56 protein-coding genes (2 of these 56 cut by a window edge) are annotated in these 55,265 nt (G+C 71.6%); 21 read left to right on the plus strand and 35 right to left on the minus strand.

Annotation, left to right across the window (positions count from 1 at the left end; genetic code table 11):
* Positions 1-1,252, plus strand: the 3' portion of a protein-coding gene (locus tag OG698_RS18725) for an alpha/beta hydrolase (RefSeq protein ID WP_406104178.1). Its footprint begins 293 nt before the window's first position; 1,252 of the gene's 1,545 nt are visible here — the last part of the coding sequence; its start codon lies off the left edge, out of view; the stop codon is at positions 1,250-1,252.
* Positions 1,253-1,393: 141 nt separating this feature from the next.
* Entirely contained in the window at positions 1,394-2,983 is a 1,590-nt protein-coding gene (locus OG698_RS18730) for an alpha/beta hydrolase (protein ID WP_406104180.1), read from the plus strand.
* Between the two features lie 115 nt (positions 2,984-3,098).
* Here OG698_RS18730 and moeZ read toward each other — a convergent pair whose 3' ends face one another.
* The 12 genes from moeZ to OG698_RS18790 all read right to left on the minus strand — a co-directional run bounded on the left by moeZ (position 3,099) and on the right by OG698_RS18790 (position 18,063).
* Positions 3,099-4,277, minus strand: a complete 1,179-nt coding sequence (gene moeZ, locus OG698_RS18735) for an adenylyltransferase/sulfurtransferase MoeZ (protein ID WP_406111141.1) — start codon at positions 4,275-4,277, stop codon at positions 3,099-3,101.
* 63 nt (positions 4,278-4,340) lie between these two features.
* Positions 4,341-5,090, minus strand: a complete 750-nt coding sequence (locus tag OG698_RS18740) for a spherulation-specific family 4 protein (protein WP_406104182.1) — start codon at positions 5,088-5,090, stop codon at positions 4,341-4,343.
* On the minus strand, positions 5,078-6,037 hold the full coding sequence (locus OG698_RS18745) for an NAD(P)-dependent oxidoreductase (protein ID WP_116510264.1): 960 nt from the start codon (positions 6,035-6,037) through the stop codon (positions 5,078-5,080). The genes OG698_RS18740 and OG698_RS18745 overlap by 13 nt, the downstream gene beginning before the upstream one ends.
* 213 nt (positions 6,038-6,250) lie before the next feature.
* Positions 6,251-7,498: a hypothetical protein gene (locus OG698_RS18750; RefSeq protein WP_406104184.1), complete on the minus strand. Its 1,248-nt coding sequence runs from the start codon at positions 7,496-7,498 to the stop codon at positions 6,251-6,253.
* Positions 7,499-7,809: 311 nt separating this feature from the next.
* Positions 7,810-9,690 (minus strand): DUF3492 domain-containing protein, encoded by a 1,881-nt coding sequence (locus OG698_RS18755; RefSeq protein ID WP_406104186.1) that lies wholly within the window; start codon positions 9,688-9,690, stop codon positions 7,810-7,812.
* 188 nt (positions 9,691-9,878) lie between these two features.
* A complete protein-coding gene (locus OG698_RS18760; RefSeq protein WP_406104188.1) occupies positions 9,879-11,456 on the minus strand; it encodes a dipeptide ABC transporter ATP-binding protein in 1,578 nt (525 codons plus the stop codon).
* A complete protein-coding gene (locus tag OG698_RS18765; protein ID WP_355693667.1) occupies positions 11,453-12,442 on the minus strand; it encodes an ABC transporter permease in 990 nt (329 codons plus the stop codon). Before OG698_RS18765 ends, OG698_RS18760 begins: the two co-directional genes overlap by 4 nt.
* Complete coding sequence (locus OG698_RS18770; RefSeq protein WP_405478675.1) at positions 12,439-13,437, minus strand: ABC transporter permease; 999 nt, start codon at positions 13,435-13,437, stop codon at positions 12,439-12,441. Before OG698_RS18770 ends, OG698_RS18765 begins: the two co-directional genes overlap by 4 nt.
* A gap of 4 nt (positions 13,438-13,441) precedes the next feature.
* Positions 13,442-15,160 (minus strand): ABC transporter substrate-binding protein, encoded by a 1,719-nt coding sequence (locus tag OG698_RS18775; protein WP_406104190.1) that lies wholly within the window; start codon positions 15,158-15,160, stop codon positions 13,442-13,444.
* 176 nt (positions 15,161-15,336) lie between these two features.
* Positions 15,337-15,429 (minus strand): Ms4533A family Cys-rich leader peptide, encoded by a 93-nt coding sequence (locus tag OG698_RS18780; protein WP_399969826.1) that lies wholly within the window; start codon positions 15,427-15,429, stop codon positions 15,337-15,339.
* Between the two features lie 56 nt (positions 15,430-15,485).
* The gene (locus tag OG698_RS18785; RefSeq protein ID WP_406104192.1) at positions 15,486-17,057 is read right to left on the minus strand and encodes a DUF3152 domain-containing protein; all 1,572 of its coding nucleotides are present in this window, start codon (positions 17,055-17,057) and stop codon (positions 15,486-15,488) included.
* Positions 17,044-18,063 (minus strand): alpha/beta hydrolase, encoded by a 1,020-nt coding sequence (locus OG698_RS18790; protein ID WP_406104194.1) that lies wholly within the window; start codon positions 18,061-18,063, stop codon positions 17,044-17,046. Before OG698_RS18790 ends, OG698_RS18785 begins: the two co-directional genes overlap by 14 nt.
* Positions 18,064-18,211: 148 nt before the next feature.
* Between OG698_RS18790 and OG698_RS18795 the strand changes: the two genes are divergently transcribed.
* The 4 genes from OG698_RS18795 (at position 18,212) to OG698_RS18810 (ending at position 20,064) form a co-directional block, all read left to right on the plus strand.
* Complete coding sequence (locus OG698_RS18795) at positions 18,212-18,430, plus strand: hypothetical protein (RefSeq protein WP_100596648.1); 219 nt, start codon at positions 18,212-18,214, stop codon at positions 18,428-18,430.
* A 144-nt stretch (positions 18,431-18,574) separates the two neighbouring features.
* Entirely contained in the window at positions 18,575-19,216 is a 642-nt protein-coding gene (locus tag OG698_RS18800; protein WP_406104196.1) for a TetR/AcrR family transcriptional regulator, read from the plus strand.
* Between the two features lie 150 nt (positions 19,217-19,366).
* Positions 19,367-19,594: a DUF3107 domain-containing protein gene (locus tag OG698_RS18805; protein ID WP_199841939.1), complete on the plus strand. Its 228-nt coding sequence runs from the start codon at positions 19,367-19,369 to the stop codon at positions 19,592-19,594.
* 203 nt (positions 19,595-19,797) lie between these two features.
* A complete protein-coding gene (locus OG698_RS18810; RefSeq protein WP_399970369.1) occupies positions 19,798-20,064 on the plus strand; it encodes a hypothetical protein in 267 nt (88 codons plus the stop codon).
* Positions 20,065-20,100: 36 nt separating this feature from the next.
* Here the strand turns inward: OG698_RS18810 and OG698_RS18815 are convergent, their stop codons facing one another.
* Complete coding sequence (locus tag OG698_RS18815; protein WP_406104197.1) at positions 20,101-20,835, minus strand: ferritin-like fold-containing protein; 735 nt, start codon at positions 20,833-20,835, stop codon at positions 20,101-20,103.
* 518 nt (positions 20,836-21,353) lie between these two features.
* On the opposite strand from OG698_RS18815, the gene OG698_RS18820 reads away from it, so the two are divergent.
* A complete protein-coding gene (locus tag OG698_RS18820; protein ID WP_406104199.1) occupies positions 21,354-23,480 on the plus strand; it encodes a DEAD/DEAH box helicase in 2,127 nt (708 codons plus the stop codon).
* Positions 23,481-23,619: 139 nt separating this feature from the next.
* Entirely contained in the window at positions 23,620-24,498 is an 879-nt protein-coding gene (locus OG698_RS18825; protein ID WP_406104200.1) for an alpha/beta fold hydrolase, read from the plus strand.
* A 15-nt stretch (positions 24,499-24,513) separates the two neighbouring features.
* Here the strand turns inward: OG698_RS18825 and OG698_RS18830 are convergent, their stop codons facing one another.
* The gene (locus OG698_RS18830) at positions 24,514-25,413 is read right to left on the minus strand and encodes an NYN domain-containing protein (protein WP_326774228.1); all 900 of its coding nucleotides are present in this window, start codon (positions 25,411-25,413) and stop codon (positions 24,514-24,516) included.
* A gap of 263 nt (positions 25,414-25,676) precedes the next feature.
* Between OG698_RS18830 and OG698_RS18835 the strand changes: the two genes are divergently transcribed.
* A complete protein-coding gene (locus tag OG698_RS18835) occupies positions 25,677-25,829 on the plus strand; it encodes a hypothetical protein (protein WP_165914635.1) in 153 nt (50 codons plus the stop codon).
* 124 nt (positions 25,830-25,953) lie between these two features.
* On the opposite strand, the gene OG698_RS18840 is transcribed toward OG698_RS18835, so the two are convergent.
* The 4 genes from OG698_RS18840 to OG698_RS18855 form a co-directional block, all read right to left on the minus strand.
* Complete coding sequence (locus tag OG698_RS18840) at positions 25,954-26,559, minus strand: MarC family protein (protein WP_406104203.1); 606 nt, start codon at positions 26,557-26,559, stop codon at positions 25,954-25,956.
* A 123-nt stretch (positions 26,560-26,682) separates the two neighbouring features.
* Complete coding sequence (locus tag OG698_RS18845; RefSeq protein WP_406104204.1) at positions 26,683-27,546, minus strand: PHP domain-containing protein; 864 nt, start codon at positions 27,544-27,546, stop codon at positions 26,683-26,685.
* A gap of 95 nt (positions 27,547-27,641) precedes the next feature.
* Positions 27,642-28,280, minus strand: a complete 639-nt coding sequence (locus OG698_RS18850) for a DUF6758 family protein (protein ID WP_406104205.1) — start codon at positions 28,278-28,280, stop codon at positions 27,642-27,644.
* A gap of 169 nt (positions 28,281-28,449) precedes the next feature.
* Positions 28,450-29,046, minus strand: coding sequence for a suppressor of fused domain protein (locus OG698_RS18855; protein WP_406104206.1), 597 nt, complete (start codon positions 29,044-29,046; stop codon positions 28,450-28,452).
* 462 nt (positions 29,047-29,508) lie between these two features.
* On the opposite strand from OG698_RS18855, the gene OG698_RS18860 reads away from it, so the two are divergent.
* Both OG698_RS18860 and OG698_RS18865 read left to right on the plus strand, forming a co-directional pair.
* Complete coding sequence (locus OG698_RS18860; protein WP_329570586.1) at positions 29,509-30,624, plus strand: magnesium and cobalt transport protein CorA; 1,116 nt, start codon at positions 29,509-29,511, stop codon at positions 30,622-30,624.
* A gap of 23 nt (positions 30,625-30,647) precedes the next feature.
* Positions 30,648-31,217, plus strand: coding sequence for a hypothetical protein (locus tag OG698_RS18865; RefSeq protein WP_406104207.1), 570 nt, complete (start codon positions 30,648-30,650; stop codon positions 31,215-31,217).
* Positions 31,218-31,235: 18 nt separating this feature from the next.
* Here the strand turns inward: OG698_RS18865 and OG698_RS18870 are convergent, their stop codons facing one another.
* Positions 31,236-31,985 (minus strand): hypothetical protein, encoded by a 750-nt coding sequence (locus OG698_RS18870; RefSeq protein WP_406104208.1) that lies wholly within the window; start codon positions 31,983-31,985, stop codon positions 31,236-31,238.
* Positions 31,986-32,162: 177 nt separating this feature from the next.
* On the opposite strand from OG698_RS18870, the gene OG698_RS18875 reads away from it, so the two are divergent.
* From OG698_RS18875 to OG698_RS18885, 3 genes are read left to right on the plus strand one after another with little or no spacing between them, the layout of a single operon-like run.
* Positions 32,163-33,449 carry a magnesium transporter MgtE N-terminal domain-containing protein gene (locus tag OG698_RS18875; RefSeq protein ID WP_406104210.1) on the plus strand — a complete coding sequence of 429 codons (1,287 nt, stop codon included), beginning with the start codon at positions 32,163-32,165 and terminating at the stop codon, positions 33,447-33,449.
* Positions 33,436-34,011, plus strand: a complete 576-nt coding sequence (locus OG698_RS18880; RefSeq protein WP_406104212.1) for a DUF1003 domain-containing protein — start codon at positions 33,436-33,438, stop codon at positions 34,009-34,011. Before OG698_RS18875 ends, OG698_RS18880 begins: the two co-directional genes overlap by 14 nt.
* A gap of 43 nt (positions 34,012-34,054) precedes the next feature.
* Complete coding sequence (locus OG698_RS18885; protein ID WP_326774235.1) at positions 34,055-35,188, plus strand: Mrp/NBP35 family ATP-binding protein; 1,134 nt, start codon at positions 34,055-34,057, stop codon at positions 35,186-35,188.
* Between the two features lie 66 nt (positions 35,189-35,254).
* Here OG698_RS18885 and OG698_RS18890 read toward each other — a convergent pair whose 3' ends face one another.
* The 5 genes from OG698_RS18890 to sigE form a co-directional block, all read right to left on the minus strand.
* Complete coding sequence (locus tag OG698_RS18890; RefSeq protein ID WP_406104214.1) at positions 35,255-35,914, minus strand: hypothetical protein; 660 nt, start codon at positions 35,912-35,914, stop codon at positions 35,255-35,257.
* A gap of 208 nt (positions 35,915-36,122) precedes the next feature.
* Complete coding sequence (locus OG698_RS18895) at positions 36,123-36,569, minus strand: sec-independent translocase (RefSeq protein ID WP_399969854.1); 447 nt, start codon at positions 36,567-36,569, stop codon at positions 36,123-36,125.
* Between the two features lie 293 nt (positions 36,570-36,862).
* A complete protein-coding gene (locus OG698_RS18900; RefSeq protein ID WP_406104215.1) occupies positions 36,863-38,809 on the minus strand; it encodes a trypsin-like peptidase domain-containing protein in 1,947 nt (648 codons plus the stop codon).
* Positions 38,810-38,978: 169 nt separating this feature from the next.
* On the minus strand, positions 38,979-39,962 hold the full coding sequence (locus tag OG698_RS18905) for a zf-HC2 domain-containing protein (protein ID WP_406104217.1): 984 nt from the start codon (positions 39,960-39,962) through the stop codon (positions 38,979-38,981).
* A complete protein-coding gene (gene sigE / locus OG698_RS18910) occupies positions 39,959-40,732 on the minus strand; it encodes an RNA polymerase sigma factor SigE (protein WP_100596629.1) in 774 nt (257 codons plus the stop codon). The genes OG698_RS18905 and sigE overlap by 4 nt, the downstream gene beginning before the upstream one ends.
* A 156-nt stretch (positions 40,733-40,888) precedes the next feature.
* Here sigE and OG698_RS18915 point away from each other — a divergent pair, with 156 nt between their 5' ends.
* The gene (locus OG698_RS18915) at positions 40,889-41,587 is read left to right on the plus strand and encodes an O-methyltransferase (protein ID WP_406111144.1); all 699 of its coding nucleotides are present in this window, start codon (positions 40,889-40,891) and stop codon (positions 41,585-41,587) included.
* A gap of 116 nt (positions 41,588-41,703) precedes the next feature.
* On the opposite strand, the gene OG698_RS18920 is transcribed toward OG698_RS18915, so the two are convergent.
* On the minus strand, positions 41,704-41,871 hold the full coding sequence (locus OG698_RS18920) for a DUF3117 domain-containing protein (protein WP_003966491.1): 168 nt from the start codon (positions 41,869-41,871) through the stop codon (positions 41,704-41,706).
* 311 nt (positions 41,872-42,182) lie between these two features.
* Here OG698_RS18920 and OG698_RS18925 point away from each other — a divergent pair, with 311 nt between their 5' ends.
* Complete coding sequence (locus tag OG698_RS18925; RefSeq protein WP_329570598.1) at positions 42,183-42,986, plus strand: enoyl-CoA hydratase-related protein; 804 nt, start codon at positions 42,183-42,185, stop codon at positions 42,984-42,986.
* 38 nt (positions 42,987-43,024) lie between these two features.
* Here the strand turns inward: OG698_RS18925 and OG698_RS18930 are convergent, their stop codons facing one another.
* Both OG698_RS18930 and OG698_RS18935 read right to left on the minus strand, forming a co-directional pair.
* Positions 43,025-43,627 carry a DNA-3-methyladenine glycosylase I gene (locus OG698_RS18930; RefSeq protein WP_406104219.1) on the minus strand — a complete coding sequence of 201 codons (603 nt, stop codon included), beginning with the start codon at positions 43,625-43,627 and terminating at the stop codon, positions 43,025-43,027.
* On the minus strand, positions 43,624-43,983 hold the full coding sequence (locus tag OG698_RS18935; protein ID WP_406104221.1) for a DivIVA domain-containing protein: 360 nt from the start codon (positions 43,981-43,983) through the stop codon (positions 43,624-43,626). Before OG698_RS18935 ends, OG698_RS18930 begins: the two co-directional genes overlap by 4 nt.
* 150 nt (positions 43,984-44,133) lie before the next feature.
* On the opposite strand from OG698_RS18935, the gene folP reads away from it, so the two are divergent.
* Positions 44,134-44,994 carry a dihydropteroate synthase gene (folP, locus tag OG698_RS18940; RefSeq protein WP_399969864.1) on the plus strand — a complete coding sequence of 287 codons (861 nt, stop codon included), beginning with the start codon at positions 44,134-44,136 and terminating at the stop codon, positions 44,992-44,994.
* A gap of 18 nt (positions 44,995-45,012) precedes the next feature.
* On the opposite strand, the gene OG698_RS18945 is transcribed toward folP, so the two are convergent.
* Positions 45,013-45,762, minus strand: a complete 750-nt coding sequence (locus OG698_RS18945; RefSeq protein WP_406104222.1) for a TIGR00730 family Rossman fold protein — start codon at positions 45,760-45,762, stop codon at positions 45,013-45,015.
* A 73-nt stretch (positions 45,763-45,835) separates the two neighbouring features.
* The gene (dapE, locus tag OG698_RS18950) at positions 45,836-46,915 is read right to left on the minus strand and encodes a succinyl-diaminopimelate desuccinylase (RefSeq protein ID WP_406104223.1); all 1,080 of its coding nucleotides are present in this window, start codon (positions 46,913-46,915) and stop codon (positions 45,836-45,838) included.
* Positions 46,916-46,977: 62 nt separating this feature from the next.
* Between dapE and OG698_RS18955 the strand changes: the two genes are divergently transcribed.
* Both OG698_RS18955 and OG698_RS18960 read left to right on the plus strand, forming a co-directional pair.
* Positions 46,978-47,904 carry a heavy metal transporter gene (locus OG698_RS18955; protein WP_406104224.1) on the plus strand — a complete coding sequence of 309 codons (927 nt, stop codon included), beginning with the start codon at positions 46,978-46,980 and terminating at the stop codon, positions 47,902-47,904.
* Positions 47,905-48,204: 300 nt separating this feature from the next.
* Positions 48,205-48,663, plus strand: coding sequence for an ATP-binding protein (locus tag OG698_RS18960; RefSeq protein WP_406104225.1), 459 nt, complete (start codon positions 48,205-48,207; stop codon positions 48,661-48,663).
* An 81-nt stretch (positions 48,664-48,744) separates the two neighbouring features.
* Here OG698_RS18960 and OG698_RS18965 read toward each other — a convergent pair whose 3' ends face one another.
* Both OG698_RS18965 and fdxA read right to left on the minus strand, forming a co-directional pair.
* Positions 48,745-49,848: a bifunctional succinyldiaminopimelate transaminase/glutamate-prephenate aminotransferase gene (locus tag OG698_RS18965; protein ID WP_406104226.1), complete on the minus strand. Its 1,104-nt coding sequence runs from the start codon at positions 49,846-49,848 to the stop codon at positions 48,745-48,747.
* A gap of 115 nt (positions 49,849-49,963) precedes the next feature.
* Positions 49,964-50,284 (minus strand): ferredoxin, encoded by a 321-nt coding sequence (gene fdxA, locus OG698_RS18970; protein WP_030573070.1) that lies wholly within the window; start codon positions 50,282-50,284, stop codon positions 49,964-49,966.
* Positions 50,285-50,424: 140 nt separating this feature from the next.
* Here fdxA and OG698_RS18975 point away from each other — a divergent pair, with 140 nt between their 5' ends.
* The gene (locus OG698_RS18975; protein WP_406104227.1) at positions 50,425-51,504 is read left to right on the plus strand and encodes a GNAT family N-acetyltransferase; all 1,080 of its coding nucleotides are present in this window, start codon (positions 50,425-50,427) and stop codon (positions 51,502-51,504) included.
* Positions 51,505-51,515: 11 nt separating this feature from the next.
* The gene (locus OG698_RS18980; RefSeq protein WP_406104228.1) at positions 51,516-52,358 is read left to right on the plus strand and encodes a tetratricopeptide repeat protein; all 843 of its coding nucleotides are present in this window, start codon (positions 51,516-51,518) and stop codon (positions 52,356-52,358) included.
* 4 nt (positions 52,359-52,362) lie between these two features.
* Here the strand turns inward: OG698_RS18980 and OG698_RS18985 are convergent, their stop codons facing one another.
* The 4 genes in view from OG698_RS18985 to OG698_RS19000 are tightly spaced (at most 35 nt apart) and all read right to left on the minus strand, a layout consistent with a single transcriptional unit that may run on beyond the window.
* Positions 52,363-52,977, minus strand: coding sequence for a response regulator transcription factor (locus tag OG698_RS18985; RefSeq protein WP_399969880.1), 615 nt, complete (start codon positions 52,975-52,977; stop codon positions 52,363-52,365).
* The gene (locus OG698_RS18990; RefSeq protein WP_406111146.1) at positions 52,974-54,116 is read right to left on the minus strand and encodes a sensor histidine kinase; all 1,143 of its coding nucleotides are present in this window, start codon (positions 54,114-54,116) and stop codon (positions 52,974-52,976) included. The genes OG698_RS18985 and OG698_RS18990 overlap by 4 nt, the downstream gene beginning before the upstream one ends.
* Positions 54,117-54,151: 35 nt before the next feature.
* Complete coding sequence (locus OG698_RS18995; RefSeq protein ID WP_406104229.1) at positions 54,152-54,892, minus strand: ABC transporter permease; 741 nt, start codon at positions 54,890-54,892, stop codon at positions 54,152-54,154.
* Positions 54,889-55,265, minus strand: partial view of an ABC transporter ATP-binding protein gene (locus OG698_RS19000; protein WP_406104230.1) — the 3' end only. 544 nt of this gene lie beyond the right edge of the window; only the last 377 of its 921 coding nucleotides appear in the window; its start codon lies off the right edge, out of view; it ends in the stop codon at positions 54,889-54,891. The genes OG698_RS18995 and OG698_RS19000 overlap by 4 nt, the downstream gene beginning before the upstream one ends.

The following is a 55,265-nucleotide window of genomic DNA, read 5'->3' on the forward strand; positions in this document are numbered from 1 at the left end:
CAAGGACAAGCGCATCGGATCGCTCATCTTCAACTTCGGCGGCCCCGGCGGCTCCGGGGTCACCACGCTGCCCGCGTTCGGCAACGAGTACACGAAGCTGCGCACCCGCTACGACCTGGTGAGTTTCGACCCGCGCGGCGTCGGCCGCAGCGACGGTGTGAAGTGCGAGAACGACCAGCAGCTCGACAAGTACTTCCAGCAGGACGCCATCCCCGACGACACCGCCCAGACGAAGAAGCTCGTCAGCAACGTCACCCAGTTCAACGACGCCTGCGAGAGGAACTCCGGGAAGGTCATCCCGCACGTCGCCACGACCGACGCAGCCCGCGACATGGACCTGATGCGGCAGGTGCTCGGCGACGACAAGCTGCACTACTTCGGGATCTCCTACGGCACCGAACTGGGCGGCGTGTACGCCCACTTGTTCCCGAAGAACGTGGGCCGCGCCACCTTCGACGGTGTGGTCGACCCCACCCAGAACTCCGAGGAGAGCTCGCTCGGCCAGGCCAAGGGCTTCCAGCTCGCCCTCGACAACTACGCGAAGGACTGCACCTCCAAGGTCGAGGACTGCCCGGTCGGCGACACCCCCGCGGAGGTCAAGGCCAAGATCGCGAAGCTGCTCGAGGACCTCGACTCCAAGCCGATCCCGGGGATCTTCCCGCGCGAACTGACGCAGACCGCCGCGACGAACGGCATCGCGCAGTCGCTGTACTCCAAGGACTTCTGGGAGTACCTCACCGAGGGCCTGGCCCAGGCCTACGAGGGTGACGGCAAGATCCTCATGCTGCTTTCGGACTCCATGAACGGCCGTAACGAGGACGGCAAGTACAGCAACCTCCAGGCCGCCAATGTCGCCGTCAACTGCGCCGACGACAAGCCCCGTTACACGCCGGCTTACGTCCGGTCGAAGCTCCCCGAGTTCCGGGCCGCCTCGCCCCTGTTCGGCGACTTCCTCGCGTGGGGCATGCTCAGCTGCACGGACTGGGCGGTCGCCGGCGCCGCGGAACACCCCGACGTGAGCGCGGCCGGCTCGGCGCCGATCGTCGTCGTCGGCAACACGGGCGACCCCGCCACCCCGTACGAAGGTGCGAAGAAGATGGTCGACGCGCTCGGCGATGGTGTCGGGGTGCAGATCACGTACGAAGGCCAGGGGCACGGCGCGTACGACAGCGGGAACAAGTGTGTGCGGGGTGCCGTGGACGGCTATCTGCTGAACGGGACGGTGCCGAAGGCGGGCACGGTCTGCAAGTAGCCGCGGGGGTCCGGGTGTTCGGCTCGCGCGTCCGGTTGCCGGCGGCGCTCTGCCGCAGGTGATTGTCAGTGGCGCTGCCTAGGATGGTCTGGCTGTCTTCGGACCGGGGGCAGGCGAGGGGATCGCCAGGGGGAGGTGCCTGTGTCGCGTCATGTTCGTTCGTTCGCGCTGCTGGCCGCGGGGCTGCTGGTGGCGGGGGCCGCCGCGGGCTGCGGCGGGCCGGGAGACAAGGCCGGGCACGGCGAGGGGAAGGGGCAAACCCAGCCACCGCGTTCGTCGCCGCCCTCACCGCCCCGCTCGGACGAGGCTGTCCCCGGCGCGTTGCCCCGGCTGCCCGCCGCGCTCACCTCGCAGCGGCTCGACTGGGGCCGCTGCAAGGCCACCGACGACGGCCCGGCGCCCGGCTCCGACTGGCAGTGCGCGACGCTGAAGGCGCCGCTCGACTACGCGAAGCCGGACGGGGAGACCATCGGCGTCGCCCTCATCCGCGCCAGGTCCACGGGCGGGAGCGGGCGTTCCGGCTCGCTCCTGTTCAACTTCGGCGGGCCGGGCGGCTCGGGGGTCTCGATGCTGCCCGCGTTCGCACCCGACTACGCGAAGCTGCGCGAGCACTACGACCTGGTGAGCTTCGACCCGCGCGGCGTCGGCGCGAGTGAGGGGGTGCGCTGCCGCGACGACAAGGCGATCCAGGCCGCCGAGTCCGTCGACCTCACGCCGGACACCCCCACCGAGGAGCGGGCGTACTTCAAGGACGCCGCCGGCTTCGGCGCGGGCTGCGCGCGGCAGGCCGGCACGCTGCTCGGGCACGTGTCGACGGACGAGACGGCCCGCGACATGGACCTGGCGCGCCAGGCGCTCGGCGACGACAAGCTGCACTACATGGGCGTCTCGTACGGGACCCAACTGGGCGGCGTGTACGCGCACTTGTTCCCCGGCAAGGTGGGCCGGCTCGTCCTGGACGCCGTGGTCGACCCGGCCGCGGACACCGTGGGCCACGCCGAGAACCAGACGAGGGGCTTCCAGCGGGCCCTCGACAACTACCTCAAGTCCACCGGCCAGGACCCGGATCAGGGGTCCCGGAAGATCGCCGCGCTGCTGAAGCGGATCGACGCGAAGCCGCTGCCGGCTCCGGGCGGCCGCGTGCTCAACCAGTCGCTCGCCACGATCGGCATCACCGTCACCCTGTACAGCAAGAGCAGTTGGCCCGCGTTGACGCGCGGCCTGGAGGCGGCGGAGCAGGGGGACGGGACGGCGCTGCTCGCGCTGGCCGACGCGTACAACGAGCGGAGCCCCTCCGGGCATTACAGCTCGCAGAGCCATGCGCAGCGGGCGATCTCCTGCCTCGACGACAAGGAACGGCCGACGCCGCAGGAGGCGCGCAAGCGCCTCGCGTCGTTCCGCGGGATCTCGCCCGTCTTCGGTGAGTTCATGGCCTGGGACACGGCGGGCTGGTGCCACGACTGGCCGGTGCCGGGCCAGTACGAGACGCCCGAGGTGAGCGCGCCGGGCGCCGCCCCGATCCTCGTCGTGGGGAACACGGGCGACCCGGCGACCCCGTACGAGGGCGCCCGCAGGATGGCGGACGAGCTCGGCAAGGGCGTCGGCGTCGAGCTCACCTGGAAGGGCGAGGGACACGGCGCGTACGGCAGCGGGTCGGGCTGTGTCGACTCGACGGTGAACGGCTATCTCCTGGAGGGCCGAATACCGCGCGGCGGGAAGGTCTGCTCCTGAGGCGGACGTCCCCGCGGCGCCCTATGACGAACGGGCCCCGCACGCGAGGTGCGGGACCCGTTCGGAAAAGCTGCCCCCTGACCGGCGGCGTCGGCCGCGCGGGCCGGCGGGCGGTCTAGTAGACCGGCTTCTCGGGCTCGATCTGGTTGACCCAGCCGATCACGCCGCCGCCGACGTGCACGGCGTCCGCGAAGCCCGCGGACTTCAGCACGGCGAGGACTTCCGCACTGCGGACACCCGTCTTGCAATGCAAGACGATCTTCTTGTCCTGCGGGAGGCCCTCCAGGGCGGTGCCCATGAGGAACTCGTTCTTCGGGATCAGCCGGGCGCCGGGGATCGAGACGATCTCGTACTCGTTCGGCTCGCGGACGTCGATGATCTCGATGTTCTCGCCGTCGTCGATCCACTCCTTGAGCTGCTTGGGAGTGATCGTCGAGCCGACCGCCGCCTCCTGGGCCTCCTCGGACACGACGCCGCAGAAGGCCTCGTAGTCGATGAGCTCCGTGACGGTGGCGTTCGGGCCGCAGACCGCGCAGTCGGGGTCCTTGCGGACCTTGACCTGGCGGTACTGCATCTCCAGGGCGTCGTAGATCATCAGGCGGCCGACGAGCGGCTCGCCGACACCCGCGAGGACCTTGATCGCCTCGGTGACCTGGATGGAGCCGATGGACGCGCACAGCACACCCAGGACGCCGCCCTCGGCGCAGGAGGGGACCATGCCGGGGGGCGGGGGCTCCGGGTAGAGGCAGCGGTAGCACGGGCCGTGCTCGGACCAGAAGACCGAGGCCTGGCCGTCGAAGCGGTAGATCGAGCCCCACACGTACGGCTTGTTGAGCAGCACGCACGCGTCGTTGACCAGGTAGCGGGTCGCGAAGTTGTCCGTGCCGTCGACGATCAGGTCGTACTGGCTGAAGATGTCCATCACGTTCTCGGCCTCGAGCCGCTCTTCGTGGAGGATCACGTTCACGTACGGGTTGATGCCGAGGACGGAGTCCTTGGCGGACTCGGCCTTGGAACGGCCGATGTCGGCCTGGCTGTGGATGATCTGGCGCTGCAGGTTCGACTCGTCGACCTCGTCGAACTCGACGATGCCGAGCGTGCCCACACCGGCCGCGGCCAGGTACATGAGCGCCGGCGAACCGAGGCCACCGGCGCCCACGGCGAGCACCTTGGCGTTCTTCAGCCGCTTCTGCCCGTCCATCCCGACATCGGGGATGATCAGGTGGCGGGAGTACCTGCGGACCTCGTCTACGGTGAGCTCAGCAGCTGGCTCTACCAGGGGTGGCAGCGACACGGGGGCTCCGTTGATCGTCATTTCCGAACAGTGGTGATTCCGTCAACACTGCCACGCCCCTCTTCATTCCGAGACACCCGTTCCGACCCGCGAGACGATGTCGTCCCAGTACCCGGGCATGGCCTCCCAGGGGTCGGCGGCGCCGCCGCGGTCCGTGCGGTCGGTGAAGTAGATCGTCCCGGCGCCCTGCCAGCGGGCGATGCGCAGCGCCTCGTCGAGGTGCCCGCGGGGCACGCCGTGCACGAAGTGACAGAAGCGCTCGGGCGGGTAGTCGGCCGTCCACTCGGCGACCTGGGACCAGCGGTAGTCGCTCCACGGCCCGGAGAAGGTCACCAACTGATCAGCGGTCTCGGCGTAGCCCGGGTACGGGTGCGTGCCGTGCCCGAGGACGATGTGGGCGTCCTCACACAGGGCGCGCAGCGTGGTGACGATGCGGCGGACCTCGGGGAGGGCGGCCCGCTCGGTCGGGCAGCGGTCGAGGGAGAACCCGTCGACGCGGTACCAGTCGAGATAGCGGTGGGCGTCGGAGAGGACCTCGCCGAACGAGCGGGCGCCGTAGGTGAGATCGAGGTGCCCGAGGACCCGTACGTCGCGGTTGCGCAGCCTGCCCGCGGCTTCGAGGCAGTGCGGGTCGGGGCGGGCCCCGGGGCCGTCCGCGACGTTCAGGACGACCCAGTGCAAGGGAGTGCCGGGACGGGTGAGTTCGGCCCATTCGACAGGCGCCATGAGGGGGTGTGCGTAGCCGGGGATGCCGAAGCCGAGCCGTATGTCGGTGCTCGCGGTCCCGGGGGCGGTGGGGGTCAGATACGGCATGCCGCTTCCATCCAGATGTCGGCGAGTGATTCCTCGAGGTTGATGCGGGGGCGCCAGCCGAGCCGGTCGCGTGCGGTGCGCACGTCGGCCTGCTGCCAGCTGCCGCAGCCGTCCGGGTACGGGTACGCGGCGGGTGCCACGTGGTCGGGGTCGGAGCGGGGGTGGCCGAGCGTCGGGCGGACGGGGCCGCCGGGGGAGTCGAGCTCGTGGAGCGCGCCGCCGAAGCCGGCGACGCGGGCGAGCACGGACGCCGCGTCCCGCAGCCGGACGGCGCGGCCCGAGCCGATGTTGATGACGCCCTGCGCGGCGGAGAGTGAGGCCGCGTGGACGGCGCGGGCCACGTCGCGTACGTCGATGAAGTCGCGCTGCGCGCCGAGTCCGCCGAGCTTGAGTTCGCCGTCGCCGGACTGCATGGCGCGGCGCATGGCCTCGGCGAGACGGCCGAGGGGCGAGCCGGCGGGGGTACCGGGCCCGGCCGGGGAGAACACGCGCAGGACGACGGCGTCGAGGCCGGAGCCGAGGACGAGTTCCGTCGCGGCGAGCTTGCTCACGCCGTACGGTCCGCCGGGCCGCGGCACGGCGTCCTCGGCGGTGGAGGAGCCGGGCTGCGAGGGCCCGTACTCGGCGCCGCAGCCGATCTGGACGAGGCGGGCGCCGCAGCCGCTGCGCCGCAGGGCCTCGCAGATGGTGGCGACGGCCACGGTGTTGTGGCGGGTGAGGTCGCGGGCGCCGCCGCGGGTGGCTCCCGCGCAGTTGATGACGACTCCGGGGTGGACCGCGTCGAGGAAGCGGGTCAGTGCGCCCGGGCTTCCGGTGGCGAGGTCGAACCGTACGTCCGCGTCGTCCCCCCGGCCGAGCGCGGTGAGCTGCACGGCGGGGTCGGCGAGCAGGCGGTCGGCGACGAAGCGGCCGAGGTATCCGTTGGCTCCGATCAGCAGCACCCTCATCGGGCGGCTCCCCGGATGAGCTCTCCGAGTTCTCCGGGAAGTCCTGGACGCCCGGGATGTCCGGATGGTCCGGGGCCTCCGGGGGGAGGGGTGGTCATCTCGCGTTCTCCTTAGGGGTGTTGCCGAGGGTCTTCGGAAGGCCCGCGGTGTCGGCCCCGCGGGAGGGGAGCGGCCGGCCGGCCGCTTCGTGTGGTCGTACGGCATCGGGCGCGGTCACGGGGTGGCGTCCGTGGGCGCGTGGGCGGAGGCCCGGGTGAGGGTGCGGGCCGCGTGGACGAGGAGGGTGAGCGCGGCGGCGCCGCAGGCCAGGGCGGGTACGGTGCCGGGCCCCCAGGCGTCGACGGCCGTCTCTACGGGGACGGCGAGGAAGCCGCAGCCGGGGAGGCGGCCGGCGAACACGGTGCAGACCGCGAGTGCCTCGGCCGCGGCGGCCGCGCCGAGGACGACGGCGGGGGCGTGCGTGCGGCCGTGCGCCGTGAGCAGGCGGGCGAGCAGCAGGAGCGCGCCGAGCGTTCCGGCGCCGGCGTATTCGGCGTCCTGGCCGAGTACGGCGGCGGCCACCCCGATGAGGGCGCACAGCGCGCACAGGAAGAGCGCGAAGACGGCGAGGAGGAGGGGGCGCACGGAGGCGGCGAACTCTTCGAGACCCCGGCTGGAGGCGAGCCTGCGCCGGGCGACCGCGCGGAAGAGCTGGGCGCACCAGGCGCCGGGCGCGACGGCGAAGGCCAGGGCGAGGAGGGGGGCGGTGGCGGGGGCCCAGCCTTCGTCGGGGCCGCCCGCGACAGCAGCGGTCAGGAGTCCGTCGCCGAGGAAGGCATAGGCGAGGAGGCAACAGGTCCAGGCGCCGGTGGCGGGCACGGTGTGGGCGGTGGCGCGCAGCGGGCCCCGGCGCAGGGCGGCACGGAGTGCGGCGGAGACGGCGAGCACGCCGCCGGCCCCGACCGCGAGCCGCATCCGTCCGTCGGTGAAGTCGAGTCCTACGAGGGTGAGGGCGCCCAGCGCGCCGGGCAGCAGCGTGAGGACGGCCCAGACGGGGCGCCGGCCGCGAGGTGTGTCGGATGCGGCGTGCTGGGTTTCCGGTTCGATGTCGCTGTCGCGGGGCACGCGCGCGTACATCTCTTCGGCGAGCGAGAAGACGTCGCGGTGCCGGAAGCGGGCAGCGGTCCGGTCGGTGACGCCGTGGGCTTCCAGACCGGCCGCGATCTCCAGGGGGTCGACGGCACGCTCGCAGAGCTCGCGGTGCCGGTGCATCAGGGCTTTCACGGGGTCCACGCCGGTACGGCGTCGGCTGCCGCCGGTGGCCTCGTCGGTCTTGGGGGGGCTGCCGGGGTGGGCGGTGCCGGCGGGAGGGGAGGCGGCGGGAGGGGAGGCCGGCGCCGGGGGTGTATCGGGGAGCGGGCTGCTCGTCGGGGCGGATGCGGATGCGGCGCCGGCGCGCCAGGCCGCGGGTTCGTTCAGCAAGGCTTCGTCGGCAGGCGCGGAGTCGAGCCCCCGGGCCGGCAACCCCGGTCCAGCCCCCGGCTCCGGCTCCGCACGCCGCTCCGATTCCGGCTCACTGCCCGGCCCCGCAACCGGCTCGGCACCCGACCCCGACCCGACGCCCAACCCCGCCTCAGGCCTCCGAGCCGGCCCCGCCTCACCGCCGGCCCTGGGCCCAGCCTCAGCCTCCCCCAACGCCTCCTGCGACCCCGTCCCCCACGCGTCCGCGCCACCCGGCACCTGCGGCGCGTCCAAGCCCGCGCCCACGACCGTCTCTCCCACCTCCCGCCCGCTCACGCGTCCCCCTCCCCACCGGGAAACGCCCCGGCCAACTGCCCGTGCTCACCGGCCGGCCGCTCCCCGCCACCGCCCGAACCAACGGCTCCGCCCGAGCCGGTCCCCTCACCCGAACCAACGCCCCCGCCCAAACCGCCGGCCCCGCCCGAGCCGACGGCCTCCCCCTCCGCCCAACTAGGCGCACCCCCAGAGGCAGCCCGCCCCGCCAGCCACGTCCCGAAGCCCCCGCCCGATTCGCTCGTCGGTGCGGTCCAGCGGCCTGGTACGTGGGCCTCCGGAGGGTTGGCGAAGGGCAGGGGTTCGCCCGCGTCGTCCACGGGGTCACGGCGCACGGGGCAGTGGGAAACGATCTCCAGGTAAATGCCGTGAAATGCCGTGATGTTCTGCTCGACGGTGAAGAGTTCGAGCGCTCGTGCCCGCGCGGCGGCGCCGAGCCGTTCGCGGCGCCCCGGGTCACGCAGCAGCGATACACACGCCTCGGCGAACGCCCGCGGGTTGCGCGGCGGGACCACCAGGCCGGTGCCGCCGATGACCTCGACGACGGCGCCCGCGTCGGTCGAGACCGTCGCGCGTCCGCAGAACATCGCCTCGACGAGGCTGATCGGGAACCCCTCGACGATGCTCGACAGGACGACGACGCTCCCGGCGGCGTACGCGTCCGCGAGGTCGGGTGCCTCGGGCCCCCCGATCTCCTCGAAGGAGACGGGGTTGTCGCCCATCGCGTGGGCGCCCTCCGCCTCGTCGGGGAAGAGCTGGGCGGCGAGGGCCTTGCAGTGGGCGAGGTAGGCGGCGGCCTCGGGCCCTTCGGCGGGCGCTCCGACGAGGCGCAGGCGGGCCTTGGGCTCGTCCTTGCGGATCTCCGCGAAGGCGTGGAGGAGGGAGATCAGGTCCTTGGAGGGTTCGATGCGGCCGACCCAGACCAGGGTGCCGGGCTCCCCCGGCTCCTCGCGCTCGCCGATCTCGGCGAAGCGGGAGGCCTCCATGCCGGGGTGGACGGTGCGCAGTTTCGCGCGGTCGGCGCCGCACCGCTCCTGCCAGCGCCGGGCGTGCGCGTTGCCGGGGGTGATGATCGCGGCCTGCCGGTAGGTCTCGGCGGCGAGGCGGCCGTGGAAGGCGGCGAGCATCGCCCGTACGGGGGCGCTCAGTTCGGCGTCGCCGGCCGCGATGTAGTGGGCCCGCAGCTGTACGCCGTACTCCGTGACGAGGAGGGGGACGCCGGAGAAGTGGTGGGCGACGAGTCCGGGCAGGGCGGCGGGGCCGCCGGAGGTGGCGTGGCACAGGTCGACCGAGCCGAGGCCGTCGTCGCCGTACCAGTCGAGGGAGAGCGGACGCAGGGCGCGTTCGATGTGTCCGGCGACGGCGAGGAGGTCGGGGACGCGGGTGGCGCGGGCCGCGCGCAGGGCGCCCGGTGCGCGGCAGGCGCGCTCCAGCGTGCGCACGGCGGTTTCGGAGCGCAGGGCGCCGACGAGTCCGCCTTCGTCGCGGGCGAGTTCGGCGAGCTCGTACAGCGCGTTGCCGAAACGGTCCGCCTCGGCGCTGGAGGCATCGGCGGGCACGCCCGCGAGGCCGGCGGTCTCGGGGGAAGCGCCCGCGCAGACGGCCGCCGCCAGCTCCGCGTACGCGTCGGCGAAGCGCCGCCTGCTGCGGCGCCCGTAGCCGACGCCGTCGTCGTCGGCGGTCCACACCGGAGCGGTGCGCACCCGGCTGACCTGCGGCGGCAGTTCGATCCAGCCGCGGTCCTCCTGGTCCTGGCTGCGGCTGAGCGCGTAGAGGTCGAACTCGTGCTGCTCGAGCCCGCGCACGAGGCGGTCGCACCAGAGTCTGGCCTCACCGCTCACATACGGATAGCCACCCTCCGTAAGCAGTCCGATGCGCACGAGTACACCTCCGATCTCCCGTCTGGGGAGCCGCCGTTGGTCCGGTGGCTCAGCGGGACGAACGTATGCGGACATGCCGGTGGCGTGATGGACGGTTGTCCATCACGCCACCAAAAGGGGTGAACGGCCGTAACTTTCCCGTGCGGGTAGCGTTCTGTCGCGCTACACGCTCATTCGGTCACGGACTGTCATGCTGCGGCCAGCTCCCTGCGAGCGGTGCGCCGCCGCGCGGCGACGGCCGGATCGAGGGCCGGCACCGCGGCGAGCAGTTGCCGGGTGTACGGGTCCTGCGGTGCGCCGTATACCTCGTCCACGGTGCCGTACTCGACGACGCGTCCCTTGCGCATGACCGCGACCCGGTCGCTGACCTGGCGGACGACGGCGAGGTCGTGGGCGATGAAGACGAGGGCGAGTCCCAGCTCGTCCTGGAGTTCCCGCAGCAGGCCGGTGACCTGGGCCTGGGTCGTGACGTCGAGGGCGGAGACGGCTTCGTCGCACACGATGATGCGCGGTTCGGCGGCGAGCGCGCGGGCGATCCCGACGCGCTGGCGCTGGCCGCCGCTGAACTCGTGCGGATAGCGTCCGTAGTGCGCCGGGTCGAGCCCGACGCGTTCCAGGAGCTCCTCGACCCGGCCGCGCACCTCCTTGTCGCCGCGCGCCCGCAGCGGGTCGGCGACGGACTCCCCCACGCTGCGGCGGGGGTTGAGGGAGGAGACGGGGTCCTGGAACACCATCTGCACGCCCGTGTCGGTGCGCGCCCCTGAAAGGAGCACCTGCCCGGACGTCGGTTCGAGGAGTCCGACGAGCATTCGCCCGAGCGTGGTCTTGCCGCTGCCGCTCTCGCCCACGATTCCGAGGGTCTCGCCCCGGCGCACGGCCAGGGAGACCCCGTCGACGGCGGCGAAGGCGCGCTTGCCGCGCCCGAACTCCCGTCGCAGGTCGACCGCTTCGAGCAGGACGTCGCCCGTCGTGTCCGGGCGCTGCGGGCGTGCCGCGTCGACGCGGGGCACGGCCCCGAGCAGTTCCTTCGTGTACGCGGCGGAGGGCGCGCCGAGTACGTCGGCGACGGCCCCGCGTTCGACGGCGCGGCCGTGCCGCATCACCAGGACGTCGTCGACGCTCTCGGCGGCGACGCCCACGTCGTGGGTGACGAGGATGAGGCCCATGCCGGTCTCCTGGCGCAGTCCGTGCAGCAGGTCGAGGATCTGCGCCTGGACGGTGACGTCGAGGGCGGTCGTCGGTTCGTCCGCGACGAGGAGGGTGGGTTCGCAGGCCAGGGCCATGGCGATCAGGGCTCGCTGGCGCATGCCGCCGCTGAACTCGTGGGGGCGTGAGCGCGCGCGGCGGGCGGCGTCGGAGATGCCGACCCGGTCGAGCACTTCCACGGCACGCGCGCGTGCGGCGCGCCGGGACGCCTTGGAGTGCACGCGGTACACCTCGGCGATCTGGTCGCCGACGGCGTAGTACGGGTCGAGGGAGGACAGCGGGTCCTGGAAGACCATCGCGGCCGTCCCGCCCCGCAGCCGCCGCAGCGTCTCGTCGTCGGCTTCCTGTACGTCGGTGCCGGCGACCCGCACGGACCCGGTGACGCGCGCGCCGGTCCCCCGGTGGAGGCCGAGGAGCGCGGAGGCGACGGTGCTCTTGCCGGATCCGGACTCGCCGACGACGCCGAGCGCCGCGCCCTCCTCCAGGCGGAAGGAGAGCGTGTCGACGGCCCGCAGGTCCCCGAACTCGACGGTGAGCGCGTCCACTTCGACGAGGCTCATGACAGGACCACCCGTCGGTCGGCCACCGCGTACAGGACGTCCGCGACGGCATTGGCGAGTACGACGAAGAAGCCGGTGACGAGGACCATGCCGACGACGACCGGCAGGTCGACGACGTTGACGGCGTGCACGAGTTCGCGGCCGAGTCCGGGGATGCCGAACAGGGTCTCGCTGAGCACGGCGCCGCCGAACATGGAGCCGAAGTCGTTGGCGTTCAGGGCGATGACAGGGGCGACGGCGCCGCGCAGGGCGTGCCGTCCGATGATGGAGCGTTCGCCGACCCCGTAGGCGCGGAAGGTGCGCACGTGGTCCTCGGCGAGGGTCTCCAGCATGGAGGCGCGGGTGAGGCGCGCGTATTTGGCGGCCTCGATGAGGGCGAGCGACAGCCAGGGCAGGAGCAGGTTCCACGCCCACTGTTCGGGGTCGTCGGTGAAGGGCACGTACTGCGGGAAGGGCAGCCACTGGAGCTGTCCGCAGACGACGATCATCAGCAGCAGGCCGATGACGAAGACGGGCGTGGCCGTGCCGGCGAGGGTGATGCCGGTGAGGATCCGCTCCGTGGGGCGCCCGCGCCGCCAGGCGGACAGCACGCCGGTGCCGACGCCGAGGATCAGCCACAGCACCATGGCGCCGAGCGCGAGCGAGGCGGTGGCGGGCAGCTTGGTGAGGATCAGCTGCGTGACCTGCTGGTCGGTCTGGTACGAGAAGCCGAGGCAGGGGGCGTCGCAGTGCTGGACGGCGGTGCCGGTGGAGAAGTCCTGTCCTACGAAGATGCCCTGGAGGAAGTGCCAGTAGCGCAGGTAGAGAGGGTCGTCGAGCCTCAACTGGTCGGCGACCTGCTGCACTTGGGCGGGCGAGCAGCGGGGGCCGCAGCTGATCTGGGCGACGTTGCCGGGGGCCGCGTAGAAGACGACGTAGATGATCACGGAGATGGCGAGCAGGGTGACGGCGGCGCCGATCGCCCTGCGCAGCAGGAAGCCGGTCATGCGCCGGCCTCCCGCTTGCGGCCCGTGCCGATGCGCAGGCGGGACGCGGCGCGCGGGTCGAGCGCCGTGCGCACGCCGTCGCCGAGGACGGTGAGCGCGAGCACGGTCACGAAGAGCGCGCCTGCGGGCAGCAGTAGGTACTGCGGTGCGGCCTGATACCAGACGTCGGCGGCGGTGAGCATCTGTCCCCAGGAGGGTGTGGGCGGTTTGACGCCGACGCCGAGGAACGAGAGGGCCGCCTCGACGGTGACGTTCGTCGGGACGAGCAGGGACGCGTACGTGATGACGGGCGCGGCGAGCGACGGGAGGAGTTCGCGGCGGGCGATCTGCCAGGTGGGCCAGCCGCTGAGCCGGGCCGCGGCCACGAAGTCGCGTTCCTTGAGGGTGATGGTCTGGGCGCGCACGATCTTGGCGGTGCCGCCCCAGGCCACGAGCCCGATCACGAGGGCGACGAGGACGGGCCGGGGAAAGCCGCTCGGGACGATCGCCATCAGGGCGAGCGCGAGGATCATCAGGGGCAGCGCGACGATGACGTCGGTGGCGCGGCTGAGGATCTGGTCGACCCAGCGGTTGCCGAGCCCGGCCGCGATGCCGACGGTGACTCCGATGAACACCTGCACGACGGTGGCGGCGAGTGCGACGCCGAGGGAGACCCGGGCCCCGTAGACGAGGCGCGTGAACAGGTCGCGTCCGGTCTGCGGTTCGACGCCGAGCCAGTGCTCGCCGCCGGCCCCGCCGAACGCGCCGACGGGCACGCCGCCGCGCGCGGAGTCGATGAGGTGGGGGTGGTACGTGTTCGGGTCCTGGCCCTCGATCAGCGCGAGGAGCGGGGCCCCGAGGGCGATCAGGACGAGCAGGGCGACGACGGCCGCCGCGACGAGGGCGGCGCGCTGCGTGCGCAGGCGCCGCCAGAACTGACGGGCTCCGGAGACGGGGGCGGACGCCGTGATGGCGCCCGCCCCTGCGGTCTCCGAGGCCACAAGTGCCTCGGTCATCGCGTCACTTCACCGAGACCTGCGAGATGTCGAGCACGCCGGTCCAGTCGCTGATGACGATGTTCTTGACGTCCGGTCCGTACAGGCGCTTGTACACGGGGTGGAACAGCGGCACGGTCAGTGCCTGCTCCCCGATCTTCTTGTCCAGTGCGCCCCAGCGCTTGGCGGCAGCGTCAAGATCGGTCAACTTGTTGATCGAGTCGATCTCGTCATTGACCGACTTGTCATCGAGGAATCCGGTGTTGAAGTTCGCGCCGTCCTTGACGATCTGCCGGCCGTCGAAGATCGGGGCGAGGAACGGGCCGCCGGAGGGCCAGTCGGCACCCCAGTGCGCGAGGAAGAAGCCGGGCTCCTTCTTGGCGCTGTGGATCGTGTCGGAGTAGTCGTTCGCCTCCAGGCCCTGGAGCTTGACGGTGATGCCGGCCTTCTTCAGGGCGTCCTGGAGGGCGGTGGCGATCTCCGGGCTGGTCTCGAAGTCCTTGGCGTTGGAGTGCGTGAGGGTGACGGTCAGGCCCTTCTTGTAACCGGCGTCCTTGAGCAGCTCCTTGGCCTTCTGCGCGTTGCCCGAGGCCCCGGCCGGGAAGTGGTCGTACGCGGTGTAACCGAAGGACTTCTGGTTCGGCAGGTAGGTCGTCGCGGCCTCGGCGAGCGAGGAGCCGCCGGCCGCGTTGATCACCGAGGAGCGGTCGACGGCGGTGGCGATGGCCTGGCGCACCTTCGGGTTGTCGAACGGCTTCACCTTGGGGTTGAAGGCGATGTAGTTCGTGTAGCCGAAGTGGCCGGTGCCGACGCGGGCGGCGAGCTTCTTGTCGCCGCTGACCTTGGCGAGTTCGGCGGGGCCGAGGTTGGTGTCGGTGGTGACGGCGGCGGCGTCGGCGCCCTGACCTGCGGAGAGCCGCTGGTTGATGACGGACGCGTCGAGGCCGGAGCGGACGTCGATCCGGTCCGGGTAGGCCTTGCGCTCCTCGTCGGTTGTCGCGGACCAGTGCGTGTTGCGCTCCAGGACGAGCCGCTCACCGTCGTTCTCGTTCTTGACGACCTTGTACGGGCCGGACGAGACGGGGTGCTCCTCGTACTTCGTGCCGGTGTCCTTGGCCTTGGGCACGGGCGTGAACTGCGTCTGCGTGGCCAGGTAGGGGAACTCGCCCTCGGGCTTGTTCAGGCGGAAGACGATGGTCCGCGCGTCCGGGGTCTCGATCGAGTCGAGGCCCTTCTTGTCCTTGTACGGGCCCTGGTAGTCGGCGCCGCCGATCAGCCAGTCCCTCAAGTACGGTGCACCGCCGGAGAGTTCGGCGGCAAACGACCGCTCGATGCCGTACTTGATGTCGGCGGACGTGATGGGCGAGCCGTCCTCGTAGGCGACGCCCTTCTTCAGGGTGTACGTCCACACGGTCGCGTTCTTGCTGGGCTTGCCCAGGTCGGTGGCGAGGTCGGGGACGACCTTCGCGCCCGCTGCGCCGTCCTCACGGTTGCGGGTGGTCAGCGTGCGGAAGACGAGCGAGGGGACGTTGCCGCCGCCGGAGGTGTAGAGCCGCGCCGGGTCGAAGTCGGACTGCGGGTTGGAGTTGAGGACGGTGAGGGTGCCGCCCTTGCGCGCCTTGGCGTCGGAGCTCCCCCCTGCGTCGCTGTCCTTGGGCCCGGCGCAGGCGGCGGCGCCCGCGGCGAGGACCACGCTGACGGATGCGGCGGCCACGCGGCGCGCTATGACGGACGGTTGACGCATCGGAAATCGACCCCTTGGGGAATGTGCGCTGCGCTGGGCAGCAGAGGGCAGGCAGGGAAATGCGCAGAACTCGCCCGAGGCACGTCGACAGCCGGAAACCGGAAACCCTGAGAAGAAACAAGGGTGGATACCGGAAAGGAGAGATTAAATGCGACGCAGCACGCCAGGGGCGGGCGTCAGCAACAGTGCACGTCGGCGACGCACAGCCCGGTCACGCCGATGAGCGTGAGCTCAATGGCGGTGCGCGAGGGTGCGTGACAGTGCGACATGCGGAGAAATATGAACGAACTTTCGCCGGATGTCAACGCGACCTTGCCCCTGCGGCTCAACTCTTGGGAAAGGCCCAGGGGTTGGGCTTGCAGGTGATTCCGCCGAAGGTCAGGAACTTGGTCTGCTGCTGCATGACGGGCGCGAGCGCGCCGTTCTTCGCACAGGTCACGTGATTGAACCCGAGCCGGTGCCCGACCTCGTGGTTGATGAGCATCTGCCGGTACAGATGGATCTTGTTCCCGTACGTCGTCGATCCCTGCGCCCACCGATAGGCGTTGATCATGACGCGGTCGGTGGCGGCGGAATCGCAGGACACATTGTCCTCGGTCGTGTCGAGCCCGGATTTCTCGCACCAGACGCCGGTGGTCCCCGGACTGGCGAGCGTAATCACGAAGTCGGGCTTTCCGGAGGAAATCCGCTCGAAAGTCCTGCCGCCGTCATGGGCCCAACTGCGGTCGTCGTTCAGGGTCTTCTGCACGGCCTGCGCGAAAAGCCCGCCGTCGAGCCCGAGCCCGTTCTCGACGTCGATCCGGTACTGGAACTTCTGCCCCTTGCCCGGCGCCTTGTCGAATCCGGGCACCGCCGTGAACTTCCCGGAACCCTTGAGCTTGGCGGACAGGGGATACGTCTTGCCCATCTTCTGGTCGTACGTCAGCGGGATGACGGGCCGCGCCTTGCCCCCAGGGGTGGCCCGGTCGTCCGAACGCGACGCCGACCCGTTCGTCGACCGCTTGTCGGGTCCGCCCGCGGGCTGCGCCTGGGTGTCGGCCTTGTCGCCGCGCCCCTGGGCGACATGTCCGGCGACGACGACGGCGAGCACCGTGGTCACGGCGGCGGCCGCGATGCCGGTGTACGTACGGCCCTTGCGCCGTTTGTCACCCGGCTCCTCGTCCTCGGCAGACCCGGCGGCGGCCTCGTCGGGTTCGCCGCCCTGCGCGTCCCAGTCGGTGACGTCGGCGTACGGGCCGGAGGGGCGCCGGGGCTGCGAGGGCTGGGCGAACGCGTCTACGTAGTCCTGCCGCGGCCTGCTGCGCGGCGTCGGCACGACCGGCGCGGCCGCGTACCCGACGCCCATCCGGGTCTCGCCCCGGGCACCCCCCTCGAACTGCTCAGGATGCCCACCCCGCACATGCGGAACGCCGTGCGCGGGCGTGCCCTGCGGAAATCCATGGGACGGCGTCACACGGGGCGACCCTTGAGCCGGAGTCCCCTGCGCGGGGAAACCGTGCGGCGGGGTCGCCTGCGGAAAGCCATGTGCGGGGGTCGCCTCGGAGAACCCACGCGACGTGGGCCCCTGCGGCGGAGCCGCCTGCTGGAAGCCCCGCGGCGGGGTCGCCTGCGGGAAACCGCGCGGCGGAGTCGCCTGGGGAAAACCGTGCGCGGGCGTCGCCTCGGAGAATCCGCGCGGCGGCCCGGCGTTCGGCGGTGCGCCGCGGTACGGGGCCGGCCCCGGCTGGGCCTGCCCGCGCGGGGCGCCCTGCTGCGCCTGGGGCCCCGGCGTGGTGGGGCGTGGGACATCGGGGGCGCCGCGCCGGCGACGGCCGCGGCCTGCCGCGACCGCCTCCGCGTCGTCCAAGGGTGCCGGCGCCGGTGCCGGTGCCGGCCCCCGGCGGCTATGCCGTCCCACTCGCCGCCTCAGCTCCCCGCCCGCTCGTCCTGTCGCCTTCGGTCAGTTCCCCCGCATCCGCGAGGAGTTCACGCATCGCCGTGGCGACCGTCTCCGGATACTCCATCATCGCCACGTGCCCCGCGTCCGGCAGAGTCAGGAGCCGCGAGGAACGGAACGTCCGCGCGGCCCGCGCCGCCATCCGGTAGGACACGAGCTGATCGCGTCCACCGTAGACGAGGAGCGTGGGCGCGAGGACACGTTCGGCCTGACGCCAGAGCCCATGCTGCCCGCCCAAGGTGTACGCGTTCACAACGCCACGCGCCGAACGGGCCATCGCGTCCCAGAAATAAGGCAGTTGAAGCCGTCGCTCCATCTCCTCGACGGCGGCCCGGTACCCCTCGGGGTTGACCCGGCCGGGATCCCCGTAGCAGAGCGCCGTGACGCCGCTCACCCGCTGTTCGGCGGTCCAGTCCCTGGTGAGGCGAGTGAAGAGCGAGGCCACGCCCGGTACGGCAAGCAGTGCGGTCGGTACCGCCGTGCGCTGCACGCGGATCTCGGGCAGTGCGGGCGAAACGAGCGTGAGGGTGCGCACGAGGTCGGGCCGTACGGCCGCGACCCGGGTCGTGATCGCCCCGCCGAGGGAGTTGCCGACGAGGTGGACGGGTCCGCGGCCCGCCGCGTCGAGGTGGCGGATGACGGCGCGGGCGTGCCCGGTCACCGAGTAGTCGCCGTCGTCCGGCGGCGGTGAGTCGCCGAAGCCGGGCAGGTCGAGCGCCTCGCCGTCGACGACGTCCTCCAGGAGCGGCATGAGGGCCGACCAGTTCTGGGACGAGCCGCCGAGGCCGTGCACGTACAGCGCGGGCGGCAGCCCTGCGCGGATGCCGGGGCGGGAGCGGATGGTGAGCGTGAGCCCCGGAAGGCCGACCGAGCCGAGCCGCTCGCCCTCCACGACCCTGACGGTGGCCGGCTTGGGCCCCACGGCCGCGACGGCGGCGGGCACACGCGGCGACTCGGTCGAAGACATGCGGGATATGTTACGAGACGATCACGCACTGGATCGTGTGTTCGCCGTCACAGATCGCATCGCGCCCCGTTCTGGTGTCTCCTACGCTCGGATCTGGGCACCCGCCCACATGAGGACGCACAAGGACACATGAGGGAAGGGAGCCGCCATGACGGTCGACCCATCCGATCCCGACACATTCGAGGCACAGGAGGATGACGCGGAGTTCGGCGTCGAGGCCCCCGAGGCGGACGCGGCCGAGCAGCTCACGGAGCTCGCTCCGCACCGGGACGACCCTCCGGCGGACGCGGACCCGGACGCCGCGAACGAGGCGGACCGGGCCGAACAGGCCCGCGTGGTGGAGCTGGACGAGGACGACTATCGGTGACCTGCCCGTATTTGCCCGCATGCGGACGGTTTCCATAGCTGTCCGGTCCGTGAAATTGTGCGTTCGCACCGCGCACACCACGGTTACCGAAAAGTACGATGGCGAAGCGGCGCACACCGCACACGGACAATCTTGGGAGGCGGCGTGACAGCCATCGAGCAGACAGAGGCAGCGCGCCCTCGGGGCACGCGCCTGCCGCGCCGTGCCCGACGCAACCAGCTCCTGGGCGCGGCCCAGGAGGTATTCGTCGCACAGGGCTACCACGCCGCGGCCATGGACGACATCGCGGAGCGCGCGGGCGTCAGCAAGCCGGTGCTCTACCAGCACTTCCCCGGCAAGCTCGACCTCTACCTGGCCCTGCTCGACCAGCACTGCGAGGCGCTCCTGCTGGCCGTGCGCACGGCACTGGCCTCCACGTCCGACAACAAGCAGCGGGTCGCGGCCACGATGGACGCGTACTTCGCCTACGTGGAGGACGAGGGCGGCGCGTTCCGCCTCGTCTTCGAGTCGGACCTGACGAACGAGCCCGCGGTGCGCGAGCGCGTGGACCGCGTCAGCTTGCAGTGCGCGGAGGCGATCTGCGACGTCATCGCCGAGGACACCGGCCTGTCCAAGGACGAGTCGATGCTGCTCGCCGTCGGCCTGGGCGGCGTATCGCAGGTCGTGGCGCGCTACTGGCTCTCCAGCAAGTCGACAATGCCGCGCGACAAGGCCGTGCAGCTCCTGACGTCCCTGGCCTGGCGGGGCATCGCCGGCTTCCCGCTGCACGGCACCGAACACCACTGACGAGGCGCGGCGCACGGCGCGCGGCGTTTACGGTCTTGTTCGCTCCTGGCGTGCAGCGTGGACGCCAGGTACGTCCCCTCACCGGGCTAATGTGTGGTGGGTACGGCGCGGTCGTCCGCGCACATCACGGATCGTCGGAGGGACAAGGCCGTGGAGGTCAAGATCGGCGTGCAGCACACGCCCCGCGAGATCGTTCTGGAGAGCGGCCAGACCGCCGAGGAAGTCGAGAGCGCGGTGTCCGAGGCACTGTCCGGCAAGGCGCAGCTGCTGACTCTGGTGGACGAGCACGGCCGCAAGGTCCTGGTGCCGGCCGAGCGCCTGGCGTACGTGGAGATCGGTGAGCCGGCGGTGCGCAAGGTGGGCTTCGGCCCGGTGTAACCACACGTACGGCAGAACGAAAGACATACGGGAAAGGCCCGGTGGCAACAGCCACCGGGCCTTTCCCGTGCCTGTCCGCGACGCCCCGGCCTTCACAGCGTGAGCACAGCGGACCCATACGGGGAGGATTGCATTCCGCGACCTGGGGGTACACCGGTCAAGACCGATTTGCACCACGGCCAATGCGGGAGGGACCTCACACGATGCTTCTGGAAGCGCTCGGCTCCGCCCTGCTCGGCTTCGGCCTCGCCTGGGCCGCGACGGTCCGCCTGCCACGCCGGCTCCCGCCCCGGGCGCTCGTACTGCCGACGGGAATCGCGGGTGCGCTCTTCGGGGCATTTCTGACCCACACCGCGCTCGGCTCCGGCCACGCCCTTGCCACCCTCATCGGAGCGGTCGTCGTGGGCGTGGCGCTCCTGTCGCTGCTGCTCCGCCCCTCTGCCCCAGTCCGCCGGTCGGCGCCGGCCTAGGCCGTGACCGACCGGCGGTGAGACGGTGAGGCGGCCTCAGGCCGCGAGCCCCAGCGCGGCCATCCGCTTGGTGTGCGCCTCGGTGATCCGCGAGAACATCCGGCCGACCTCCGCGAGGTCGAAACCGTCGGCCACGCCGCCGACGAGCATCGTCGACAGGGCGTCCCGGTCGGCGACGACCCGCTGCGACTGCGAGAGCGCCTCACCCATCAGGCGTCGCGCCCACAGCGCGAGCCGCCCGCCCACGCGCGGCTCGGCCTCGATCGCGGCTCGCACCTTCTCCACGGCGAAGCTGGCGTGCCCGGTGTCGTCGAGGACGGCGAGGACGAGGGAGCGGGTGTCCAAGTCGAGGCGCGCGGCGACCTCTCGGTAGAAGTCACTGGCGATCGAGTCGCCGACGTACGCCTTGACCAGGCCTTCCAGCCAGTCCGACGGCGCGGTCTGCTTGTGGAAGCCGTCGAGCGCGGCGACGAAGGGCTCCATCGCCTCGGTCGGCGCGACGCCGATCGCCGAGAGCCGGTCGTGCAGCTGCTCGAAGTGGTGGAATTCGGCGGACGCCATTTTCGCGAGCTCGGCCTTGTCGCCGAGCGTCGGCGCCAGCTTCGCGTCCTCGGCGAGCCGCTCGAAGGCGGCCAGCTCTCCGTACGCGAGTGCGCCGAGCAGATCCACGACCGCTGCGCGGTAATGGGGGTCGACGGATGCCTTCGCCCAGTCCTGGGCGGCGATTCCGGTGGGTTCGTCGGCTGCGGCGGCGGTGTCGGGCGTCTCCATGAAGCGCACAATAGCCCGCCGGCCGCCGCACGGAAGTCCCTGGTCAATGACTGTGACGACGACTACGTGACCAATTCGGCCATCGCGCATGCGCGATTCCGGGGTATGGTGGTAAAGAGCCCGCCGGGTACGAGCAGCACTTTTACGTGTGTGTTTGTACGCGTTTTCGACGGGCTACATGAATGAGGATGCCCGGTCGGTGGCCCGATCGGCTCCGACCCGACAGCCCTCCGGGCGGTACGTCACACGACGTACGGCATGAGGAGGGACCCTCAGCGGCACGAGCGCTCGAGCGTCGGCAGTGGTCCCGCGTCACCCGGCCCGCCCGCCTCTCGCTGGCGACCGGCGATCAATCGGCACGGTCACGACCCCCGCGTTCGCCTCGCACCGCGTCTCACAGAAGAGGCAACACCCTGACTACGCAGCAGCTTTCCACGTTCCGAGAGCTCGGGATCCTTCCCGAGACCGCCGAAGCCCTCGAGGCCGTCGGCATCATCAACCCCTTCCCCATCCAGGAGATGACGCTCCCCGTAGCGCTCTCCGGCACCGACGTCATCGGCCAGGCCAAGACCGGCACCGGCAAGACGCTCGGCTTCGGGCTTCCGCTCCTCGAGCGCGTCACCGTGCCCGCGGACGTCGAGGCGGGCCGGGCGCAGCCCGAGCAGCTGACCGACGCCCCGCAGGCGCTCGTCGTCGTCCCCACCCGTGAGCTGTGCCAGCAGGTCACGAACGACCTGCTGACCGCCGGCAAGGTGCGCAATGTGCGCGTCCTCGCCATATACGGCGGCCGTGCCTACGAGCCGCAGGTCGAGGCCCTCAAGAAGGGCATCGACGTCGTCGTCGGCACCCCGGGCCGTCTCCTCGACCTCGCGGGCCAGAAGAAGCTCAACCTGAAGCACATCAAGTCCCTCGTCCTCGACGAGGCCGACGAGATGCTCGACCTGGGCTTCCTGCCCGACGTCGAGAAGATCATCAACATGCTTCCGGCGAAGCGCCAGACCATGCTGTTCTCCGCGACGATGCCCGGCGCCGTCATCGGCCTGGCCCGTCGCTACATGTCGCAGCCGACGCACATCCGCGCCACGTCGCCCGACGGCGAGGGCGCGACGGTCGCGAACACCTCGCAGCACGTCTACCGCGCGCACAACATGGACAAGCCGGAGATGGTCGCGCGCATCCTGCAGGCCGACGGCCGCGGGCTCGCGATGATCTTCTGCCGTACGAAGCGGACCGCCGCGGACATCGCCGACCAGCTGCAGAAGCGCGGCTTCGCGTCCGGCGCCGTCCACGGTGACCTCGGCCAGGGCGCGCGTGAGCAGGCCCTGCGGGCGTTCCGCAACGGCAAGGTGGACGTGCTCGTCTGCACCGACGTCGCCGCTCGCGGCATCGACGTCGAGGGTGTGACGCACGTCATCAACTACCAGTCCCCCGAGGACGAGAAGACGTACCTGCACCGCATCGGCCGTACGGGCCGCGCGGGTGCCAAGGGCATCGCGATCACGCTGGTCGACTGGGACGACATCCCGCGCTGGCAGCTGATCAACAAGGCGCTGGACCTGAAGTTCCCCGACCCGGTCGAGACGTACTCGTCGTCTCCGCACCTGTACGAGGAGCTGAACATCCCGGCCGGCACGAAGGGCGTGCTGCCGCGCGCCGAGCGCACCCGGGCCGGCCTTGCCGCCGAAGAGGTCGAGGACCTCGGCGAGACCGGTGGCCGTGGCGGGCGCGGCGGCCGTGGTGGCCGCACGGCCGCTCCGGCTCCCGTCGAGGAGCGCGAGCGCGAGCCGCGTCCGGCGCGTACGACGCCGCGTCGCCGTCGCCGTATCCGTAACGGCGAGCCGGTGGCCGCCCCGACGGCGAACGAGCCGAAGACGGCTCCGGCCGAGGCGGTCGCGGCCTCCGAGGCCGTGGACGCCACGGTGGTGGAGCCGCGTACGCCGCGTCGTCGCCGTCGCACCCGTTCGGGCGCCGCGCCGGAGGCCGTCGTCGAGACCGCCGCCGTCGTGACGGCCGAGGCTGTCGTCGACACGGTCGAGGCGCCCGAGGCCTCGGAGACCAAGCCGGAGCGCACCCGTAAGGCCTCCGTCCCCAAGGCGGCCGCCTCCCAGGAGGTCGCCGAGACCGTCGAGGCGACGGTCCCGAGGCCGCGCCGCCGCACCCGCAAGACCGCGGAGGCCGTCGCCGACACGGTCGAGGCCGTCGAGGCTCCTGCCGAGACCAAGCCCAAGCGCACCCGCAAGGCGGCGCCCAAGGCCGAGGCCGTGGCGGACACCGTCGAGGCGACGGAGGTCGCCGAGGCCAAGCCGAAGCGCACCCGCAAGGCCGCCGCCCCCAAGGCCACCGCCGAGGCGGTCGTCGCCGAGGAGGCCGAGACCAAGCCGCGCCGCCGCACCCGCAAGACCGCGGAGGCCGTCGTCGACACGGTCGAGGCCGTCGAGGCTCCTGCGGAGACCAAGCCCAAGCGCACCCGCAAGGCCGCCGCCCCCAAGGCGACCGCCGACGCGGCTGCCGAGGTCACGGAGACGAAGCCGAAGCGCACGCGCAAGGCCGCGGCCCCCAAGGCCACCGCCGACGCGTCCGCCGAGGAGGCGCCCGCCAAGCCGCGCCGCCGCACCCGCAAGGCCGCGGAGCCGACGGAGAGCTGAGCAGGACCACGTAGCAAGCCGATGGCCCGGCACCCGCGAAAGCGGGGCCGGGCCATCGGCGTTCACGGTCACGGAGGTCGCGGGGAGCCCCGCCCCATCCCCGAATGACCCGCGGCGGCACTGCGGTTAGCCTCGTCGCATGAGTCGGCCTCCCGTTTTCGTCCCGCCGCCCGGCGCCGTCGCCCACGTTCTTCGGACCGAGCGCGGCGACTTCGCCGCCATCAGTGCCGGTCCGCAGGACGCCGGGCACACCGGTACCGCCCTCCTGCTGCCCGGGTTCACCGGCAGCAAGGAGGACTTCATCGCCCTGCACGTCCCGCTCGCCGCCGCCGGGTACCGCACGGTCGCCGTGGACGGGCGGGGGCAGTACGAGTCGACGGGGCCACTCGACGACGAATCCCCTTATGCACAGCGGGAGTTGGCCCGCGATGTGCTCGCACAGGCGGCCGTCGTGGACGACGGGACGCCGCTGCATCTGGTGGGTCACTCGCTCGGCGGGCAGATCGCCCGGGCCGCCGCGCTGATCGACGCGACGCCGTTCGCCTCGCTCACCCTCATGTCCTCGGGCCCGGCCCAGATCTCGCCGTCGCAGCAGGAGCGGGTCAAGCTGCTGCGGGACGCACTCGCGGTGCTCGACATGGCACAGGTATGGGACGCGATACAGGCGCTCGACGCCCCGGAGGAGACGGACGCCCCCGGAGCGGGCGCGGACGACGCCGCCGCCCTGCGGCACCGCTGGCTGCTCAACAGTCCGGCGCAGCTCATCGCGACCGGCCGCCAGCTGTGCACGGAACCCGACCTGGTCGACGAGCTGGCAGCCGTCCGGCTGCCCAAGCACGTGCTGTCGGGCGAGCGCGACGACACCTGGCCGGTGCAGCTCCTCGACTCCATGGCCGTACGCCTCTCGGCCCGCAGGACCGTCATCGCGGGCGCGGAGCACTCCCCGAACACGGACCGCCCCCAGGAGACCGCGGCGGCCCTGGCCGCGTTCTGGGACCTGCACCCGCCCGTGGTCTAGCCGGAGGCCGCCGTACTAGTACTGCGCCTGGAGATGGCTCCAGAAGCCGTCCCGCAGGGCGCGCCGCAGATCGGACTGCCCCCGCAGCGAGTACTGCAGCAGGGCCTCCGCCTCGACGAGCAGCTCCTGATCGACGGGCCCGGGCAGATACGGGTGCCCCGGCAGCAGCTCGACCAGTGACTCCCTGCCGCGCGCGGCGAGCCACTTCGCGGCGATCTGCGCGCCGACGAAGCGCACGTCCTCCCGTGAGGGGCGGGGCGTGCCCGCATTCTCGTACGTCGCCGTCGCGGTGCGCCGGGACACGTACGGCTTGAAGAACGCCAGGTCGAACGTGCGCTGGCTGTCGACCTCCCACCGGAGCGGGTCCGCCTGGTTGGCGCCCTCGGGCGCCTCGATGCCCCACAGGTGGACGCGTGCGCCGTAGCCCTGTGCGGCCTCGACCGCGGAGACGAGGTCCTCGTCCCCGCCGATCAGCGCGGCGTCGCTGATGGCGCGGTGCCGGGCGAGCGACTCGAGGTCCGTGCGGATCAGGGAGTCGACGCCCTTCTGCTGGTTGTGGGCGTTGAGGTTGCCGAGCCTGACCTTGACGTCGGGCAGCTCGGCGATCGACTGCTGTTCGTTCGTGTGGATGCGGCGCCGGGCGCCGTCGTACCAGTAGACGCGCAGCAGCCGGCTGTCCGCGAAGATCGTGCGGGCCTTGTCGATGAGGGCGTCGACGATGCCTTCGGCGTCGAGGTCGAAGGCTCTGCGGTCCTCGGTCCCGGTGACGAGGCGGCCGGCGGCGGCGTAGAGGTATCCGGCGTCCACGAAGATCGCGTGAGTGGACGGGGTCTTGGCCACTTCGGCGAGCATGCGCTTGAGCAGCTCGTTCGTACGGTCGAGCTCCGCGCGGATGGCCGTCAGGTCGTCGTTCATATGCGACCCATTGTCCCGGCCGTCACGCTGCGAACACAACCGGTCCCACTACCCGTGGGTAATTAGTCTCGCGAAAAATTTCCTTAGCGTAGGGAATGTTTGCTGGGGGCAACCCGTTGATCCCTATAGAACGCGGGGCACTGAAGCCGCGCAATCCACTCTTAACGGTCAGGCAACCGCCTGGCCGTTCGACGGGGCAAGACTGTTGCCCCGTACCAGTAGTTCTCCTCCAGGAGGATGACCAGACGAAGGGAGAAGCGGGTATGCGCTTCGAAATCATGCGACTCGACGATGTCGACGGAACCGCCGTGGACAGCACTGTCGTGGACGCCGCCTCCGTCAACCGGATCGTTCAGCAGGCGGCCGCCATAGGGCAGCGCCTCTACATCCGCCCGGCCGAGTCGCCGGCCTCGTAACGCGACGACGACTCCTGATACACCGTACGTAATCGAATAACACGCTTCAGAGCCCCCGTACGAGATCCGTACGGGGGCTCTTTTGCGTGCGCGGGGCGAGGGCCCGGCGTCAGAGGGCTCGACGTCAGGAGCCCTGGATCACCTGGGTCACGCCGTTGATGATCTGCTGCACGGCGATCGCGGAGAGCATCATGCCCGCGAGGCGCGTCACCAGGACCACGCCGCCGTCCTTGATGACGCGGATGATCAGCAGCGAGTAGCGCATCACGAACCACAGGACGACGTGGATGGCGACGATCGCCGTCCACACCGACACCTGCGCCGCGGCGCTGTCCGCCTTCTGCACGGCGAGGATGACGGACACGATCGCGCCGGGGCCCGCGAGCAGCGGCATGCCGAGCGGCACGAGCGCGACGTTCACGTCCTTGGTCTGCTTCGGTTCGTCGGTCTTGCCGGTGAGCAGGTCGAGCGCGATGAGAAGCAGCAGCAGCCCGCCCGCGATCATGAGCGCGGGGACGGAGACATGCAGGTAGTCGAGGATCTGGTGGCCCAGGAGCCCGAACACCGCGATGACACCGAAGGCGACACAGACGGCCTGGAAGGCCATCCGCTTCTGCACCTTGGCGGGCCGGCCCGCGGTGAGCGCGAGGAAGATCGGGGTGATCCCAGGGGGGTCCATAATCACGAATAGCGTGAGAAAAAGGGATCCGAAAACAGCGACATCGAACACGGGTGTGGCCTTGCGAGTGGGGTCCGCGGGATCAGCCGGGACGCGTTGTGCGTGGGGGTGCGGTGCGTGAGCCCGCACCGGGGCGTGAGGGGAGCGGCCCGCCGGATCGCGGCAGGGCGCGGGTTACGCGGTGGTCCCGCCGGCCCCCGGCACGGGAAACGCCCCGGTCGCCCGGCGCGTGATCTCCCCGTACACCTCGGGGTCGGTGGTGAACTCGCCGAGTACGCACGTCTTCCGGCTGCCGTGATAGTCGGAGGAGCCCGTGGCCAGGAGGCCGAGGTCGGCGGCGAGGCCCCGGAGGCGGGCCCGCGTGGCCGGTTCATGGTCCATGTGGTCGGTCTCGATGCCGTCGAGTCCGGCCGCGGCCAGGTCCGCTATCGCCGACTCGGGCACGACCTGCCCCCGCTTGACGGCCGCCGGGTGCGCGAAGACGGTGACCCCGCCCGCGGCCTTGACCAGGCGGATCGCGTCGAAGGGGTCGAGCTCGTGCTTGCCGACGTACGCGCGGCCGCCGTCGGCGAGCCAGTCGGGCGTGAAGGCGTCGGAGACGGATCCGACGACGCCGAGTTCGACGAGGGCCTCCGCGACGTGCGGGCGGCCGACGGACCCGTCGCCGGCGATGCGGGCGACCTGTTCCCAGGTCACGGGCACACCGAGGTCCTGGAGCTTGGTGACCATGCCCTGCGCGCGCGGCACCCGGTCGTCCCGTACGAGCTCGCGCTCGCGCAGCAGCTCGGGCTCGTCGGGGTCGAAGAGGTAGGCCAGCATGTGCAGGCCCACGCCGTCGAGGCGGCAGGAGAGTTCGGCGCCGGTGACGAGCGTGAGTCCGGCCGGCAGCGCGGCGACGGCCTCCGCGTACCCGCGGCTCGTGTCGTGGTCGGTGAGTGCGACGACGTCCAGACCGGCGGCGGCCGCGTTACGGACCAGCTCGGCCGGGGTGTCCGTGCCGTCGGAGGCGGTGGAGTGGGTGTGCAGATCGATGCGCACGCGCGTACTCCAGGCTCTGAACGGACGGAAGGGGACGCTCAAGGATAACGGGGATCCGGAGCGCTCCCGTCACCGTCGTCTCCCAGTACGACCCCTTACATGAGGATGCGTGGCGACAGCGCGCCGCAGGGCACCATGTCGACCTCGGCGCCCACGTCGCGCAGGTCGGTCAGGACCAGCTCGTCGTACATCAGGAGCCCGGTCTGCTCGGGCCACACGATCGCCCACACCCACAGCCCGCGCGCCTCGCCCGCGAAGACCGCGCGGTCGTCGGGGGTGCCGGAGACGTGCCACATCGGGGTCGGGCGTCCGGCGGCCAGGACCTTGACCTGGGGCGGCTTCTCGACGTTCATGTGCGGGCCGGGGTCGGGGCCGTCGATGCCCGCGTACCGGGCGCCGAGACCGACGCCGAGCTCCTCCGCGACGAGCACCATCTCCCCCACACCGCCGAGCGGTCCGGGGCCCGAGCACGCCACCGCGGTCGCTCTGCCGCCCGTGCGGTCGTCGCCCGCGCTGACCACTCCGGTGAAGAGCCACCCGACCGGCAGCGGCCACGGCATCCACACCGGCACCTGGGCGCGGTGCGCCACGACGGTGAGCGCCTCGACGCTGGGCGGGATCACGGGCTGCAGCGGATGCACCGCCCCGTGCACGTCGCACTGCCAGGAGTCGGAGAAAAGGCCGGGAGCCCTGACCCGGCCACCACACTTCGGGCAACTGGGTTCGCCCCTCATAGGGACCAACGGTCCTCCCCGACTCCCGCTCCGTCAAGGACGATCACCCTTCCGGGGGCGGGACGTCACAGCACCTCCCCGGAAAAATTAGATGCAGTCTACAATAATTAGCTGAGCTAATTTACTGCGTGTGTACGCCAACGCTCTCCGTGCGAGTTCGCGCGACTGGTCACTGGTCGAGCGGCACGGACTTGCGCAGCGGATCGCGCAGATCCGTTCCGCTGTTCAGCCACTTCTCCTCGAGGGCGGCAGCGCCGTGCACCCGCTTCCACGCCGCCTCGTTCTGCGTCATCGGCAGCAGCGGCAGGAACCGTACGGGATCCAGCGGATCGTCCAGTTCCAGGTCCTCCACGAGGCCCCCGGACTCCGCGACGAGCACCGACGTGAACGGGGCGCCGGGCCACAGGGGTTCGCCCACGTCGAGCGAGGCGCCCGCGGCCACGACGACACCCTCGACCTGTGGCGACGCGGCGAGTACGGCGAGCGGGCGCAGCACCTTGTCGGTGTCGGCGCTGCCGGTGCGCACCGACAGCACGAGCTCCGCGCGCGGGCCCTTGAGCGGGTCGGCGAGCGCGGACGTCGGGTCGGCCATGGGGGCGGCCGACATACCGAGCGTGGCGTAGCGCACGAGGCCGGTGTCCGCCGCGTCCGTGAAGCGCAGCACCTCGATGCAGTCGGTGCCGAGGAACGTGACCGCGGCGCGCGCGTCCGGTTCACCGAGGGCCGTACGGAGTCGGGCCTCGACCAGAGCAAGAACATCTCCCATGTCGCGAGCATAGAACTCGTATCCAATGGGTAGAGGGTGGGCTCGCTTCTTCAGTCGGCTGATAGTCTTGGCCGCTGGTAGGGGCAGCACGCCAAGCGTTGCTTTCGAGCCCCTGACCTATATGCGTCCCCTGCGAGGGATGAGACGTCGTCCCTCACGGGGGACCGGCTGGAGGAGGTGGGGCTGCAATGGACCGAAGTCGACCGTGCAGTACCACCCGCTCTTCCGGCCACTGAGCCGCATTTTCCCGGCTTTCCGCGCACGCTCCAGTCTGTCTGCGCACCACGGAAGAGCACTTCGTTTCCGCCTGATCTGAATCAGTAGCGAAGCCGCCACCGCGCCGGTCGCGGTGCTCCCCGCTTTGTGGACGTGCACACAGGATCCGCAGTCAGGACGTCCTCATTCCGGTTAGCGCCGACCCGTATGGCCACCGGCGGCTCCCGCCCGCGAAGGAGCCTGCCCATGTCGATGATCCGTGACCTGCGTGCCGCTGTCCGCCCCGCGCCGCGCGAGACCGGCAGCACGTCAGCCCCGTACGACACCACCCGCGACCCGTCGACGTCCACGGCCGTCGTCGACTGCGCCGTCTACCGCGACGGCGCCCGCGTCCACGACAACGACTGCCTGACGCCCGGCGGCGCGATCCGCAAGGCGCGCCGCGAGGGCGGCTTCGCCTGGATCGGGCTGCACGAGCCGACCGAGTCCGAATTCGCCGGTATCGCGGCCGAGTTCGGGCTCCACCCGCTCGCCGTCGAGGACGCCGTCCACGCCCACCAGCGCCCCAAGCTGGAGCGCTACGACGACACCCTGTTCACCGTCTTCAAGACCATCCACTACGTCGAGCACGCCGAACTCACCGCGACCAGCGAGGTCGTGGAGACCGGCGAGGTGATGTGCTTCACCGGGCGGGACTTCTTCATCACCGTCCGGCACGGCGGCCAGGGCTCGCTGCGGGCGCTGCGGCACCGGCTCCAGGACGACCCCGAGCTGCTCGCCAAGGGCCCGTCCGCCGTCCTGCACGCCATCGCGGACCACGTCGTCGACGGCTATCTCGCCGTCGCCGACGCGATGCAGGACGACATCGACGAGGTCGAGACGGACGTCTTCTCGCAGACGGGCAAGGGCGCTCCGCGCGGCACTGACGCCGGGCGGATCTACCAGCTCAAGCGCGAAGTCCTGGAGTTCAAGCGGGCGGTGGCGCCGCTCCAGCGGCCCATGCAACTGCTGAGTGAGCGGCCGATGCGGCTCGTCGACCCGGACATCCAGAAGTACTTCCGTGACGTCGCAGACCACCTCGCGCGCGTGCAGGAGCAGGTCGTCGGCTTCGACGAACTGCTCAACTCCATCCTCCAGGCCAACCTCGCGCAGGCGTCCGTCGCGCAGAACGAGGACATGCGCAAGATCACGTCCTGGGCGGCGATCATCGCCGTACCGACGATGGTCTGTGGCGTCTACGGGATGAACTTCGAGCACATGCCGGAGCTCCACTGGCGGTTCGGCTACCCGCTCGTCCTCGGTGTCACGGTCGGCGCCTGTTTCGCGATCCACCGCATCCTGAAGCGGAACGGGTGGCTCTGAGTCGCACGGATAGGCTGACGACCATGACGGATCAGGCCACCCCCTCTCCCGACCACCACCCCTCGACGAGCCGCTCCGCGGCGGACCTGCTGATGGACCAGGCCCTCGTCGAGGAGGCCACCAAGAAGTCCGGCCTCATCTGGGTACGAGGTGCCTCCGGCCCCGAGCGCGCCCTGTGGCACGTGTGGCACGAGGGCGCGGCGAACCTGGTCGGCGACGGGCCCGGCGAGCAGCCGCTGCCCGGCCTCACCGACGGCGGGGCGGCGACCGTCACCGTGCGCAGCAAGGACAAGGGCGGGCGCCTCGTGGGCTGGACGGCCCGCGTCGTCGAGCTCGCCCCGCACTCCGAGGGCTGGGAGGCGGCTGTCGCCGAGCTGAAGGGCAAGCGCCTGAACGCGCCGGACGGCGAGGCGATGCCGGAGCGCTGGGCACGCGAGTGCCGGGTGCTCCGGCTGGAGCCGACGGGGTCCATGGTCCCGCCGTCGTCCGACGCGCTGGCCGCCGCACCGCTCGCCACCACGGCAACCACCCGCCGCGAGGCCCCCGCGGCGCTCCCTCACCTCCTGCTCCGCCGCAAGCGGCGCGGGAAGTAGGGGCCCTTCCAAGAGGGCTCAGGACGTCGGGAGCTGGGCCCCGTAGTCCACCATCTCGCCCTTGCCCGGCTCGCGGAGCGCGAAGTCCTTTCCCCAGTCGGTGAGTTGGAGCGTGCCGGCGCCGCCCGCTCGCTCCAGGCGCAGCGGGTACGGGGTGCCCTCGAGGGAGACGTCGAGCGTGCCGCCCGCGCCCTTGTCGCCGGTGAGTTCGACCGTGCGTACGCCGTCCGACGAGCCCCGGTCGCCCTTCTCCACCTTGCCGTGGAGCGTGAGCAGGCCGTCCAGGAGCGCGCCCTTGACGGTGAAGCCGCTCAGGCGTTTGTAGGCCGGGTCGCCCTGCGGGACCTTGACGTACTTGCCGTCGAGCTTGTCCGCGGCGGCCGTGTCCCCCTGCGCCGTGCTGCCCGAACCCTTGCCGTCCTGGTGCGTCCAGAAGTCCGCGTCGGCCTTGAGGAACAGATGCTCCTTGACCCGCAGCAGCTGGAAGGTCCGGCCGCCCGTCGTGACGGATCCCGTGCCACCCTCGTCCTTGAGCCGCATGTCGATCTTGTACGAGTGTCCGCTGCTGACGACCGTGCCGGACAGATGCACGGCCCCGGCACCCTGCGCGGCCTTGACGGTGCGGCTCTGGATCTTCGGGGCGGTCAGTTTGGCGACGCCGTTCGTGCCCGCGTCCGGATCCTCGCTGCTGCACGCCGCGAGCCCGAGGCACATCACTCCCACCAGAAGAATCCCATGGGAACGGCGGGCCAGGGGAAGTACGGTCACGGCTCGCGCTACCTCTCGTACGACGTCTTGCTCGGCGGCAGAACGGCAGCGTACCCGTGTCACCTGCGGTGAACGGAGCCAGTCCGTCCGGACGCAGCGCAAAGGCGCACGGGACCGGGACGGGCTAGCCTGAAGCACACCTTCAGAACAAATGCGGATGTAAAGGAGGCCCGGCGCATGGCGGCAGGCGCCCCCCGGATCTTCGTCTCGCATCTCTCCGGCATCGCCGTCTTCGATCCCAACGGCGACATGGTGGGGCGCGTCCGCGATCTCGTCGCCATGCTGCGCGTCGGCCGCCGCCCGCCCCGGCTGCTCGGGCTCGTCGTGGAGCTCTCCACGCGGCGCCGCATCTTCCTGCCGATGACCCGCGTGACCGGTATCGAGTCCGGCCAGGTCATCACCACCGGCGTACTGAACGTGCGGCGCTTCGAGCAGCGGCCCACCGAGCGGCTCGTCCTCGGCGAGATGCTCGACCGGCGGGTGCGGCTCGTCGAGTCCGGTGAGGAGGTGACGGTCCTCGACGTCTCCATCCAGCAGCTGCCGGCGCGCAGGGACTGGGAGATCGACCGGGTTTTCGTACGCAAGGGCAAGAGCGGTGGCACCTTCCGCCGCGCCAAGGGCGAGACGCTCACCGTCGAGTGGTCGGCCGTCGACGGGTTCTCGCTGGACGAGCACGGGCAGGGCGCCGAGAACCTCCTCGCCACGTTCGAGCAGCTGCGCCCGGCCGACCTCGCCAACGTCCTGCACCACCTCTCCGCCAAGCGCCGTGCCGAGGTCGCGTCGGCCCTCTCGAACGAGCGGCTCGCGGACGTCCTCGAGGAGCTGCCCGAGGACGACCAGATCGAGATCCTCGGCAAGCTCAAGGAGGAGCGCGCCGCCGACGTCCTGGAGGAGATGGACCCGGACGACGCGGCCGACCTGCTCCGCGAGCTGCCCGAGGACGACAAGGAGCGGCTGCTCGCGCTGATGCAGCCCTCGGACGCGGCCGACGTGCGGCGCCTGATGGCGTACGAGGAAAGGACGGCGGGCGGTCTGATGACGACCGAGCCGATCGTGCTGCGGCCCGACGCGACCGTCGCCGACGCGCTGGCCCGGGTCCGCAACCCCGACCTCTCCCCTGCGCTGGCCGCGCAGGTGTACGTGTGCCGGCCGCCGGACGAGACGCCCACCGGCAAGTACCTCGGCACGGTGCACTTCCAGCGGCTGCTGCGCGATCCCCCGTACACGCTGGTCTCGTCGATGCTCGACGAGGCCCTCCAGGCCCTCGCGCCGTCCGCCGCGCTCCCGGTCGTCGCCGGGTTCTTCGCGACCTACGACATGGTGGCGGCGCCCGTCGTCGACGAGAGCGGTTCGCTGCTCGGCGCGGTCACTGTGGACGACGTCCTCGACCACATGCTGCCGGAGGACTGGCGCGAGCAGGAGTTCCACCTGGCCGACGGGGAGGTGAGCCATGGCGCCGGCTGAGCGCGAGCGGGACGGCCGTCCCGAGGCCGCGCGGGCGCCGCGCTTCCGGCTCGACCTGCCGCGCCCCCCGCGCCGCAAGCTGCTGCCCGACTACGACCCGGAGGCCTTCGGACGCCTCTCGGAGCGGATCGCGCGCTTCCTGGGGACGGGCCGGTTCATCGTCTGGATGACGGTGATCATCATCGCGTGGGTCGTGTGGAACGTCTCGGCGCCGGGCAATCTGCGCTTCGACCAGTACCCGTTCATCTTCCTGACCCTGATGCTCTCGCTCCAGGCCTCGTACGCCGCTCCGCTCATCCTGCTCGCGCAGAACCGGCAGGACGACCGCGACAAGGTCAACCTCGAACAGGACCGCAAGCAGAACGAGCGGTCCATCGCCGACACCGAGTACCTCAGCCGCGAGGTCGCCGCCCTGCGCATGGGCCTCGGCGAGGTCGCCACCCGCGACTGGATCCGCTCCGAACTCCATGACCTGCTCAAGGAGCTGGAGGACCATCGCGTCACCTTCCCGGCGGGCTCTTCTTCCGACGCGGCTCACCGACGTGACGTAGACGACCGCTGACAGGGCTTTCCGGACAAGGGTTACCGCGCCGTACTATCGGCGTATGGCTACGGAAGACGCGGTGCGCGAAGCACTGGCGACGGTGAACGACCCCGAGATCCAGCGACCCATCACCGAGCTGGGGATGGTCAAATCTGTGGAGATCGGCGCGGATGGCGCGGTAGCGGTCACCGTGTACCTCACTGTCTCCGGCTGTCCCATGCGCGAGACCATCACGAAGAACGTGACCGACGCGGTCGCGGCCGTCGAGGGCGTCACGCGCGTCGACGTCACGCTGGACGTGATGGGCGACGAGCAGCGCAAGGAGCTCGCCGCCGCGCTGCGCGGCGGCACGGCCGAGCGTGAGGTGCCCTTCGCCAAGCCCGGCTCGCTGACCCGTGTGTACGCGGTGGCGTCCGGCAAGGGCGGCGTCGGCAAGTCCTCGGTGACGGTGAACCTCGCGGCCGCGATGGCCGCCGACGGCCTGAAGGTCGGTGTCGTGGACGCCGACATCTACGGCCACAGCGTGCCGCGCATGCTGGGCGCCGAGGGCCGTCCCACCCAGGTCGAGAACATGATCATGCCGCCGTCGGCGAACGGTGTGAAGGTCATCTCGATCGGCATGTTCACGCCGGGCAACGCGCCGGTCGTGTGGCGCGGCCCGATGCTGCACCGCGCGCTCCAGCAGTTCCTCGCCGACGTCTTCTGGGGCGACCTGGACGTCCTGCTCCTCGACCTGCCGCCGGGCACGGGCGACATCGCGATCTCCGTCGCGCAGCTCGTCCCGAACGCGGAGATCCTCGTCGTCACGACGCCTCAGCAGGCGGCGGCCGAGGTCGCCGAGCGTGCCGGCTCCATCGCGGTCCAGACCCACCAGAAGATCGTCGGCGTCGTCGAGAACATGGCGGGGCTGCCGTGCCCGCACTGCGGCGAGATGGTCGACGTGTTCGGCACGGGCGGCGGCGAGCGCGTCGCCGAGGGCCTCACGCGGACGACCGGGGCGAACGTCCCGGTGCTCGGCTCCATCCCGATCGACGTCCGGCTGCGCGAGGGCGGCGACGAGGGCAAGCCGGTGGTCCTCACCGACCCCGACTCCCCCGCGGGCTCGGCCCTGCGTGCCATCGCCGGCAAGCTGGGCGGCCGCGCGCGCGGCCTGTCGGGCATGTCGCTGGGAATCACCCCGCGCAACAAGTTCTGACCCGCTGGGCTTAAGCCGATGGGGCACGGTCATCGCGACCGTGCCCCATCGGCGTACGCGGAGCCCCTACGCCTCGTAGGCGCCGATGTCCTTGATCATCGAGAATCCGAGGCCGTACGCGCTCATGCCGCGCCCGTACGCCCCCAGGTGCACGCCCGCCTGCGTCGACCCGGCCAGGACCCAGCCGAACTCCGACTCGCGGTAGTGGAAGGGCATCGGGACGCCGTCCACCGGCAGGGACAGCGTCGTCCAGTCCGCGCTCTCGAGGTCGTCCGCGAGGGTCCACGCCGTCTCGGTCTGCTGGTCCAGCCAGTCGTCGCGCAGGGTGTGGTCCATCTGTCCCGGCCACGTGACGTTGAGCAGGCCGCCTCCCGCGAGCCAGGCCGCCGAGGAGACCGAGGTCGCCTCAAGCACACCCGTACCGTCGGCGCTGCGCCGCACGGGGCTGGCCGCCACGGTCACCACGACCGCGAACCGCTCCTTGTCCTCCGGTCCTTCGCTCCGCACGGTGGGCTCGTCGCCGTGCCCGATGGAACCGTGCTCGACGGCGCCCTCCGCCGAGGCGCCGACCTGCATCAGCCACCGCGGTCCCGTGAACGCCTCGTCGAGGCCGTACCACGGGAAGGGCGCCAGCAGGTAGCCGTCGACCGTGCGCCGGGCCGTCAGGACCTCGGGGGCCCCTTCCGCCGCGGGCGCCTGCGCGCCTACCCGACTCGTCGTCTCCATGTACCCGGCCGCCTCCTCGCTCAGTCGGACCGCGGCGGCCCACCCCCCTCGGGCGTCGCCACCGATCCGCGCAACAACAAGGCAGGATGCCACACCCGGGCAGGGCACCCCGGGTTCCGGCAGGTACGCGGGGCGGGTCGCCGGGGCGTCCGGGCGGGTCGCCGGGCCGCTGGGCGGCGAGTCGCGACGCCGTCAGGTCACGTAGGCGTCAGGTCGCGTCGGCGTCGTACGGCGGGTGGTCGTCCGCCGCCGGCTTCTCCGGCTTCTTCTGCATGTCGATCCTGGCGGGAGCCGAACCGGACGACGCGGCGGCGGAGCCGGACGAGGACTCGTCCGCGCTCTGCACGGCCTCCGTGACCTCGGCCATCTCCTTCTTCAGGTCGAAGCCGTTACGGATCTCTTTCAGCCCGAGCTCGTCGTTGTCCAGCTGCTTGCGGATGAACGTCTTCGGGTTGAGGTCCTCGAACTCGAAGTCCTTGAACTCCGGGCCCAGTTCCTCACGGATGTCCCGCTTGGCGCTGTCCGAGAACTCGCGGATCTTACGGATCGTGCGCGTCACGTCCTGAATGACCTTCGGCAGCTTGTCCGGGCCGAAGACGAGCACAGCAAGAACGACGAGCGTCAGCAGCTCGAGTGGGCCTATGTCGTTGAACACCTTGCGCTCCTAGCGTGTCCTCAGGCCCGCAGCAGGTCTCCGTGGCAGGTCTTCCGGGTTCCGGACCGGGTCCACGGTACCCGGCGTTGCTGTCCGTCCGGTAGCCACTGGGCTACGTCTGGGCTCAGCCGTCGCACAAGCGCTTGCCGCCGACGCTCCGGCAGGGACGCGACCTGACCCCGACGAGGCCCGGGATCGGCCTCGGCTCGGCCCCGACCTGGCCCCGGCTCGGCCCCGCCGGAGGTCGGGGCGGGGCCAAGGCGAAGCGCCTGCCGAGCGCCGTCAGTCGCCGGTCAGCTGCCGTCCGCGGAGCCGAGGACGAGGGTCACCTCGCGCTCCTTGCCGTCCCGTTCCACGGTCAGGGCCAGGCGGTCCTCGGGCCGGTGGGAACGGATCTTGACGATGAGTTCCTGGGCGGAGTGGACAGGCGCCCCGTCCACCGCGGTGACGACGTCGCCGCCCTTGATCCCGGCCTTGGCGCCGGGGCCGCCCGGATTCACCGGCGAGCCGCCGTTGTTGCCCTTCGTGGCGACACGGGCTCCGTCACCCGAGTAGTCCATGTCGAGCGTGACGCCGATCACAGGGTGGGTCGCGCGGCCCGTGTTGATCAGCTCCTCGGCGACGCGCTTGCCCTGGTTGATGGGGATGGCGAAGCCGAGGCCGATCGAGCCGGACTGGCCGCCCTCCAGGTCCGAGCCGCTGTCGGCGGAGCGGATGGCGCTGTTGATGCCGATGACGCGACCCTGCGAATCGACCAGCGGGCCGCCCGAGTTGCCCGGGTTTATGGGTGCGTCGGTCTGCAGCGCGTCGACGTAGCTGATGTCGCTGCCGTCGCCCTTCTCGCCGCCGGCCGTGATGGGCCGCTCCTTGGCGCTGATGATCCCGGAGGTCACCGTGTTGGCCAGGTCGAAGGGGGCACCTATGGCCACGACGGGGTCGCCGACCTGGACGTTCTCCGAGTTGCCGAGGGCGAGGGGCTTGAGCCCGCGCACGCCGGTGACCTTGACGACGGCGAGGTCGTAGCCGGAGTCGTGGCCGATCACCTCGGCCTTGGCGGTCTCGCCTCCGCTGAAGGTGACCGATATGTCACCGCTGCTGCCGGCCGGTTCGACGACGTGGTTGTTGGTGAGGATGTGGCCCTGGGCGTCGAGGACGAAACCGGTGCCGGTGCCCTGGGCATCGGCACCGCTGACGTGGATCGTGACCACGCCCGGCAGGGCGCGGGCCGCGATTCCGGCGATGCTGCCGGGGTCGCGCTTCACGGACTCGGCGTCGGTCTGCGGCAGTTCCACGTCGGCGGACGAGCCGTCGCGCTCCAGATACGTGCCGACGAGGCCACCGATCCCGCCCGCGACGAGCGCGACCACGGCGGTCCAGACGACCAGCAGCCGCCGCCCCCGCTTGGTCCCCCGCCGCCGCCCGTCCACGGGCGCGGGCGTTTTCCAGGGGTCATACCGCTGCCAGGGCCCTCCGGGCGGGGGCGGGTTGATCCCGGGCCCGCCGGGGACCGCACCGGGCCCCTCCGGGCCACCCGCGAGCGGCAGCGCCCCATGGTGCGCCTGCTGTTCGACAGGTACCGGCGCGTGATCCGCCGGATGCGGGCCGGGCTGAACGGCTGCGGCAGGATGCGGGGCGTACGGGGCGGCATGGGGTATCGGTCCGCCGGCGTACGGCGGCAGTGTGCCGTGCTCCGGCGGCACGGGCGTGCCGTGGGCAGGGGACGGCATGGCCGTGCCCTGCGCGGGCGTGGCGGCGGCCGGGTGCTGCACCGGCGGCGCGGGCGCCCAGGGCCCGGGCTCACCGTAAGGCGGCGTGCCGTAGGGATCCGGCGCATGCAGAGGACGCGGCCGCGCCTGCGGCACGGCACCCTGATCAACCGTTACGGGTTCACTGGGCACCCCAGCAGATCCCTCGGCCACCACTGCATCAGCAACCGGAACGGGATCCCTGGGATCTTCAGCAGCCGGGACATCGGCAACGGCACCGCGGTCACCGAAAGCCTCGCCAGTACCGGCACCAGTGCCCGCAACCGACGCCCCGTCACCCGAAGCTTCACCGCTCCCGACGAGTACACCTGCGGTACCGGCTCCCGACCGGGACTCGGCCTCAGCATCCCCCGAGCCCGCCGCAGGCATCGACGCGGGCTGGGCCAGCTCGAAGTCCCCGTCATCGCGCGGAGCGCCCCCGTTGGGCCGGGGGCGGCTCCACCACTTCGCCTTTGTGGGCTTCCCCTCGTCCATCTTCCGCCGCTCTCCCCACACCTGGCCCGCGGCAACGACCCGCGGGCGGCCACACGGCGATCGCCCCAATCGGACCGCCTGTCGGCGCCGCACTCCGGGATCGCCCGGCGGGCACGGCCGCTCACCATGGATTCAACCAGGTTCGCGGACCGGCGCGCAGAGGGCAGGGTCAGCGGGCGGAGGCCGTGGGCGTGCCGGAGGGCGACACCGCGGGGGCCGCCGCGAGGCTGGACCCGGGGCCGGTCTCCGGGCTCGCCCCGGGGCTTTCGAATGCGGTGCCGACGCCGGACAGCGGCAATGCGGGGACGGATGCGGCGGGACGTATCAGGGGGGACAGCGTCGTGGTCCCGCTGAGGAGCGGGGCCGCGAGCGGGTAGACGGCGCTCTGCGCGCCCGGCTGCGTGGCCATTCCGGACAGCAGGGGTGCGCCCGACTCCGTGGCGGCGACCGGTGCGTTCAGCGCGCCGCCCGCCCGCTGTCCGAGCATCGGCGACATGTTCCGGCGGCGCTGTGATTCGGCCGCCGTGGCGGCGCCGGCGCTCTGGGTGCGCAGTGGCGTCGCGTTGCTGCCCGAACCGCCGCCCCGGACGTCACCGCCCGTGTCGGCGGGAACGCCGGTGGAGACGCCGCCGAGCGCGATCGCGGCGAGCGACACGGCACCGGCAGCGGCGAACGCGAAGCGGCGCCCGCGGGAGGCCGCGCGGTCGGTGTCGGCGCGGCCGACCTCATGGATGCGGAAGCCGCGCTCCGCGGCGGGGGCGCTGGCGAGCAGTGCGTTGTGGCGGCCGGCCGGGGCGTAGCCGAAGGGGTCGGGGTCTACTCCGAAGACTCCGTTCCCGAAGCCTCTGCCGCCGAGTCCTCCCCCGCCGAACGGGGTGCCGCCGCCGTGTGAGTCGTCACCTCCCCCGGGGAGCCCCTGGAGGCGGGCCAGGAAACTCTCGGTGGGGGGCGGCGGTGCCGCCTCGGCGAAGACACTCTTCAGTCGCCGCTGTGCGTCGGCCTCGGCCTTGCACTTCGGACAGGTGGCCAGATGGGCGAGTCCCCGCTCGCGGGCGTCATGGCCCAGCTCGCCATCGACAAGTGCGGCGAGCCGGTCTCCGAGATGCTGCTCGGAGAGCTGCCGCTCGGCGGGGTCCGGACGTGATCCACTCACGCGGTCGTGCCCCCTCCTCCAAGCGCGGGAACGCCCGTGGCCGCGAGCGAGCGACGCTCGGCGCGCGCCTCGGGCGACCGGTGCTGCAGGGCCTTGCGCAGCTGCGAGCGGCCTCGGTGGATCCGGCTGCGGACCGTGCCGAGCTTGACGCCCAGGGTCGCGGCGATCTCCTCGTACGAGAGGCCCTCGATGTCGCACAGGACGACGGCCGCACGGAATTCGGGCGCGAGGGTGTCCAGCGCCTGCTGGACGTCCGCGTCGAAGTGCGTGTCGTGGAAGACCTGCTGCGGCGACGGCTCGCGGCTCGGCAGGCGCTCGGCCGCGTCGTCCCCGAGGGCGTCGAAGCGGATGCGCTGCTTGCGGCGCACCATGTCGAGGAAGAGGTTCGTGGTGATGCGGTGCAGCCAGCCCTCGAAGGTGCCGGGCGTGTACGTCGACAGCGAGCGGAAGACGCGGACGAAGACTTCTTGTGTGAGGTCCTCGGCGTCGTGCTGGTTACCCGTCAGACGGTAGGCGAGGCGGTAGACCCGGCCGCTGTGCGTGCTGACGATCTCCTCCCAGGTCGGGGGAGTCCACGCCTGCGATTCCGCATCAGCGGCGAAGGTCGCGGTCTGCGCGGGACGGGCGGCGTTGGAACGGTCAGCAGTGTTGGTCACGGATTTCGGCTCACCCGCCGACCTGAGAAAGCGCCTCAGCACTCCTCCCCGATCCACAGGCGCAGCCGCACCTCCCCTGTCAGCTCTGGTGGTGTCCAGTGGAGCCCCTACCATAGCCACCTCGCCCGTTAGCTCCGGATAAGCGTTTTTACTGAGATTTGCCTGAGGACGCCGGGCGCTTCGCCTGCGCTGTTTGGTCTGTCGGTCCACCGGCCACCCCCGCGCTCTTTCCCACGCCGTTCTCTCCTGTCCTCTTAAACGCCCGGTCCCATCTGCGAGTTCCCGCCACCAACGGATACAGTCACGCGCAGGCAACCACGGGGACAGGAGAGGGCCATTACCGGCAACCGGCAGACGAGCTGGGCGTTCGCCGACGCCTTTGTCGCCGAGGACGACGCGCTGCGCTGGGCCCGGGACCGGGCCCGTGAGGCCGGCACCCGCCCGGTGTCCCCCGGCGCGGGCGCCGCGCTGCGGATGCTCGCTGCCACCGTGGGCGCCAAGGCGGTGGCCGAGATCGGCACGGGGACCGGGGTGTCCGGAATCCATCTGCTGCACGGCATGCGGCCCGACGGCGTCCTGACCACGGTGGATCCGGAGCCGGAGCGGCAGCAGTTCGCCCGGGAGGCGTTCCGCGCCGCCGGATTCGCGAGCAATCGGGCGCGTTTCATTCCCGGGCGGGCCCTCGACGTGCTGCCGCGGCTCGCTGACAGCGGCTACGACCTCGTCTTCTGCGACGGCGACCGCACCGAGTGCCTCGACTACCTCGCTGAATCGTTGCGCCTGTTGCGTCCCGGCGGGCTCGTCTGTTTCGAGGGCATCTTCGCCGACGGCCGGACGGTCGATTCCGGTCCCCAGCCGGTGGAGGTCCTGCGGATGCGGGAGCTGCTGCGGGCGGTGCGTGAGGCACAGGATCTGGTGCCTTCACTGCTCCCGGTCGGCGACGGGCTGCTCTGCGCCGTCAAGCGCTGACGCCGCGTCCTCAGCCTCGCAAATGATCTTCCATACATGCTCTGACCTGCGGATACACGACTGCCCCGGCACCGCTTGCGGTACCGGGGCAGTCGACAGGTATGGTCGCTTCCGCGTTAGCCGACGACCTTCTTGAGGGCATCGCCGAGTGCATCGGCCTCGTCCGGAGTCAGCTCGACGACAAGCCGACCGCCGCCTTCGAGCGGAACGCGCATGACGATGCCCCGCCCCTCCTTGGTCACCTCGAGCGGGCCGTCGCCCGTCCGCGGCTTCATGGCCGCCATGCTCGTTCCCCTTCCTGAAACCAGCTCATCGCAGCCGACAACCCAGGTGTCACCGGCATCGAACACATTGCTTCTTGGCCATTATCCCGCATCGCGGGACCCGATGACCAACTTCGGTCTGCATCGCTTGCACAACGCGCTTGAGCAAAACCACTCAATTCGGCGCTGTGACTGCGATACTGCGCCTCCTTCACGACTGCGCCGAGACATTTTTCTTTGACGCAGGTCACATGCGCGGGCTCCGCCGCAGACCGTGATCTCCGCCATGCTGAGCACTGACGACGACCGAGCCGCACCAGTTGGAGGGTTCCATGGCCGACAGCGTTCTCTACGAGGTGAGCGACGGGCTCGCGACCATCACGCTCAACCGCCCCGAGGCGATGAACGCGATGAACACCGAGTCCAAGGTCGCCTTCCGGGACGCGGCACAGGCGGCCGCGGCGGACGGTGCGGTACGGGCCGTGCTGCTCACCGCCGCGGGCGACCGGGCGTTCTGTGTGGGCCAGGACCTGAAGGAGCACGTGGGCTCCCTGATGGCCGACCGCGAGGCGGGCACGGGCCGCACCATGAACACCGTGCGCGAGCACTACAACCCGATCCTGCGGGCCCTGACACAGATGCCGAAGCCCGTCGTGGCCGCGGTCAACGGCGTGGCCGCGGGGGCCGGTTTCGGCTTCGCGCTCGCCGCCGATTACCGGATCGTCTCGGACACGGCTGCCTTCAACACGTCCTTCGCGGGCGTCGCCCTGACCGCGGACTCGGGGGTCTCCTGGACGCTGCCGCGCGTCGTGGGCCCCGGGCGCGCCGCCGATCTGCTGCTGTTCCCGCGCTCGGTGAAGGCGCAGGAGGCGTACGAGCTCGGGATCGCGAACCGGGTCGTGCCCGCGGCCGAACTGGCCGAGGAGGCGCGGAAGCTGGCGCGTTCCCTGGCCGAGGGTCCGACGCTGGCGTACGCGGCACTGAAGGAGTCCCTCGCCTTCGCGGCGGGTCACACCCTGGACGAGTCCCTCGACAAGGAGGACGAACTCCAGTCGAGGGCGGGCGCGTCGGAGGACCACGCCATCGCGGTCCAGGCGTTCATCGCCAAGGAGAAGCCCAAGTACCTGGGCCGGTAGGACGCGTGCGTGGCCCGTGGCGTGGGTGAGGTCCGCCCTCAGCGCTTGCGGGCCATGCAGTCCACCAGGTGGTCGTTGACCAGGCCGCAGGCCTGCATGAGGGCGTACGCCGTCGTCGGGCCGACGAAGCGCAGGCCGCGCTTCTTGAGCGCCTTGGACAGGGCCGTCGACTCGTCCGTGATCGCGGGTACGTCTCCGATGACGCGCGGCGCCGGGCGCGCCGGGCGGGCGGTCGGGTCCGGGGCGTGCGACCAGATGAGGGTGTCGAGCTCGCCCTCGGGCCAGTCTGCGAGCACGCGCGCGTTGGCCAGCGTCGCGTCGATCTTGGCGCGGTTGCGGATGATGCCGTCGTCGGCGAGGAGCCGCTCGCGGTCGGTGTCCGTGAACGCGGCCACGTCGGAGATCTTGAACCCGGCGAACGCGGCGCGGAAACCCTCGCGGCGGCGCAGGATCGTGATCCAGGACAGGCCGGACTGGAACGCCTCCAGGGAGACCCGCTCGAACAGCGCGTCGTCGCCGTGGACGGGGCGGCCCCACTCCTCGTCGTGATACTTCACGTAGTCCTCGGTGGACAGGCCCCACGGGCAGCGCAGCGCCCCGTCCGGGCCCGGTACGGCGCCGCCGGCGCTCTCGTCGCTCACTGGTGGCCCTCTCCGGGGTGCCGGCCGAAACGGGGTCCCTGGGGTCTCATCTGGGCCCGCGCGCCCGACAGGGCGGTCTCGAGGTCGGAGATCCGCTGGTCCCGCTCGGCGAGCTCGGCGCCGAGCCGCCCGAGGGCGTCGTCCACCTCCGCCATGCGGTAGCCGCGCAGCGCGACGGGCAGGCGCAGGGCCTCCACGTCGGCGCGGCCGACGGGCCGGTCATGGGGCAGCGGATCGGTGAACTGCTCGGGCGGCGCCTCCGGGAGCGCCCCGCTCTCGCCGCCGCCGAGCACGGCGAGCGTCACCGCGCCGACGACCACGACGAGCGCGACGACCAGAAACAAGAACATGACCATCTTCGCTGTCCCCTGGCTCGAAGCCCGGATCCGGTCCCGATCCCGGTCCGGAAACTGTCAGGGTCCGATCGTGCCATGAGGGTGTGACAGTTAGGGTCGCAGGCGACCGGTCGACAGGTTTCACAGCAGCCACAAGGAGAGTCACAGGGGATGCTCAGGCTTGGCCCGCGCGAGTTCGGCGCACACGAGCCGGTGATCATGGCGATCGTGAACCGGACCCCAGACTCGTTCTACGACCAGGGTTCGACGTTCCACGACGAGCCCGCTCTCACCCGGGTCGAACAGGCCGTGGCGGAGGGCGCCGCGATCATCGACATCGGCGGGGTCAAGGCGGGCCCCGGCGACGAGGTGAGCGCGCAGGAGGAGGCCCGCCGCACGGTCGGCTTCGTGGCCGAGGTGCGCCGCCGCTTCCCGGACGTCGTCATCAGCGTCGACACCTGGCGGCACGACGTGGGCGAGGCGGTCTGCGAGGCCGGCGCCGACGTCCTGAACGACGCGTGGGGCGGCGTCGACCCCAAGCTGGCGGAGGTCGCGGCGCGTTACGGGAAGGGCCTGGTCTGCACGCACGCGGGCGGCGCCGAACCGCGAACGCGGCCGCACCGGGTGACGTACGACGACGTCATGGCGGACATCCTCGACGTGACGGTGGGCCTCGCCGAGAGGGCCGTGGCGCTGGGGGTGCCGCGCGAGTCGGTGCTCATCGACCCGGGGCACGACTTCGGCAAGAACACCCGGCACAGCCTGGAGGCGACGCGCAGGCTGGGCGAGATGGTGGCGACGGGCTGGCCGGTCCTGGTGTCCCTGTCGAACAAGGACTTCGTCGGCGAGACGCTCGACAGGCCGGTCAAGGAGCGGGTGATCGGGACGCTGGCCACGACGGCGGTGTCGGCGTGGCTGGGCGCGCAGGTGTACCGGGTCCACGAGGTGGCCGAGACCAGGCAGGTGCTCGACATGGTCGCCACCATCGCCGGCCACCGGCCCCCGGCGGTCGCCCGCCGAGGGCTCGCCTAGGCGCCCGCTCTCAGGCGCCTACTTGCTGACTTCCTTGGTCACGAGGGCGATCGCCTCGTCCACGTCGTCCGTGACGTGGAACAGCAGCAGGTCGGCCTCGGAGGCCTTGCCCTGAGCGATGACGGTGTTCTTCAGCCAGTCGACGAGGCCGCTCCAGTACTGCGTCCCGAACAGGACGATCGGGAAGCGCGTGACCTTCGTGGTCTGGACGAGGGTGAGCGCCTCGAACAGCTCGTCCAGGGTGCCGAGGCCGCCCGGCAGGACCACGAAGCCCTGCGCGTACTTCACGAACATGGTCTTGCGGACGAAGAAGTAGCGGAAGTTCAGGCCGAGGTCGACGTACTGGTTGAGGCCCTGTTCGAAGGGCAGCTCGATGCCGAGGCCCACGGAGATGCCCTTGGCCTCGACGGCACCCTGGTTCGCGGCCTGCATCGCGCCGGGCCCGCCGCCCGTGATGACCGCGAACCCGGCGTCGACGAGCGCCCTGCCGATGGCGACTCCGGCCGCGTACTCCGGCGAGTCCTGCTGCGTGCGGGCCGAGCCGAACACGCTGATGGCGGGCGGGAGTTCGGCGAGCGTGCCGAAGCCTTCGATGAACTCCGACTGGATGCGCAGGACCCGCCAGGGATCGGTGTGCACCCACTCGGAGGGACCGTCGGAGTCGAGGAGGCGCTGATCGGTGGTGCTCGACTGGACCTGGTCGTGGCGACGGATCACCGGGCCGAGCCGCTGCTCCTTGGGGCGCTTCCTGCCCTCGGGGTTGCTCATTCGCTGCTCCCTCCACTGCGTACGTGCAGCAAGGGTAGGTCTACGCGGGTTACGTGCGGGGGACCTCGGAGTGTCAGGCCGTGAGCCAGGAGCGCAGCCGCTCCTCGGCGGCGAGGACCTTGCGGGTGTCCACGCGCTCGTCCCTCTTGTGGGCGAAGATCGGGTCGCCGGGGCCGTAGTTCACGGCGGGGACGCCGAGCGCGCTGAACCGGGAGACGTCCGTCCAGCCGAACTTGGGGCGGGCCTTGCCGCCGACGGCCGCCATGAACGCGGCGGCGGCCGGGTGGTCGAGGCCGGGGCGCGCTCCGCCGGTGTGGTCGTCGACCACGTAGTCGTCGATGTCGCAGCCGGCGAAGAAGTCCCGGACGAAGGCCTCGGCCTCCTCGGCGCTGCGGTCGGGCGCGTAGCGGAAGTTGACGGTGACGGAGCAGGCGTCGGGGATGACGTTCGTGGCGACGCCGCCCTCGATGCGCACGGCGTTGAGGCCCTCGTGGAACTGGAGGCCGTCGACGACGGGCTTGCGGGGCTCGTACGCGGCGAGGCGTTCCAGGATGGGGGCGGCCTTGTGGACGGCGTTGGAGCCCATCCACGCGCGCGCGGAGTGCGCCCGCTCCCCCTTGGTCGTCAGGATGACGCGCAGGGTGCCCTGGCAGCCGCCCTCGACCTCGCCGTCGGTGCCCTCCAGGAGGATCGCGAAGTCACCCTCCAGCCAGTCGGGGTGGGCCTCGGCCACATGTCCCAGACCGTTGAGGTGGGCGGCGACCTCTTCGTTGTCGTAGAACACGAACGTGAGGTCGCGGTTGGGCTCGGTGACGGTCTGCGCGATGCGCAGCTGGACCGCGACCCCGGACTTCATGTCGCTGGTGCCGCAGCCCCACAGGATGCCGTCCTCGTCGAGGCGCGAGGGGACGTTGTCCGCGATCGGGACCGTGTCGATGTGCCCGGCGAGGATGACCCGCTCGCCGCGCCCCAGGTTCGTCCGCGCGACGATGTTGTTGCCGTACCGGTCGACCGTGAGGTGCGGCAGGGCGCGCAGGGCCGTCTCGATGGCGTCGGCGAGGGGCTTCTCCTGCCCGCTCGGCGACGCGAAGTCGACCAGCTGGGCGGTGAGCAGCGCGGCGTCCCGCGTGAGGTCAAGGGCGGTGAGGTCCATGGCGTCGACCCTAATGCCCGGCGGCCGCGGGCCCTGTCGGTGGCCTCCAGTACCTTTGACGCGTGCCTGAGCCCCCCACCCTCGTCCGGCGCGGCCGCCTCCTCCGTATCGGGGCGGCCGTCGTGGTGCTGCTCGCTGTCGCCGCGTATCTGATCGTCCAGTACGTCTCGGGTGGCAGACCGGCCCCGCGCTGCACGGTCGTCTCGGGGAACGACGACGGCGCGTCCTACGAGTTCACCTCCGAGCAGGCGGTGAACGCGGCGACGATCTCGGCCGTCGGCACCTCGCGCGGCATGCCCGAGCGCGCCGTCACGATCGCGCTCGCGACCGCGCTCCAGGAGTCGGGCCTGCGGAACATCCACCACGGCGACCGCGATTCGCTGGGCCTGTTCCAGCAGCGCCCGTCGGAGGGCTGGGGCACGCAGGCGCAGATCATGGACCCGGTGTACGCGGCGGGGCGGTTCTACGAGCACCTGGACAAGATCCCGGGCTATTCGCGGCTGCCGCTGACGGTCGCCGCGCAGCGCGTACAGCGCAGCGGCTATCCGCAGGCGTACGCGAAGCACGAGCCGGACGCCACGCTGCTCGCCGCGGCGCTGACGGGCCGGGCGGGTGCCTCGCTGACCTGCGAGGGGCGGCCGAGCGGCACGGAGGTCAGGAAGCCGGGCGATCCGGCGAAGGTACGGGCGGCCATGGTGCGTGACTTCGGGCGCGAGGTGTCGCCGGCGGCCGGTGGGGACGGGCACGACGTGACCGTCCCGGTGCCCGCCACGGTGGACTCGGCCGAGGGCGGGGAGCGGCAGCGCGGCTGGGAGCTGGCGCACTGGGCGGTGGCCAACTCCTCGGCGCTGCGCATCGAGCGGGTGTCCTACGCGGGCCGCGACTGGATCGCGGGCGACGCCGGCGGCAAGTGGAGCGGGGCGGCGGCGCAGGCCGCGGCGGGGGCCGAGAAGGGCCTCGGAGAGGTCCGGATCGTCATCGCGCAGTAGTGCGGTTGATAGCTCGATCGGGCGATGTACGTCAGCTGAGGACGACGCCCCTCGCGGTTCTTCGCAGGACCCGTGGGCATATGCGGAAATCCCTTGCGGGCACAGGGGCGTAGGAGTTTTACGACCTCGCCGAGCGCGTGGCGTTTGCCCGTTTTTCGCCGCAGATGATAATGCGACACATTGCCAACTCTTTACGTTGCGCGGGCGAAACCTTCGCGACCTTCGAGCGGTAGTCACTGCGTCCGAGCGCCGGGCACCCGACGCCGGACACCACCGTTCTCTCCCGTCTAAGGAGCATCAATGTCCCTCCCCCTGACCCGCCGGATCGCCCGTGCCGCGCTGCTGATCGCAGCGGGAGCGGCTCCCGTGGTCGGAGCGGCCGGATCCGCGAGCGCCGTAGACCTCCCGGCCACCCCGAACGTGGGCAGCCTCACCGCGCTCGACGGCGCGAACGTCGGCAACACCGTCGACGGCGCCGCCCGGAACGTCAGCGGCCTCGCGGGCGACACAGGCAGCAAGGCCGTGAAGAAGGCCGTGCCGACCGTCGGCAAGGCCGTGGGCCGGAGCGCCAAGACGGCCACCCCCGCCGCCCAGAAGGCGGCCGGTGACGTCGCGGGCAGCGCCGGTGACGTGGTCGGCCAGACCACGGGCACGGCCACCCACGGCGGCCTCCCGACCGACGCGCTCGGCAGCGGCCTGCCCACCGGCGCGCTCCCCGCGACGGGCGAGCTGCCGACGCAGGGCCTGCCGCTCGGCTGAGCATCCGGCACACAGTGAAAGGGGGCGGGGAGCCTGTGACGACAGGCTCCCCGCCCCCTCCGCTGTGCCGTGAGCTCTGGCTCAGGCGCCCTGGCTCAGGCGCTCGACCGCCGCGGCCACGCGCTCGTCGCTCGCCGTCAGCGCCACGCGGACGAAGCGGTCGCCCGCGGGCCCGTAGAAGTCGCCGGGCGCGACCAGGATCCCCAGCTCCGCCAGGTGCGCCACGGTGTCCCAGCAGGACTCGTCGCGCGTCGCCCACAGGTAGAGGCTCGCCTCGCTGTGCTCGATGCGGAAGCCGTGCTTGACCAGGGCCTCGCGCAGGGCCGTGCGGCGGGCGGCGTAGCGCCCGCGCTGCTCCCGCACGTGCTCGTCGTCGCCGAGGGCCGCGACGACGGCCGCCTGCGTCGGGGCGGACGTCATCATGCCGCCGTGCTTGCGGATCTCGAGCAGGTCGCCGAGGACGGCGGCGTCACCGGCCAGGAAGGCGGCCCGGTAGCCCGCGAGGTTCGACCGCTTCGAGAGCGAGTGGACCGACACGATCCCCTCGTACGAGCCGCCGCAGACGTCCGGGTGCAGGACCGAGACCGGGTCCGCCTCCCAGCCGAGCTCGATGTAGCACTCGTCGGAGAAGACGAGGATGCCGTGCTCGCGCGCCCAGGCGACGATCCGGGTCAGCTCGTCCTTGGACAGGACGCGGCCGGTCGGGTTCGAGGGCGAGTTGAGCCACAGGAGCTTGATCCCCGTCGGGTCGAGCTCTGTCGGGTCGTCGTACGAGACGTGGTCCGCGCGGGCCAGGCGGGCGCCGACCTCGTACGTCGGGTAGGCCAGGCGCGGGTAGGCGACCTTGTCCCCGGGGCCGAGTCCCAGCTGCGTCGGGAGCCAGGCCACGAGCTCCTTGGAGCCGACGATCGGCAGGACGTTGCGGTGGGTGAACCCGCGCGCGCCGAGGCGCCGCTCGCTCCAGCCCACGAGCGCGTCCCGCAGCTCGGGCGTGCCCCACACCGTGGGATAGCCGGGCGAGTCCGCGGCCGCGATCAGCGCTTTCTGGATCAGCTCGGGCACCGGGTCGACCGGCGTGCCGACGGAGAGGTCGACGATCCCGCCCTCATGGGCGGCGGCCGTCTTCTTGTACGGCTCGAGCTTGTCCCAGGGGAACGTGGGAAGGCGGTCGGAGACTGCGGACACCTGACTCACTTCTTTCGTACGTGTCTCTCGTACGTGCATGCGTACTTGGGTAAACGCCTCGGTCCCGTACGGCGGGCGTGCCGTACGGGACCGGGGCGGTGCGATATGCGGCCGCTTACTGGTTCTGCGGCGGAAGCGCGGCGATGAAGGCGTGGTCGCGCTCGATCAGGCCGAGCTTGCTGGCGCCGCCGGGCGAACCGAGCTCGTCGAAGAACTCGACGTTCGCCTTGTAGTAGTCCTTCCACTCTTCAGGAGTGTCGTCCTCGTAGAAGATCGCCTCGACCGGGCAGACCGGCTCACAGGCTCCACAGTCGACGCATTCGTCCGGGTGGATGTACAAGGACCGGGAGCCCTCGTAGATGCAGTCGACCGGGCACTCCTCGATGCACGCCTTGTCCTTCACGTCGACACAAGGCTGCGCGATGACGTAGGTCACGCTGTCGTTCCTCCTCGGTAGGGCGCGGCGGGCCGATCTGCGGCTCGTCCGCGTGGCGCGCGGGAGCGCGGCGTCGTCGATGCCCGCACCTAGTATCTCCGTTCCTGGGCATGATCCGAACAGGAGGGGTGGACCGAGCTGTGGAATTCACTGCGGGCGGACGGCTCGAGCTTCGCTTGACGGCCTCTGACGTGGGAAAACGTGTCTCTGTGCGACGACTGACCGAGGTCGGCTCGCCGGGTGCGAAGTTCACCGACACGGTCGGAGTTCTCACATCGTGGAACGATGGTGTGCTGCTCATCACAAAACGGGACGGAGAGCAGGTCCGCATTCCGGAATTGTCGCTGGTCGCGGGCAAGGTCGTGCCGGCCGCGCCCGCACGGCGCCGCGGCCCCGCCGCGTCGTACGAGGAGCTGGCGCGGGCTGCCGCGCGCGCGTGGCAGCCGGTGGAGAGCGAGCGGCTCGGCGGCTGGGAGCTGCGGGCCGCGGTGGGGGATGGGCCGAGCGAAGCGCGTCCCTGGGGGGCGGCGGTCGGGCGACGGGTGGGCTTCACGCGGCGGGCCAACTCGGTGCTGCCGCTCGGCGATCCGGGGCTCCCCCTCGACGAGGCGCTCACGCGCGTCCGTGCCTGGTACGAGCGGCGCGGGCTGCCCGCGTACATCCAGACCGCGACCGGCGCCGAGGGCACGCAGGAGCTGCTGTGCGCGGAGCTGGAGGCGCGGGGATGGGTGCGTGAGGTCACCGCGGAGATGTGGATCGCGGGGCTCGCGCCGGTCGCGGACGGCGTGGACACCGGCGACGCGGTCGAGCTGACGCGGGAGCCGGGCGAGGCGTGGCTCGGCCGGTACCAGCGCAAGGGCGCGAGCGAGGTGGCCCTGAAAGTGCTGACCACCGGGCCTTCGGTGTGGTTCGCGACCGTGCCGGGCGAGGGCGGGGAGCCCGACGCGATCGGGCGGTGCGTCGTGGACGGGCGGTGGGCCGGTTTCGCGGCGGTCGAGGTGGCTCCGTCGCGGCGGCGCGAGGGCCTGGCGTCGGCCGTGATGACGGCGCTCGCGCGCCGGGCGCTGGAGGAGGGTGCGTCGGCGGCCTGGCTCCAGGTGGAGGCGGACAATGAGGGGGCCCGGGCGCTGTACGGGCGGCTCGGCTTCGCCGCGCACCACGCGTACCACCACTACCGCGCCCCGGAACCGGACCGGGACCCGGATTCGGCCGGACACTGAGCGAGGCGCGTATGTCCCCCCACATCTCACCCCGCTCCGAGGAGCTGCGCCGGCGGTTCGCCGAGGAGGCGCGGGCGGAGCGGCCCGATCTGTCTCAGCTGTGCCTCCTGGTGGCCGCCGAGGCGGACGGCTCGCTCGACGAGGCCGGGATGGACGCCGTCCAGATGGACCTCGACCGGCTCGCCGGGCAGGTGCCGTTCCGTCCCGGCGGACCGCGGGCGTGGGCGACGGCGCTGGCCGAGCTGCTGGGGGCCCGCTGCGGTTTCCGTGGCACGCCGGGCGACTACGAGCGGCTGGAGTCCTCGCTCCTGCACGAGGTGGTGCGGCGCAGGCGGGGGCTCCCGATCCTGTTGTCGGTGGTGTGGATGGAGGTCGCGCGGCGGGCCGGGGCGCCGGTGTACGGGGTGGCGCTGCCGGGGCACTTCGTGGTCGGGTTCGGACCCCCGCAGGATCAGGTGCTCGCCGATCCGTTCGACGGGGGCCAGGTGCTGACCGGGGCGGACGCGGAGCTGCTCGTGGCCGGTGCGACGGGGGCGCCGCTGAACGCCTCGATGCTGCAACCGGCCGATCCGCTGGACGTCGTGCTGCGGATCCTGAACAACATCCGCGCGTGGGCGGCGGCGCGGCCGGAGCGTTCGGACGTGTCGATGTGGGCGGTCGAGCTGTCGCTGCTGCTGCCCACGCACCCGGCCCGGCTGCGCTACGAGCGGGCCCAGCTCCTCGTCCGCAGCGGGGACTTCCTCGCGGGGGCGGCGGAGCTGGACGCGTACGCGGATGTGGTGGGCGCCGTGGACGCCCCGGCGGCCGAGACCGTACGCGCGCAGGCGCGGGCGGCCCGGGCGATGCTGAACTGACCGGCTACAGCCACCCCTTCTCGCGGGCGATCCGTACCGCCTCCGCCCTGTTGCGCACGGCGAGCTTCTGGATGGCCGTCGAGAGGTAGTTGCGGACCGTGCCCTGGGACAGGTGCAGGGCCGCCGCCAGCTCGGCGTTGGTCGAGCCGTCGGCCGCCGCGCGCAGGATCTCGCGTTCGCGGTCGGTCAGCGGGTTGGCGCCCTCGGCGAGCGCGGCGGCCGCGAGGGTGGGGTCGATGACGCGCTCACCGGCGAGCACTTTGCGTACGGCGTCGGCGAGTTGGGCCGCGGGAGCGTCCTTGACGAGGAACGCGTGGGCGCCGGACTCCATCGCCGTACGGAGATAGCCGGGGCGGCCGAACGTCGTGAGGACGACGACCTTCAGGGCGGGCAGCTGCTCGCTGAGCTGGGCGGCGGCCTCGATGCCGGTCATGCCGGGCATCTCGATGTCCAGGAGCGCCACGTCGGGCCCGTGGGCGCGGGCCGCCTCGAGGACCTCGTCGCCGCGCGCCACCTGGGCGACGACCTCGATGTCGGGTTCGAGGCCGAGGAGCGCCGCGAGGGCCTCCCGCACCATCGACTGGTCCTCCGCGAGCAGGACCTTGATCTGAGCGCTCATGCGCCGGATCCTACGGAGCCCACCGGCACCCGGGCCACCAGCAGGAACCCGCGGTCCCGCCCGGGCCCGGCATCCAGAGTGCCGCCGACGCCCTCGACGCGTTCGCGCAGGCCCGTCAGGCCGTTGCCCGGAACACCGCTGCCGCCCGCCGCGGCACCGGCCCCGTCGTCCTCCACCGTCAGCTCCATGACGGGACCGCCGAGGGTCTGGCGGAGGGCGATGCCGACCGTGCAGCGGTGGGCGCCGCTGTGCCGTACGGCGTTGGTGACGGCCTCGCGCAGGGTCCAGGCGAGGGCGGCCTCCTGTTCCGCGGGCAGGTCGTCGGGGGCGTCCGCGGGGACATCGGCCTCGATGCCGGCGGCGGCCAACGCGGCACGTGCTCCGGCCAGTTCGGCGCCGAGGCGGGCGCGGCGGTAGCCGGTGACGGCCTCCCGTACGTCGACGAGCGCCTGGCGGCTGACCTGCTCGATGTCGGCGACCTGCTGCGCCGCCTTCTCGGGCTGGTCGGGGAGCATGCGGCCGGCGAGCTCGCTCTTGAGCGTGATCAGGGAGAGCGAGTGGCCGAGGAGGTCGTGCAGGTCGCGGGCGAGGCGCAGGCGCTCCTCGTTGGCCGCGAGCTGGGCGACGGTGGCGCGCGCCCTGCGCAGTTCGACGGTCGTGCGAACGAGTTGCCGTACGCCCGTCATCGCGAAGCCTCCGAGGAGCGCGGGCACGACGAGGCCGAGGTCCCAGCCGCGGCCGAGCGGGATCCCGAGGAGAACCATCGCGGCCGTGACCGCGACGATCGACCAGCGGGCGTACCGCATGGGCAGCACCGCCCCGCAGGACACGGAGACGTACACGAACAGGACGAGCCAGGGGGCGCCGAGTGTGAGGGACATGACGACGGCGACCGCGGCGAGCGCCCCGAGGATCGCGGCCAGCCGCCCCAGGCGCATGGCGCGGGCCGTGTGGCGGAAGACGAGGGCCAGATAGACGCCGACGAAGGCGACCAGGCCGAGCCAGCCGAGCGCGGTGGCCCAGGCCGTGTGGCCGCCGTTGACGAGGTCGTCGATCGGATCCGCCATGAAGACCAGCCAGATGCCGATCCACAGCAGCTTGCGCAGGGCCTCACGGTGGTTGCGGGGCGACTGCCCCATGCCGGTGAGCCTGATCTCGTCCGGCGTCTTGGCGTTCACGCCTTCAGGGTGTCCTTTCGGTACAGCCAGGCCGCGCCGCCGGCGAAGACCAGGAAGTAGGCGACGATCAGCGTGACGTCCTTGGCATGCGGGGCGTTGCCCAGCTCGATGGCCTGGCCGAGGGCAGCGTACGCGTGTGTGGGCAGCCAGGAAGCGATGTCGCTGAGCCACTGCGGGAAGCCGGTCGAGGGGAACCACAGGCCGCCCAGGATCGACAGGCCGAAGTACACGATCATCGTGATGGGACGGACGGCGTCGCCGGTCGCGAGGTAGCCGATGGCGACGCCGAGCGCGGCGAAGCAGAGGCTGCCGGCCCAGATCGCGACGACGAGGGCGAGCCACTGCCAGGCGTCGAGGCGTACGCCCTTGGTGACCGCGGCGACGACGAAGACGACGACGATGGACGGCAGGCTGACCACGGCCGCGCTGGCGGTCTTGGCAAGGACGTAGCCGCGCCCGGGGAGCGTCGTCAGGCGCAGCTGGCGCACCCAGCCGCTCTCTCGCTCCTTGGCGATGCGCTCGCTGTTGCCCATGAGGACGGCGGTCAGGGCGCCGAAGGACGCCATGGACACCATCATGAACGCGGCGAGTTTCAGGCCGGTGCCGTCGACCATGGTCGAGCTGTCGGAGCTGCCCGCGATGAGCAGGAACAGGACCGACGGGTAGACGACGGAGAAGAACAGGAACTTCTTGTTGCGCAGCGCCCGGGTGATCTCGAGCTTGATCAGGCTGTTCATGACGTCCTGGCCTCCTCGGCCGTGGTGATGGCTACGAAGGCCTGCTCCAGGCCGAGGCCCGCGACCTCCAGGTTGCGCGGGTAGACGCCGAGTCCGTACAGGGCGTGCACGGTGGCGTCGGCGTCGCTCGACTGGAGGCGGACGGTGCGGCCCGACACGTCGAGGGTGGTGAGGAACGGCAGGGCGCGCAGGGCCGGTTCGTCGATGTCGCCCTCCAGGTCGAAGGCGACCTTGCGGGCGCCGGCCCTGGCCTTGATCTCGGCGGCGGTGCCGTCGGCGAGGAGGCGGCCGCGGTGCAGGACGAGGACGCGGTCGGCGATCGCGTCGGCCTCCTCCAGGTAGTGCGTGGCGAAGAGGACCGTGCGGCCCTGGT

The organism is Streptomyces sp. NBC_01003, from assembly GCF_045162695.1.
Lineage (GTDB): Bacteria > Actinomycetota > Actinomycetes > Streptomycetales > Streptomycetaceae > Streptomyces.

Excerpts from the sequence above, each read along its gene's own strand:
- OG698_RS18990 (WP_406111146.1), bottom strand. The coding sequence starts at position 54,116 with ATGGGGCAGTCGCCCCGCAACCACCGTGAGGCCCTGCGCAAGCTGCTG.
- OG698_RS18935 (WP_406104221.1), bottom strand. The coding sequence starts at position 43,983 with ATGGTCATGTTCTTGTTTCTGGTCGTCGCGCTCGTCGTGGTCGTCGGC.
- OG698_RS18835 (WP_165914635.1), top strand. The coding sequence starts at position 25,677 with ATGCGCTTCGAAATCATGCGACTCGACGATGTCGACGGAACCGCCGTG.
- OG698_RS18980 (WP_406104228.1), top strand. The coding sequence starts at position 51,516 with ATGTCCCCCCACATCTCACCCCGCTCCGAGGAGCTGCGCCGGCGGTTC.
- OG698_RS18740 (WP_406104182.1), bottom strand. The coding sequence starts at position 5,090 with ATGCCGTATCTGACCCCCACCGCCCCCGGGACCGCGAGCACCGACATA.
- OG698_RS18920 (WP_003966491.1), bottom strand. The coding sequence starts at position 41,871 with ATGGCGGCCATGAAGCCGCGGACGGGCGACGGCCCGCTCGAGGTGACC.
- OG698_RS18790 (WP_406104194.1), bottom strand. The coding sequence starts at position 18,063 with ATGTCTTCGACCGAGTCGCCGCGTGTGCCCGCCGCCGTCGCGGCCGTG.
- OG698_RS18810 (WP_399970369.1), top strand. The coding sequence starts at position 19,798 with ATGCTTCTGGAAGCGCTCGGCTCCGCCCTGCTCGGCTTCGGCCTCGCC.
- OG698_RS18770 (WP_405478675.1), bottom strand. The coding sequence starts at position 13,437 with ATGACCGAGGCACTTGTGGCCTCGGAGACCGCAGGGGCGGGCGCCATC.
- folP (WP_399969864.1), top strand. The coding sequence starts at position 44,134 with ATGCTCAGGCTTGGCCCGCGCGAGTTCGGCGCACACGAGCCGGTGATC.
- OG698_RS18900 (WP_406104215.1), bottom strand. The coding sequence starts at position 38,809 with ATGGACGAGGGGAAGCCCACAAAGGCGAAGTGGTGGAGCCGCCCCCGG.
- OG698_RS18825 (WP_406104200.1), top strand. The coding sequence starts at position 23,620 with ATGAGTCGGCCTCCCGTTTTCGTCCCGCCGCCCGGCGCCGTCGCCCAC.
- OG698_RS18860 (WP_329570586.1), top strand. The coding sequence starts at position 29,509 with ATGTCGATGATCCGTGACCTGCGTGCCGCTGTCCGCCCCGCGCCGCGC.
- OG698_RS18880 (WP_406104212.1), top strand. The coding sequence starts at position 33,436 with ATGGCGCCGGCTGAGCGCGAGCGGGACGGCCGTCCCGAGGCCGCGCGG.
- OG698_RS18745 (WP_116510264.1), bottom strand. The coding sequence starts at position 6,037 with ATGAGGGTGCTGCTGATCGGAGCCAACGGATACCTCGGCCGCTTCGTC.
- OG698_RS18855 (WP_406104206.1), bottom strand. The coding sequence starts at position 29,046 with ATGGGAGATGTTCTTGCTCTGGTCGAGGCCCGACTCCGTACGGCCCTC.
- OG698_RS18960 (WP_406104225.1), top strand. The coding sequence starts at position 48,205 with ATGTCCCTCCCCCTGACCCGCCGGATCGCCCGTGCCGCGCTGCTGATC.
- OG698_RS18795 (WP_100596648.1), top strand. The coding sequence starts at position 18,212 with ATGACGGTCGACCCATCCGATCCCGACACATTCGAGGCACAGGAGGAT.
- OG698_RS18760 (WP_406104188.1), bottom strand. The coding sequence starts at position 11,456 with ATGAGCCTCGTCGAAGTGGACGCGCTCACCGTCGAGTTCGGGGACCTG.
- OG698_RS18890 (WP_406104214.1), bottom strand. The coding sequence starts at position 35,914 with ATGGAGACGACGAGTCGGGTAGGCGCGCAGGCGCCCGCGGCGGAAGGG.
- dapE (WP_406104223.1), bottom strand. The coding sequence starts at position 46,915 with ATGGACCTCACCGCCCTTGACCTCACGCGGGACGCCGCGCTGCTCACC.
- OG698_RS18945 (WP_406104222.1), bottom strand. The coding sequence starts at position 45,762 with ATGAGCAACCCCGAGGGCAGGAAGCGCCCCAAGGAGCAGCGGCTCGGC.
- OG698_RS18765 (WP_355693667.1), bottom strand. The coding sequence starts at position 12,442 with ATGACCGGCTTCCTGCTGCGCAGGGCGATCGGCGCCGCCGTCACCCTG.
- OG698_RS18995 (WP_406104229.1), bottom strand. The coding sequence starts at position 54,892 with ATGAACAGCCTGATCAAGCTCGAGATCACCCGGGCGCTGCGCAACAAG.
- OG698_RS18885 (WP_326774235.1), top strand. The coding sequence starts at position 34,055 with ATGGCTACGGAAGACGCGGTGCGCGAAGCACTGGCGACGGTGAACGAC.
- OG698_RS18815 (WP_406104197.1), bottom strand. The coding sequence starts at position 20,835 with ATGGAGACGCCCGACACCGCCGCCGCAGCCGACGAACCCACCGGAATC.
- OG698_RS18875 (WP_406104210.1), top strand. The coding sequence starts at position 32,163 with ATGGCGGCAGGCGCCCCCCGGATCTTCGTCTCGCATCTCTCCGGCATC.
- OG698_RS18820 (WP_406104199.1), top strand. The coding sequence starts at position 21,354 with ATGACGCTCCCCGTAGCGCTCTCCGGCACCGACGTCATCGGCCAGGCC.
- OG698_RS18830 (WP_326774228.1), bottom strand. The coding sequence starts at position 25,413 with ATGAACGACGACCTGACGGCCATCCGCGCGGAGCTCGACCGTACGAAC.
- OG698_RS18780 (WP_399969826.1), bottom strand. The coding sequence starts at position 15,429 with ATGTCGCACTGTCACGCACCCTCGCGCACCGCCATTGAGCTCACGCTC.
- OG698_RS18925 (WP_329570598.1), top strand. The coding sequence starts at position 42,183 with ATGGCCGACAGCGTTCTCTACGAGGTGAGCGACGGGCTCGCGACCATC.
- OG698_RS18865 (WP_406104207.1), top strand. The coding sequence starts at position 30,648 with ATGACGGATCAGGCCACCCCCTCTCCCGACCACCACCCCTCGACGAGC.
- OG698_RS18985 (WP_399969880.1), bottom strand. The coding sequence starts at position 52,977 with ATGAGCGCTCAGATCAAGGTCCTGCTCGCGGAGGACCAGTCGATGGTG.
- OG698_RS18775 (WP_406104190.1), bottom strand. The coding sequence starts at position 15,160 with ATGCGTCAACCGTCCGTCATAGCGCGCCGCGTGGCCGCCGCATCCGTC.
- OG698_RS18850 (WP_406104205.1), bottom strand. The coding sequence starts at position 28,280 with ATGAGGGGCGAACCCAGTTGCCCGAAGTGTGGTGGCCGGGTCAGGGCT.
- sigE (WP_100596629.1), bottom strand. The coding sequence starts at position 40,732 with ATGGTAGGGGCTCCACTGGACACCACCAGAGCTGACAGGGGAGGTGCG.